The organism is Ureibacillus sp. FSL K6-0165, from assembly GCF_038004285.1.
GTDB classification, from domain to species: domain Bacteria; phylum Bacillota; class Bacilli; order Bacillales_A; family Planococcaceae; genus Ureibacillus; species Ureibacillus thermosphaericus.
In genome coordinates this window covers 1,441,791-1,499,461 of the sequence record NZ_JBBOQS010000001.1, presented here as the reverse complement: position 1 = coordinate 1,499,461, position 57,671 = coordinate 1,441,791, and the positions used below count along the sequence as shown (strand labels likewise).

At 33.0% G+C, this 57,671-nt stretch carries 53 protein-coding genes, 1 other RNA gene and 2 pseudogenes (1 of these 56 only partly in view); 22 read left to right on the top strand and 34 right to left on the bottom strand.

Going from position 1 to position 57,671, the window contains the following annotated elements; all coding sequences use genetic code 11:
- Positions 1–43: 43 nt before the first annotated feature.
- On the top strand, positions 44–1,795 hold the full coding sequence (locus NST00_RS07410; RefSeq protein WP_016838644.1) for a B12-binding domain-containing radical SAM protein: 1,752 nt from the start codon (positions 44–46) through the stop codon (positions 1,793–1,795).
- Between the two features lie 362 nt (positions 1,796–2,157).
- On the opposite strand, the gene NST00_RS07405 is transcribed toward NST00_RS07410, so the two are convergent.
- From NST00_RS07405 to NST00_RS07390, 4 genes are all read right to left on the bottom strand, one after another.
- Positions 2,158–2,838: a DUF554 domain-containing protein gene (locus NST00_RS07405; RefSeq protein WP_016838643.1), complete on the bottom strand. Its 681-nt coding sequence runs from the start codon at positions 2,836–2,838 to the stop codon at positions 2,158–2,160.
- A gap of 237 nt (positions 2,839–3,075) precedes the next feature.
- A complete protein-coding gene (locus tag NST00_RS07400) occupies positions 3,076–4,065 on the bottom strand; it encodes a ketoacyl-ACP synthase III (protein WP_016838642.1) in 990 nt (329 codons plus the stop codon).
- A 44-nt stretch (positions 4,066–4,109) separates the two neighbouring features.
- Positions 4,110–4,457 (bottom strand): hypothetical protein, encoded by a 348-nt coding sequence (locus tag NST00_RS07395; RefSeq protein WP_016838641.1) that lies wholly within the window; start codon positions 4,455–4,457, stop codon positions 4,110–4,112.
- Between the two features lie 275 nt (positions 4,458–4,732).
- The gene (locus NST00_RS07390) at positions 4,733–6,433 is read right to left on the bottom strand and encodes an S-layer homology domain-containing protein (protein WP_016838640.1); all 1,701 of its coding nucleotides are present in this window, start codon (positions 6,431–6,433) and stop codon (positions 4,733–4,735) included.
- A 350-nt stretch (positions 6,434–6,783) separates the two neighbouring features.
- On the opposite strand from NST00_RS07390, the gene bioD reads away from it, so the two are divergent.
- The 6 genes from bioD to NST00_RS07360 all read left to right on the top strand — a co-directional run bounded on the left by bioD (position 6,784) and on the right by NST00_RS07360 (position 13,583).
- Positions 6,784–7,485, top strand: coding sequence for a dethiobiotin synthase (gene bioD, locus NST00_RS07385; protein ID WP_016838639.1), 702 nt, complete (start codon positions 6,784–6,786; stop codon positions 7,483–7,485).
- Positions 7,457–8,827, top strand: a complete 1,371-nt coding sequence (gene bioA / locus NST00_RS07380; protein ID WP_016838638.1) for an adenosylmethionine--8-amino-7-oxononanoate transaminase — start codon at positions 7,457–7,459, stop codon at positions 8,825–8,827. The genes bioD and bioA overlap by 29 nt, the downstream gene beginning before the upstream one ends.
- Positions 8,824–9,402 carry a biotin transporter BioY gene (locus NST00_RS07375; protein WP_016838637.1) on the top strand — a complete coding sequence of 193 codons (579 nt, stop codon included), beginning with the start codon at positions 8,824–8,826 and terminating at the stop codon, positions 9,400–9,402. Before bioA ends, NST00_RS07375 begins: the two co-directional genes overlap by 4 nt.
- Positions 9,399–10,397: a biotin synthase BioB gene (bioB, locus tag NST00_RS07370; RefSeq protein ID WP_016838636.1), complete on the top strand. Its 999-nt coding sequence runs from the start codon at positions 9,399–9,401 to the stop codon at positions 10,395–10,397. Before NST00_RS07375 ends, bioB begins: the two co-directional genes overlap by 4 nt.
- Before the next feature lie 677 nt (positions 10,398–11,074).
- Positions 11,075–13,168: a carbohydrate-binding domain-containing protein gene (locus tag NST00_RS07365; protein ID WP_340709824.1), complete on the top strand. Its 2,094-nt coding sequence runs from the start codon at positions 11,075–11,077 to the stop codon at positions 13,166–13,168.
- Between the two features lie 142 nt (positions 13,169–13,310).
- Complete coding sequence (locus NST00_RS07360; protein WP_340709823.1) at positions 13,311–13,583, top strand: hypothetical protein; 273 nt, start codon at positions 13,311–13,313, stop codon at positions 13,581–13,583.
- Between the two features lie 156 nt (positions 13,584–13,739).
- On the opposite strand, the gene NST00_RS07355 is transcribed toward NST00_RS07360, so the two are convergent.
- Positions 13,740–14,318, bottom strand: a complete 579-nt coding sequence (locus tag NST00_RS07355; protein WP_016838633.1) for a nitroreductase family protein — start codon at positions 14,316–14,318, stop codon at positions 13,740–13,742.
- A 273-nt stretch (positions 14,319–14,591) separates the two neighbouring features.
- Between NST00_RS07355 and NST00_RS07350 the strand changes: the two genes are divergently transcribed.
- Together NST00_RS07350 and NST00_RS07345 are read left to right on the top strand one after the other, a co-directional pair.
- Positions 14,592–14,792, top strand: coding sequence for a cold-shock protein (locus NST00_RS07350; protein WP_016838632.1), 201 nt, complete (start codon positions 14,592–14,594; stop codon positions 14,790–14,792).
- Between the two features lie 127 nt (positions 14,793–14,919).
- A complete protein-coding gene (locus NST00_RS07345; protein ID WP_339288120.1) occupies positions 14,920–15,477 on the top strand; it encodes a glutathione peroxidase in 558 nt (185 codons plus the stop codon).
- 150 nt (positions 15,478–15,627) lie between these two features.
- Here the strand turns inward: NST00_RS07345 and NST00_RS07340 are convergent, their stop codons facing one another.
- The 5 genes from NST00_RS07340 to NST00_RS07320 all read right to left on the bottom strand — a co-directional run bounded on the left by NST00_RS07340 (position 15,628) and on the right by NST00_RS07320 (position 20,467).
- Entirely contained in the window at positions 15,628–16,440 is an 813-nt protein-coding gene (locus tag NST00_RS07340; protein WP_016838630.1) for an ABC transporter ATP-binding protein, read from the bottom strand.
- Complete coding sequence (locus NST00_RS07335; protein WP_016838629.1) at positions 16,440–17,471, bottom strand: FecCD family ABC transporter permease; 1,032 nt, start codon at positions 17,469–17,471, stop codon at positions 16,440–16,442. Before NST00_RS07335 ends, NST00_RS07340 begins: the two co-directional genes overlap by 1 nt.
- Positions 17,468–18,505 carry a FecCD family ABC transporter permease gene (locus NST00_RS07330; RefSeq protein ID WP_016838628.1) on the bottom strand — a complete coding sequence of 346 codons (1,038 nt, stop codon included), beginning with the start codon at positions 18,503–18,505 and terminating at the stop codon, positions 17,468–17,470. The genes NST00_RS07335 and NST00_RS07330 overlap by 4 nt, the downstream gene beginning before the upstream one ends.
- A 1-nt stretch (position 18,506) precedes the next feature.
- Positions 18,507–19,550 carry an iron-siderophore ABC transporter substrate-binding protein gene (locus NST00_RS07325; RefSeq protein WP_016838627.1) on the bottom strand — a complete coding sequence of 348 codons (1,044 nt, stop codon included), beginning with the start codon at positions 19,548–19,550 and terminating at the stop codon, positions 18,507–18,509.
- 248 nt (positions 19,551–19,798) lie between these two features.
- On the bottom strand, positions 19,799–20,467 hold the full coding sequence (locus NST00_RS07320; RefSeq protein ID WP_016838626.1) for a hypothetical protein: 669 nt from the start codon (positions 20,465–20,467) through the stop codon (positions 19,799–19,801).
- A gap of 275 nt (positions 20,468–20,742) precedes the next feature.
- On the opposite strand from NST00_RS07320, the gene brnQ reads away from it, so the two are divergent.
- Positions 20,743–22,095, top strand: coding sequence for a branched-chain amino acid transport system II carrier protein (gene brnQ / locus NST00_RS07315; RefSeq protein ID WP_340709822.1), 1,353 nt, complete (start codon positions 20,743–20,745; stop codon positions 22,093–22,095).
- Positions 22,096–22,857: 762 nt separating this feature from the next.
- Entirely contained in the window at positions 22,858–25,779 is a 2,922-nt protein-coding gene (locus tag NST00_RS07310) for an EAL domain-containing protein (protein WP_168411980.1), read from the top strand.
- A gap of 67 nt (positions 25,780–25,846) precedes the next feature.
- Here the strand turns inward: NST00_RS07310 and NST00_RS07305 are convergent, their stop codons facing one another.
- The 5 genes from NST00_RS07305 to NST00_RS07290 form a co-directional block, all read right to left on the bottom strand.
- Entirely contained in the window at positions 25,847–27,169 is a 1,323-nt protein-coding gene (locus tag NST00_RS07305) for a sensor histidine kinase (RefSeq protein WP_016839203.1), read from the bottom strand.
- A 200-nt stretch (positions 27,170–27,369) separates the two neighbouring features.
- On the bottom strand, positions 27,370–27,534 hold the full coding sequence (locus tag NST00_RS07300) for a hypothetical protein (RefSeq protein WP_016839202.1): 165 nt from the start codon (positions 27,532–27,534) through the stop codon (positions 27,370–27,372).
- Positions 27,509–28,075 (bottom strand): accessory gene regulator ArgB-like protein, encoded by a 567-nt coding sequence (locus NST00_RS14985; RefSeq protein ID WP_339289667.1) that lies wholly within the window; start codon positions 28,073–28,075, stop codon positions 27,509–27,511. The genes NST00_RS07300 and NST00_RS14985 overlap by 26 nt, the downstream gene beginning before the upstream one ends.
- A gap of 350 nt (positions 28,076–28,425) precedes the next feature.
- Positions 28,426–28,944, bottom strand: coding sequence for a hypothetical protein (locus NST00_RS07295; RefSeq protein WP_016839200.1), 519 nt, complete (start codon positions 28,942–28,944; stop codon positions 28,426–28,428).
- 313 nt (positions 28,945–29,257) lie between these two features.
- The gene (locus NST00_RS07290) at positions 29,258–29,707 is read right to left on the bottom strand and encodes a methyl-accepting chemotaxis protein (RefSeq protein WP_016839199.1); all 450 of its coding nucleotides are present in this window, start codon (positions 29,705–29,707) and stop codon (positions 29,258–29,260) included.
- Positions 29,708–30,069: 362 nt separating this feature from the next.
- On the opposite strand from NST00_RS07290, the gene NST00_RS07285 reads away from it, so the two are divergent.
- Positions 30,070–30,585 (top strand): DUF4871 domain-containing protein, encoded by a 516-nt coding sequence (locus NST00_RS07285; RefSeq protein WP_016839197.1) that lies wholly within the window; start codon positions 30,070–30,072, stop codon positions 30,583–30,585.
- 173 nt (positions 30,586–30,758) lie between these two features.
- Here the strand turns inward: NST00_RS07285 and NST00_RS07280 are convergent, their stop codons facing one another.
- The 7 genes from NST00_RS07280 to NST00_RS07250 form a co-directional block, all read right to left on the bottom strand.
- Entirely contained in the window at positions 30,759–32,135 is a 1,377-nt protein-coding gene (locus NST00_RS07280; protein WP_026019130.1) for an MATE family efflux transporter, read from the bottom strand.
- Positions 32,136–32,528: 393 nt separating this feature from the next.
- A complete protein-coding gene (locus tag NST00_RS07275) occupies positions 32,529–33,830 on the bottom strand; it encodes an NCS2 family permease (RefSeq protein ID WP_016839195.1) in 1,302 nt (433 codons plus the stop codon).
- Positions 33,831–34,354: 524 nt separating this feature from the next.
- A complete protein-coding gene (locus tag NST00_RS07270; RefSeq protein ID WP_340709821.1) occupies positions 34,355–35,131 on the bottom strand; it encodes a sulfite exporter TauE/SafE family protein in 777 nt (258 codons plus the stop codon).
- 68 nt (positions 35,132–35,199) lie between these two features.
- Positions 35,200–35,427, bottom strand: a complete 228-nt coding sequence (locus NST00_RS07265) for a sulfurtransferase TusA family protein (RefSeq protein ID WP_016839193.1) — start codon at positions 35,425–35,427, stop codon at positions 35,200–35,202.
- 67 nt (positions 35,428–35,494) lie between these two features.
- On the bottom strand, positions 35,495–36,622 hold the full coding sequence (locus NST00_RS07260; protein WP_016839192.1) for an MBL fold metallo-hydrolase: 1,128 nt from the start codon (positions 36,620–36,622) through the stop codon (positions 35,495–35,497).
- A gap of 84 nt (positions 36,623–36,706) precedes the next feature.
- Positions 36,707–37,102 (bottom strand): DsrE/DsrF/DrsH-like family protein, encoded by a 396-nt coding sequence (locus NST00_RS07255; protein ID WP_016839191.1) that lies wholly within the window; start codon positions 37,100–37,102, stop codon positions 36,707–36,709.
- 19 nt (positions 37,103–37,121) lie between these two features.
- On the bottom strand, positions 37,122–37,682 hold the full coding sequence (locus NST00_RS07250; RefSeq protein WP_340709820.1) for a sulfurtransferase TusA family protein: 561 nt from the start codon (positions 37,680–37,682) through the stop codon (positions 37,122–37,124).
- A gap of 478 nt (positions 37,683–38,160) precedes the next feature.
- On the opposite strand from NST00_RS07250, the pseudogene NST00_RS14980 reads away from it, so the two are divergent.
- Positions 38,161–38,325, top strand: a pseudogene (locus NST00_RS14980) (hypothetical protein); the annotation flags it as partial.
- Positions 38,326–38,383: 58 nt separating this feature from the next.
- On the opposite strand, the pseudogene NST00_RS07245 reads toward NST00_RS14980, so the two are convergent.
- The 5 genes and pseudogenes from NST00_RS07245 to NST00_RS07225 form a co-directional block, all read right to left on the bottom strand.
- Positions 38,384–38,482, bottom strand: a pseudogene (locus NST00_RS07245) (IS200/IS605 family transposase); the annotation flags it as partial.
- A 202-nt stretch (positions 38,483–38,684) separates the two neighbouring features.
- Positions 38,685–38,834, bottom strand: coding sequence for a hypothetical protein (locus NST00_RS07240; protein ID WP_340709819.1), 150 nt, complete (start codon positions 38,832–38,834; stop codon positions 38,685–38,687).
- 998 nt (positions 38,835–39,832) lie between these two features.
- Complete coding sequence (locus NST00_RS07235; RefSeq protein WP_340709818.1) at positions 39,833–40,255, bottom strand: hypothetical protein; 423 nt, start codon at positions 40,253–40,255, stop codon at positions 39,833–39,835.
- Between the two features lie 237 nt (positions 40,256–40,492).
- Positions 40,493–40,744 (bottom strand): phospholipase D-like domain-containing protein, encoded by a 252-nt coding sequence (locus NST00_RS07230; RefSeq protein ID WP_340709817.1) that lies wholly within the window; start codon positions 40,742–40,744, stop codon positions 40,493–40,495.
- A gap of 335 nt (positions 40,745–41,079) precedes the next feature.
- The gene (locus tag NST00_RS07225; RefSeq protein WP_340709816.1) at positions 41,080–42,873 is read right to left on the bottom strand and encodes an AIPR family protein; all 1,794 of its coding nucleotides are present in this window, start codon (positions 42,871–42,873) and stop codon (positions 41,080–41,082) included.
- 965 nt (positions 42,874–43,838) lie between these two features.
- Between NST00_RS07225 and NST00_RS07220 the strand changes: the two genes are divergently transcribed.
- Complete coding sequence (locus NST00_RS07220) at positions 43,839–45,272, top strand: DNA-methyltransferase (protein ID WP_340709815.1); 1,434 nt, start codon at positions 43,839–43,841, stop codon at positions 45,270–45,272.
- Here the strand turns inward: NST00_RS07220 and NST00_RS07215 are convergent.
- The 4 genes from NST00_RS07215 to NST00_RS07200 are packed head-to-tail and all read right to left on the bottom strand — an operon-like array spanning position 45,269 to position 49,650.
- Positions 45,269–46,132, bottom strand: coding sequence for a DUF3883 domain-containing protein (locus NST00_RS07215; protein WP_340709814.1), 864 nt, complete (start codon positions 46,130–46,132; stop codon positions 45,269–45,271). The two genes, NST00_RS07220 and NST00_RS07215, sit on opposite strands and share 4 nt — an antisense overlap.
- A 2-nt stretch (positions 46,133–46,134) precedes the next feature.
- The gene (locus tag NST00_RS07210; RefSeq protein WP_340709812.1) at positions 46,135–47,910 is read right to left on the bottom strand and encodes a DEAD/DEAH box helicase; all 1,776 of its coding nucleotides are present in this window, start codon (positions 47,908–47,910) and stop codon (positions 46,135–46,137) included.
- Positions 47,911–49,173: a hypothetical protein gene (locus tag NST00_RS07205; protein ID WP_340709811.1), complete on the bottom strand. Its 1,263-nt coding sequence runs from the start codon at positions 49,171–49,173 to the stop codon at positions 47,911–47,913. It abuts the gene before it with no gap.
- A gap of 18 nt (positions 49,174–49,191) precedes the next feature.
- Positions 49,192–49,650, bottom strand: coding sequence for a BglII/BstYI family type II restriction endonuclease (locus tag NST00_RS07200; protein ID WP_340709810.1), 459 nt, complete (start codon positions 49,648–49,650; stop codon positions 49,192–49,194).
- 472 nt (positions 49,651–50,122) lie between these two features.
- Between NST00_RS07200 and NST00_RS07195 the strand changes: the two genes are divergently transcribed.
- The 8 genes from NST00_RS07195 (at position 50,123) to NST00_RS07160 (ending at position 54,534) form a co-directional block, all read left to right on the top strand.
- Positions 50,123–50,440 (top strand): hypothetical protein, encoded by a 318-nt coding sequence (locus tag NST00_RS07195; RefSeq protein WP_340709809.1) that lies wholly within the window; start codon positions 50,123–50,125, stop codon positions 50,438–50,440.
- A 90-nt stretch (positions 50,441–50,530) separates the two neighbouring features.
- Positions 50,531–50,917, top strand: coding sequence for a hypothetical protein (locus tag NST00_RS07190; protein WP_340709808.1), 387 nt, complete (start codon positions 50,531–50,533; stop codon positions 50,915–50,917).
- A gap of 333 nt (positions 50,918–51,250) precedes the next feature.
- A complete protein-coding gene (locus NST00_RS07185; protein ID WP_340709807.1) occupies positions 51,251–51,709 on the top strand; it encodes a hypothetical protein in 459 nt (152 codons plus the stop codon).
- A gap of 281 nt (positions 51,710–51,990) precedes the next feature.
- Entirely contained in the window at positions 51,991–52,281 is a 291-nt protein-coding gene (locus tag NST00_RS07180; protein WP_340709805.1) for a hypothetical protein, read from the top strand.
- Positions 52,282–53,068: 787 nt separating this feature from the next.
- Complete coding sequence (locus NST00_RS07175; RefSeq protein WP_340709804.1) at positions 53,069–53,221, top strand: hypothetical protein; 153 nt, start codon at positions 53,069–53,071, stop codon at positions 53,219–53,221.
- Positions 53,222–53,434: 213 nt separating this feature from the next.
- Complete coding sequence (locus NST00_RS07170) at positions 53,435–53,698, top strand: Arm DNA-binding domain-containing protein (RefSeq protein WP_340710163.1); 264 nt, start codon at positions 53,435–53,437, stop codon at positions 53,696–53,698.
- Positions 53,685–54,380: a tyrosine-type recombinase/integrase gene (locus NST00_RS07165; protein ID WP_340709803.1), complete on the top strand. Its 696-nt coding sequence runs from the start codon at positions 53,685–53,687 to the stop codon at positions 54,378–54,380. The genes NST00_RS07170 and NST00_RS07165 overlap by 14 nt, the downstream gene beginning before the upstream one ends.
- 28 nt (positions 54,381–54,408) lie before the next feature.
- On the top strand, positions 54,409–54,534 hold the full coding sequence (locus NST00_RS07160; RefSeq protein ID WP_340710162.1) for a hypothetical protein: 126 nt from the start codon (positions 54,409–54,411) through the stop codon (positions 54,532–54,534).
- A gap of 140 nt (positions 54,535–54,674) precedes the next feature.
- Here the strand turns inward: NST00_RS07160 and ssrA are convergent.
- The 3 genes from ssrA to rnr form a co-directional block, all read right to left on the bottom strand.
- Positions 54,675–55,029, bottom strand: a transfer-messenger RNA (tmRNA) gene (gene ssrA, locus NST00_RS07155).
- 183 nt (positions 55,030–55,212) lie between these two features.
- The gene (smpB, locus tag NST00_RS07150) at positions 55,213–55,680 is read right to left on the bottom strand and encodes an SsrA-binding protein SmpB (protein ID WP_168411974.1); all 468 of its coding nucleotides are present in this window, start codon (positions 55,678–55,680) and stop codon (positions 55,213–55,215) included.
- Between the two features lie 123 nt (positions 55,681–55,803).
- Positions 55,804–57,671, bottom strand: partial view of a ribonuclease R gene (gene rnr / locus NST00_RS07145; protein WP_445329569.1) — the 3' portion only. 403 nt of this gene lie beyond the right edge of the window; 1,868 of the gene's 2,271 nt are visible here — the last part of the coding sequence; its start codon lies off the right edge, out of view — the gene reads right to left on this strand; its stop codon occupies positions 55,804–55,806.

Genomic DNA, 57,671 nt, shown 5'->3' with positions numbered 1-57,671 from the left:
AAAGTATTTCATTCTACCAATAGGATTTAAAGGAGTTCGACTGATGAATATATTATTAACAACTTTGAACGCCAAATACATTCATACGAACTTGGCCATTCGTTATTTAAAAGCATTCGCACGTCCGGAGTTTGACCCAACGATTGTAGAATTTACGATAAAAGAACCGACATTAAATATTGTGACTGATCTTCATCAAAGAAAACCCGATTTAGTCGGTTTTAGTTGCTATATTTGGAATATCGAAGAAACGATTAAGGTTATTCAAATGCTGCGAGTTGTTAGCCCACATACAAAAATTGTATTAGGCGGGCCGGAAGTCTCTTATGATGTACATTATTGGTTGCGACGATTGGAAGGGCTTGTTGATTTCATCATTATGGGGGAAGGTGAATATTCTTTTAAACAATTGCTACGATATGTTCATGGAGAAATCCCACTAGAAGAAGTTCCAGGCATTGCTTACTTACAAGATGGAAAAATGAATATTCATCCACAGCCAAAGAAAATTGACTTACGGGAACTTCCAAGCCCATTCCGTTTTGAAGAAGATCGAGCTTCTATTTCAAAACGCATTCAATATATTGAAACAAGCCGCGGTTGCCCATTTAGCTGTCAATTTTGCTTATCTTCTATTGAAGTAGGCGTTCGCTATTTTAATAGGGAAAAAATAAAAGACGATATTCGTTATTTAATGGCCAATGGTGCAAAAACAATTAAATTCGTTGACCGAACTTTTAACATTAGTCGCAGTTATGCAATGGACATGTTCCAATTTTTAATTGATGAGCATGTACCTGGCGTGGTGTTCCAATTTGAAATTACTGCTGATATTATGCGACCTGAAGTCATTCAATTTTTAAATGACAATGCACCAGCAGGTTTATTCCGTTTTGAAATTGGCGTCCAATCTACGAATGATTTAACAAATGAATTGGTGAAACGTAGACAAAACTTTGAAAAATTAAAAAGAACGGTCACAATGGTGAAAGAAGGCGGGAAGATCGATCAGCATTTAGATTTAATTGCTGGACTTCCTGAAGAAGATTATGAGAGTTTCCGCAAAACATTTAATGATGTATTTGCGATGCGTCCAGAGGAATTGCAGCTCGGCTTCTTAAAACTATTGCGCGGTACAGGTTTACGAATTGAAGCCGAAAAGTTTGGATATACATATGTTGATATCGCACCTTATGAAATTTTATCAAACAACGTATTAAGCTTTGATGAAATTATTCGCATCAAACAAGCGGAAGATGTGCTCGAAAAATATTGGAATGCTCATCGAATGGACGATACAATTGAATACCTAGTGTCAGAAGTATTTGAAACCCCATTCGATTTCTTCCAAAACTTTGGTACTTTCTGGGAAGAAAAAGGATGGTCGAGAATAGGTCATCAATTGGAGGACTTATTTACGAGATTGGATGAATTTTTACGCACGTTACCAAACGTGAATTTAGGTATCGTTCATAGTTTAATGAAGCTCGATTTCTTATCGAAGCAACAATTCCACCCTCGAAAGCTTTGGTGGGAAGAACGAATTCCAAAAGAAGAATTGAAAGCAATAAATAAGAAATTAATTGAATCTCCTAATATTGTTGGAGAAGAATTTGCCCAATTGCAGATTAATGAAAAGGAACTTGTGAAGCATTCACTTATCGTTCCATTTAGTATAGATTATGATGAATATAAAAAAGGAAAAATTGTTGAAAGTGATACGTATTTGTTTGTCTTCTTCAGACAAGGAACTACTCCATACTTTGCAACGTTTCCAAAAAACCTCATAAAATAAAAAATAGTAGTACAAACCGAATGTTTGTTATGCTCCCTATTAGGTAGACAGTAAAAAAAATAAAACTGTTTATCTAATAGGGAGTTTATCAATGATGGTTTATGCTACTTTTTTTATTAAAACATGGATTTTCTCATTGCTCGTGTGGATTGCACTCTTACTCGTGAAGATACGGTGCTTCTTGTGCAAATAACTACCTTGCTTGTGCATAAAACTCTCCTACTCGTGCAGATAATACATCAGCTCGTGCAAATACCACCCTTGCTTGTGCATATACCACCTTAGCTCGTTCAGATAGCAACCCTACTTATTTGGGTAATCTCCCAGTAGTATTGAAAATCCTTCCTTCTATTCATTAACTTTTACTGAAACAATGCTAATCCAATAAACCAAAGTACAGGAACAAAAAGTGCTGGCAACATATTTAACGATTTGCTGTCTTTAATCCCTAAAATCGATAATCCAGAGCTTAATATTAAAATGCCTCCTACGATGGAAACCTCCGTCATTAGTTCAGCTGTTAAAAATGGTTCAATATATTTTGCACATAAATAAATCAAACCTTGCCAAATAAACAATACAACTGCAGCAAAAGCGATACCGATTCCATAAGTGGCAGCTAAAGCCATAGATGTCACTAAATCCAGCGTAGCATTTGTAAATAAGTATGTATGATTATTATTTAAAGCACTTTCCACCGGACCTAATATCGACAAAGTACCGATACAAAATAGCAAAATGGCTGTAGACAAGCCCTTACTTAAATCTGTTTTAGAAAACCGATCAACAACATTCTTAAATTTCCCATCAAAATCAATAATGGTCCCAATTAAACCACCAACAGATAAACTAACAATAAATAAGACCGGATATTTGCTATTCGGCATATTTTGAACAATCGCATTGATTCCTAAAGCAGTAGCGGCAAACCCCATGGCTGTAAATAATGCAGATTGATATTCTTCTTTAATTCCCTTTTTTAATGCGCTTCCTACAAAACTCCCTACCAGAATACAAATTGTATTTACGATTGTGCCAATCATCACTTAACACTCCCATCAAAAGTAACAAAACTATCCTTTAATAATATTAATTTTGTAATATTAAAGAATTTTAACACAACTTATATTAGGAAGCATATTTTACTTTTATACTAATAGAATTTTAAAAAGTTTTAACACATATTTCTATTATCAATGTACAAAAAATAACCCCCGTAAAAGTTTCGTAATGTGTTTAACTTTTACGGGGCTATCATTTTATATTTTTTCTAATATGTATTAATACTTATAAAGCATTGCAATAAATTCGTGCCCACCACCAATTGTCCAGAACAATACGATATCTCCTCGCTTAATTCGATTGGATTGAATTCCTTCATAAAGAGAGACGAATGGTGAGCTTGTTCCAGTATAACCATACTGGTCTCCTATATAGATAATTTTCTCATCAGGTATATTAAATCTTTCTTGAAGATTTTTGATATTTGATAGGGCAAATTGTGAAAAGCAAAATGCATCCACATCTTCAATTTGTAAATTATTTCGATGCAAAAGTTTTTCTATTTTTTCATACGCATACGGCAATGAAACAGCACCATCGAATGGAAGCCAACGAATATAACCAGGAAACTCTTTATTCAATACATATTTAGAAAAACCTTGATCTGGATATAAAATATTTTCTTTAAAAGAAGAATCCGTTTCGTAAATTGCATCGATAAACCCTGTATCTTCTTCCGTTTTTTCAAGAAATACAGCCGCTGCAGCATCTCCAAAGCTAGCATATGTAATTTCTTCATCCGGATTTGCAACAAGAGACAAATAGTCAGAACCTACTACTAATGCATTGGTGATGTGGGGATTGCTTAACAAGTATCGGGAAGCTTGTTCAACCGCAATCGTCATTCCTGCACAGTTAGCATTACTGTCGTAAACAATACAATCTTTTTTCCCTTGAATTGCCTCATGAACAAAAATTGCATTTGTAGGGAATGTCAACTCAGGTACTTGGGAAGAAAAGATAATCATATCGACATCTTTTCCTTCTACTCCTGCTTTCTCTAAAACTCGCTTAGAAACGTCGATTGCCATCGTTATACTATTTTCTTCCGAATTATTTATTTGATAATAATTCTTTCTTCCTAAAGTTTCTAATAAATTAGAAATATCTTTCCCTTTATTTTCTTTAAAGTAATCAATATACTTCTGACTATTTACAACATGATTTGGATGATAGACTTCCACTTCTTTTATTTGAACATGCGTCATGCTTACTAAAAGCCTCCTATACAACTTTGAAACGAGAAGAACAATTATACTTCAACTACTTCAAATGGCTCTAAACCTACAGTTTTTGCAATTCTATTCAATTGCATTTTAATAATTGCACTTTGTTTAATTTCCACAACTACTTTTTTAAACCCTGTAGTTTTATAAAGTTCGAAACATCCTTGTAAATGTGGAATCATATCTTGCGTTATAACATTTAAATCACGACAATCAAAGCGTAATTCATATTGACTAGCTGGAATCGGATCAAGGTTCTTATGGTAATCATTTAAAAATTGTTGCACTTTTTCTGGAGAAAATGAGCCTCCTACAACCATATTCACTACTTTTTGCACTGAATTTACTTGAATAGAGTAAAATCCTTCTCTCATACTATTCCATCCTTCCAATAATAAATTTGTAATAATAAATCAGAAAAATAAAACTATATACCTAATAATTCAATAACACTATAAGTATAATAGTTTTATTTTTCAAAGTATAACAATTTATACCAATAGTAATATATCAAGTTCATCAAAAAATATCAATTACCTATTGCGGAATTTTTTAAAAAGTTAGAAATAACTATCAATTTTTTTGAAACATAATAAAAAAGGGATATTAAACTAAACCCTAATCTAGTTTAATATCCCTAATTACAAATTTATCTCATATAAACTTTTACAATAACCGTTGCATCATCAATGCTTAATTTTAAATTGAAAGAGTCTCCTCGGGATAGCCCTTTTTCTCCTAAACCAATCATTAAGTTTATTGTTCCATTGTAGGAGATTTCATATTGATCATTTGTAGTATTAATGTTTGTAATAATTGGACGAATTTCCCTTGAGGATCCGTCTGCAAAGGTAACTAGCCCTGTATTCGGATTAAAGTTTGCTTCTTTACCGTATTGATCCTCTATTTCAAAATAACCCTCTTCATAGATTTCTTTGAATAAATCCGTTGCTGTTAATACTAAACCATATTCAGAAACTTCTACATCAATCTCTTTTAATTCTTTCTGACTTAAAGAATTTTTATTGATTAAAACGAATTTACCATTTACCTTTACCTTTTCACTTGAAAGTGTAAGAGTATGCTTGATTTGTTCGCCTGTTTGGTTAATGGTGATGAAAATATCAGCTTCATAAGTTTGATTTTCCTCATCTAAAATACCATCTGCTTCAATGGCATCAACATTCGCAGTCACTTTATTACCATCTACATTTAAATATTTGCTATTCGTTGTAATGGTGTAAGCACTGCTTGGTAATTCGACTTTATCATGATTCACGAAACCATAAACCTTAATATTTGCATCATATTTATCTACTATTTGACCATCTGGAGTAACTCCAAGAACGAATTTTTCACTTTCTACTACAAACCTTGTTTCTTCTTTTGGTTCTTCAGTTTTCTGAATACTAATTCGTTTGTCAAATGCTGGTAAAATTTTTCCTGATTTTGAAGGTACCCCTTTTATTTCGAAGCGATAGTTTCCTTCATTTTTTGAATTAAGGGTAATTGTGTATGAATCCCCCTCTTTATTTAATTCACCTTTTGCAAATACTTCATTTTCTAATCCTACTAATTTGAAATATGTTGCTATTTCCTTCGAACTAGTTGATGTTGGCAAGTTGACTGCTTCATTAAATTGAACTACGATTTCGTTCCCTACTACTTCAACCTTTTTCACTTGGAAGAGTTTTTCCGTTAGCGTAGTGTTTATCAGTCTTTGTAAAAATGAAGCAAATTGCCCTCTCTTTAAAGTAGCTTTGGGTTTGAATTCTTTTACATTCGTTATGTTAAAGTAGTCTAATACTTGAATTGATGAACGGGCACTTTCTTTCGCTTCTTGTATATCAGTCACTTCAATTTCAAAAGATTGAGCATCAACATAATGATGAACGTCAACTTGATAAATTTTTGATAATGTATTTGCTAAAATCACCGCCATATCTTCACGGGTCATTGCTTGTGTTGGATTTAATCGATTCCCTTCAAAAATCCCTGCATCTTTTACTAGTGCTGAATACTGAAGCAACTCATCATCCGTATTTTTAGAAAGGTCTAAAAAGCGCATATTCGTTTTATAATCGCTAGGAATTTCATAGCCTTGTAACTTTATAAATCTACCAATCAATTTCACTACATCGGAACACGTTAAATCTTGATAAGCTCTAAATGTCCCATCAGGATATCCTTTAATAATTCCTGCATCCACTAATTGAACAATTGCCTGTTCATGAGTGTCACCTTTTATATCTGAAAATTGTGCCGCACTTGAAGCAACGGGAACTGCTGTTGCAGCAATCGTGACAGCAGTCGCTGCGGTAAATAAATTCAACCATTTTTTCTTTTTCATAAAAAATCCTCCAATATGCATTAATCAAATGAACGTCATCCGCTTCAATATGATAATTATACCTTTTCTACAAAATAGATGATAGTTTCAGCAATTAATTCCAGTCTATCTTTCGTTTGGAAAATAATACAAATTCCAACCCCCTATTTATTAGTCCGTATAAACAAAAGAAATGTTCCATATTGTTTCAAAATAGTATTCTCTCTTCCACCCATTACTTTCTGTTTATGAAAGCCTCCCAATTACCTATTCGAATATAAAATTCAAAAATTGGTATTTACGTGGAAAATAAATTGTGTTAACTTATGAATTAATCCAGTTAACAAAAAAACAACTAAGAAGGTGATGTTTTGAACCATTTTTGGGTCGTTGGAACAGACACAGATGTAGGAAAAACCTTTATTGCCACATTATTAATGCGCTATTTGCAAAAAAAAGGATTCAAAGTGGTTCCTTATAAGCCGGTACAAACAGGCGTCATGAAAAAGAACAATAAAACCTACTATCATGATACGTCTAGTTACCTAAATTATAGTTTGCAACCATTATCGCCTAATTCCATTAATTCATATTCTTTCCCCGCTCCTGCTTCTCCTCATTATGCAGCAGAACTTGAGGGAGAGTGGATTAGCGGAGCAAAAATACTCAATAAAATTGAACAATTACAGGATGAATATGATGTTGTGATTTGTGAAGGGGCTGGAGGACTTTATGTACCTCTGCAATCTCATACTTCTTTAACTTTACTAGATATCATTCAACGCTCGAAACTACCTGTTGTATTAGTTACCCATCCGAAACTTGGCACAATCAATCACACATTGTTGTCAATTGGCGCATTAAATGCAAGAGGAATTGAATTGCTCGGAATCGTCATCAACCAATACGAACATAGTGAAATCGAAAAAAATAATATTCAAACTTTACAACGTTTTATTCCCCATCAACAATTTGTCGTTGTGGAAGGAAATCGAACGATTGAAAGCTTTGATGAAGAAACGATTTTCGAAAGGCTGATGAATCGTGAATTACTCCGAACTACAAGATCTTGACTTTAAATATATTTGGCACCCATGTTCCCAAATGAAAGACTATGAAACATTTCCACCAATCGTTATAGAGAGAGGTGAAGGCATTTGGCTATATGACAAGCAAGGAAATCGCTATTTAGATGCCGTTTCATCTTGGTGGGTCAACTTATTTGGCCATGCCAATCCGCGCATTAACAAGGCAATTGCCGACCAAGCAAAAAAATTAGAGCATGTAATTTTTGCGAACTTTACCCATGAACCAGCTATACATGTGGCAACAAAACTGGTTGAAAAAACTCCGGATGGATTAGAAAAAGTATTTTTTGCAGATAACGGTTCAGCTGCCATTGAAATAGCGTTAAAGATGAGCTTTCAATATCGTGCTCAAACTGGACAACCAAAAAAACAACGCTTCTTAACTTTTACAAATGCTTATCACGGAGAAACGCTCGGAGCTTTGTCAGTCGGGGCGGTAGATTTATATAACAAAGTTTTTCAACCTCTTTTATTAAATGTTGTTCAAGCAGAAGGACCAAATTGTTATCGCTGTCCATTTGCTGAACATCCAGGTACTTGCGATGCTCCTTGTGCAATGTTTGTGGAAGAGCAATTTAAGATGCATGCTGATACTCTTTCTGCTGCCATTATTGAACCGTTAATTCAAATTGCAGGCGGCATGAATATGTATCCTCCCGTTTTCTTAAAAAAATTACGGACATTGTGCGATCAATACGACGTGCATCTTATTGCGGATGAAATTGCGGTTGGTTTTGGAAGAACTGGAACGTTATTTGCATGTGAACAAGCAGATATAACACCGGATTTTCTCTGCTTATCGAAAGGCATTACCGGAGGATATTTGCCGCTTTCAGCAGTGCTAACAACAAACAAAATTTACTATGCGTTTTATGACGATTACGGCACAATGAAAGCTTTCTTGCATTCCCACAGCTACTCAGGCAATCCACTTGCATTGCGAGCGGCCCAAGAAGTGCTTGCCATATTTGAAGAAGAGCAAGTATTAGAAAAAATTGCAAAGAAAGCAAAACTTTTAAATAAATTAGCACACGAAGCCTTCGATTCACTTCCATATGTCGGTGAATATCGACAAACAGGATTTGTTGGCGCAATTGAATTAGTTGCAGACAAAAAAACAAAAGCCCCTCTCCCAAGTGAAGAGCGAATCGGCTATCGAATTTATAAAAGAGCATTAAATAGAGGAATTTTACTAAGACCCCTTGGCAATATTTTATATTTCATGCCACCATATATCATTTCTGAAGAGGAAATAGAATGGATGGTTAATACAGCTAAAGAAGAAATTGTCGAATTTTTCAAAAAGAAAAAGGTGGGAATTATATGAGAAATTCACAGATTTTTTCACTTACATTAGTAGCGATATTCGCTGCATTGACCGCGATAGGAGCATTTATCAAAATACCATTGCCAATCGTTCCATTTACAATGCAAATTATCATTGTTTTTTTAGCTGGCTCCATTTTAGGCAGTAAAAGAGGTTTACAAAGTCAATTAGTATATATCTTTGTTGGTTTAGCAGGGCTACCTGTCTTTACTCAAGGTGGAGGACTGACATATGTATTGCAACCTACTTTCGGTTATTTAGTCGGCTTTGCTGTTGGTGCTTTTATTATAGGATACATCATTGAACGTGGAGGAGAAGAACCTTCCCGCTTACGATTTGTTGTTGCAAATTTAGTCGGCACTTTCGTTATTTATGCAATTGGTGCGCCATACGTATACTTTGCACTAAATTTCTTGCTGGACATGCCAACAAGTGCATCAACCGTATTTATGACTGCTTTTTTAAGCACTGTTGGTGTTGACATTGTATTAGCAATAGTTACTGGACTGTTTGCAAGAAGAATTTACTTCTTATTAAATAAAAAAATGTTCAATGTATTGGAGGTACCTAAATGAAATGGCAAACTTTAGCACAAGAAGTTATTAACGGAAAAGAACTTTCTAATGAAGAAGCAATGGAGATTTTGAACGCTGACGATGATGAACTACTGCCATTATTACATGGAGCTTTTACGATTCGTAAACACTACTTCGGCAAAAAAGTGAAATTGAACATGATTATGAATGCTAAAAGCGGGTACTGCCCTGAAGATTGCGGCTATTGTGCTCAATCTTCAAAATCCACAGCCCCTATCGAAAAATATCCTTTTATTACAAAAGAACAAATTTTAGAAGGCGCGAGAATTGCTTTTGAAAATAAAATTGGCACTTATTGCATTGTTGCAAGCGGCCGCGGTCCAACTCGAAAAGATGTGAACGTGGTTAGTGAAGCAGTAAAAGAAATTAAAGAAAAGTACGGATTAAAAGTATGTGCTTGTTTAGGGATATTGAAAGAGGAACAAGCAGAACAGTTAAAAGAAGCAGGGGTTGATCGATACAACCATAACATTAATACTTCAGAAAGACATCACGAATTCATTACGACAACTCATACGTACCAAGACCGGATCAATACGATCGATATCGTGAAAAAACACGGCCTTTCACCTTGCTCTGGCGCCATTATCGGAATGAAAGAAACAAAGCAAGATGTAGTTGATATTGCTCGGGCTTTACGAGCACTTGATGCAGATTCAATTCCAGTTAACTTCTTACATGCCATTGAGGGAACAAAACTGGAAGGGACGAATGAGCTGAATCCTCGCTATTGCTTAAAAGTGCTTGCATTATTCCGCTACATGAATCCAACAAAAGAAATTCGTATCTCTGGTGGGCGTGAAGTAAATCTGCGCTCCTTGCAACCGCTTGGACTATACGCAGCAAACAGCATCTTTGTCGGTGATTACTTAACAACGGAAGGACAAGAAAAAAATCAAGATTATAAAATGCTTGAGGACTTAGGATTTGAAATTGAACTCACTGAAAAACAACAGGAATTATTAAATGTTTAATGGAATATACCCTCTATGATTGAATAAGAGCGAATAGTTGTTTCGCTCTTTTTTCTTTGGAGGCATGGCTATTATGTTCGTTCCTTTGACTATTATCCTCTCGTGAATGACTATTATCTTCTGAAATTTGACTATTATCGTCCATCGCTTGCGGCTATTTTTATCGATTGGCTATTATGTTCGTTCCTTTGACTATTATCCTCTCGTGAATGACTATTATCCTCTCGTGAATGACTATTATCTTTGGAAGTTTGACTATTATCGTCCATCGCTTGCGGCTATTTTTATCGATTGACTATTATGTTCGTTCCTTTGACTATTATCCTCTCGTGAATGACTATTATCTTTGGAAGTTTGACTATTATCTCCCATCGCTCGAGGCTTTTTTTATCGATTGGCTATTATGTTTGCCCCTTTGACTATTATCCTCTCGTGAATGACTATTATCTTCGGAAGTTTGACTATTATCTCCCGTCACTCTAGGCTGTTTTTATCGATTAACTATTATGTTTACTCCTTTGACTATTATCCTCCTTAGACGGAAATTGCATTCGAAATACAAGTAACTGAAAATCATTCAAAACTCAAACTTAGCAGGTTATGAGAAGAATTTTACAGCATAAATAAAACAGTAGAACCATTTATTAGTAAGCCTAGTAAAAATAAAGGAGAATTTGATGGCGAAAAATCAAATGATAATCATGTTCCTATCCCTTTGTTCTTTTTTATTAATTTGTGGATGTACAGACAAAGCGGTAGAGGAGCAAAAGGACATCTCGAAACTTGTTTCTTATGAGAAAAGCGACTACTACTCTCCTTGGCAAGAAGATACGTTTACTTTGATTCAGTTAAAAGGAATAACTGCAACAATCGATGGAAATGATGGAGCCGTTGTAGAAGGAAATCAAATTTTCATTTATACAACTGGCACATATGTCTTTGAAGGTGCACTGGATGACGGGCAAATAATCGTTGATACTAAGGATTCCGGAAATGTTCGCCTCGTATTCAATGGTGCCACCATTCATTCATCTACCACTTCCCCAATATATATTAAACAAGCAGATAAAACCATCATCACTCTTGAAGAAAATACAATTAATACCCTTACGGATGCATCCGAGTATGTCTATGAAAACGTTACAGATCAACCAACCGCTACAATCTATAGTAAAGATGACTTAACCATCAACGGACCCGGTACCTTAACAATTAAAAGCCACTTTAACGATGCCATTAACTGCAACGACGATTTAAAAATAACAGGAGGAACCATCGACATTACCGCACCTGACGACGGAATCATCGGAGGCGACTTACTAGCCATAAAAGATGCAATAATCAATTTAACGGTTGGCGGTGATGGGCTAAAATCCACCAACCATGAAGTTCAGTCAAAAGGTCTTATCGTATTAGAAAGTGGTACCTTCACAATCAATGCAGGTGGCGATGGGATTCAAAGCGAAAAAATCGTTGCTATCAGAGGAGGAAAATATACTATTACTACAGGTGGCGGTGGTCAAGAAAGAATTGAAACATCTGAAGAAATATCAACGTGGACGAATTTTAATGATCGAGAATTAATGGAATATCTTCTTCATCATATTGAAGTTTCTGATGAAGTAAAACAATTGGAAGGCGTGGAAACATACGATAAAGCGCTAGCCATTTTACAAGCGAATCCCGAAATGTTACAACAAATTTCCATACCAATGCCCTCTGATTCTTCTAGTTTCTCTGATAAGCAAATGAACGGGTCAATGCTACCGCAATTTTCTACGGCATCACCCAATCCTGTAAAACAACCACTACCACAAGAAGAAATGAATTCACCTATTCTTCAAAATAATCGAGTTCCGAGTAATAAAAGCACAAAAGGAATTAAGGCAGGCACAAGCATTTCGATTATGGGGGGAACATTCAACATCAACTCACTCGATGATGCCATTCATGGTAAAGATATTTTTATATCAGATGGTATCATTCACATTTCTACCGAAGACGATGCCATTCACGCTGATGATACCGTTACACTAGAAGGCGGAAATGTAAACATTGCAAAAAGTTATGAAGGCATTGAAGGGAAAAAAATTATTATTCGTGATGGAACGTACCATGTATTTGCGGAAGATGATGGAGTGAATATACAAGGCGAAAATTCACAAACAAATCAATCGAACAATGACGAAAGATTATTATTAATTGAAGGTGGCTATTTATACGTCAATGCAGATGGTGACGGACTCGACTCGAACGGTTCCATTAGAATGACAGGTGGTACGGTGATTGTCTATGGTCCAACCAATAACAACAATGGTCCATTAGACTATGACCACACATTTCTGATGGAAGGCGGTATCCTCATAGCTGCGGGCAGCGACGGTAAAGCACAAGGGGTTTCCAATAATTCTAGTCAAAACACAATTATGATGACTTTTCTTAAAGAGCAACAAGCAAATACAAGCCTTTATATCACCGATTCAAAGGAGAATGAAATTATTGCTGTTAAACCTGAAAAAGAATTCCAATCGATTGTCATTAGCACTCCTGATTTGAAATTGAACCAAACATATACCCTTCATTATGGCGGTATTTTATCTGGTGAAAGTATCGATGGACTCTATCAAAATGCAAATTATCAAAACGGGGAATTTTCAGCGGAATTTACTATTACATCCCCAATGACCTTTTTACATGAGAATAATGTTATTAAAGAAAATCACAAAGTCAATCTGTTCTTTCACAACGAACCAATGAGGGCTCCACTATAAAAAAGGGCGTCAAATTTTACGACGCCCTTCATTCATTGTAATGCATCGCAATGATAGCTAAACTTCATTAATATTCGATTTTGCGGTTCCCAATTCAATAGTTATTCATATAATACAAAAGATTATAGAATTGGGGGGAAGAATGATGAAAAATTATGATCATTCAAATCCGATGAATTCAACATCCTCCAACTCATCTGAAGATATCTCAATAAAATTAGCGATTATCGGAATTTTTCTTTCAACAATAGGGGATATCATTTCTTCCTATGCAGAACTACTTTCCATAGATGAATTTCAACAATCTCAACAAAAAGTTCAAGAATATGATGAAAGAATAGCAAAGCTTGAAAAACAAGTTCAATATTTAACACAAGAAATTCAAAAACAGAAAGGGAGGAAAAAATATTATTGAAAGAGTGTACTGAACATAAAAGCTTGCAACAAGTCCTAATTGACTTTTCGCAAGCTACTCATTTTATGATGATGAAATAATTTTCCATCATTCCTAACTAAACAGAAATCAGCTCACAGCCAGCCACTTTCCCCTATCTTTAACGTTCGCAATCTTTTACTTAACGACAATAAGTTTCTTTTCGACTGGAATTATTTCTTTTTCCATTAATGGTTGTACTTGTTTTCCGAAAGGCATTTGAGCAATAATCTTCCAGCTATCAGGAACATTCCATTCCGGTTGAATATTTATTTCCATATGTTGAAGGGATGCTGCATAGCCTACAGCTTCCAACCCTGTCCAAACTACATATTGAAGCATACCTTGATTTTGTTGAGACCATACTTCTAACTCATCATGAAATTGAGGCATTTTTTCTTGTAAACCTCTGATTACATCTCTGTCTTGGAAGAATAAAATCGTTCCATGACCATTGCGAAACCCATTAATTCGCTCCTCTATTCGTGCAAAATCCTCCTTAGTTTTCTTTCGGGCAATTTCTTCTGTATCGTTCCAAAGTTTTTTATGATTTTCCCCAAACAAAATCACCACGCGAGTTTCCTGTCCATTGAATGCAGTTGGTGTATGATTTAATGCGGATTCTACAATTTCAATAACTTGTTCATCTGGAACAACAGCTACATCTTCCAATACACGAATAGAACGGCGATTTTTCACTGCTTCAAAAAAATCCATTTATATTCCCTCCTATTTAGTTGCGCTTGTTATATTAACATAAATTAATGAAAAATTAATAAATAATGCTTATCAACACGGATTCTTGTAACGAAAAACATTTGACAAAATCTATTTTTTGTTTTATTATGAATTAATAATTATATAACTTTTATCTAATGAATTCACATATTACAAAAAGTAATCGTGTTCGTTTGGTACTTTTTGTAATGTGTGAATTTTTTTAGTTTAAAAATGTAATTATGGAAAATTAAATTTGGAGGTTTTTTTAAAATGAATCAAGGTACAGTAAAATGGTTTAACTCAGAAAAAGGTTATGGATTCATTGAAGTTGAAGGTGGAATCGATGTATTTGTCCATTACACCGCAATTCAAGGAGACGGCTTCAAAACACTTGAAGAAGGTCAAAAAGTTGAGTTTTCAGTGGAAGAAGGCAACCGTGGACCTCAAGCAACAAACGTTGTGAAACGATAAATACGTTGATCCTCTGCAAAAGGCAGAGGATTTTTTTATTCCATATGATAAGCATTTTTTTCGACTTTTATAATAATTATTATATAATAATTATTAGAATAAAATAATAGATGAAGGGGATTAGAGCATGTCTATTTATGAATTTCTTATAAAAAAACCAAACGGTGAAATTCTTTCAATGGAAACTTATCGCAATAAAACGATGTTAATAGTAAACACTGCAAACCACTGCCGTTTTACATATCAATTTGAAGATTTACAAAGATTGTATGAAAAATTTGCAAATCAAGGTCTCATCATATTAGGTTTCCCAAGCAATCAATTTGCTGAACAAAATCCTGAAGATGGAAAAGAAACAGAAAGAATGTGTAAAATAAATTTCGGTGTAACGTTCCCGATTTTTGATGTAATTGATGTCAATGGAGATGAAGCTCATCCGCTATTTGAATATTTAAAAGAACAAGCAGAATGCCGCGAGTTCGGAATCGATTTTGAAGAAAAGATACTAAAATCTAAAATTCAAGAAAGTACCCCTCTTGCCCTTGATGGAAAAAACATTCGATGGAATTTTACTAAATTTATTGTGGATGCAAATGGAAATGTAGTGAAACGCTTTGAACCAACCGATTCTATACTAGATGTGGAAAATGCGATTCAAGACGCAGTAAAAACTTCTATTGCATAAATGATGGGATTGTCAATTTATGAGCGGATTAGAAAAGGATTGGGGATATATTCTAATTTGCTCTTTATTTGCAAAAGCTGTTAACGGAAAAATAGGAAATTTAAGAGCCTTCTAGACATTTTCTAGAAGGCTCGAGTCCCTATTCCCTTTCTAACTCTTCACCAGATGATTATGATATCGTCCAATTGGGACGATTGATGGTGATAATGAAACAGGATCTTGAACGACAGTGCAATCGAGTCCAAAAATATCTTTAATTAATTGGCTACTGATAACTTCTGATGGAGTCCCTTCCGCCACTAATTTACCTTGCTTAAAGGCAAAAATATGATCTGCATATCGGGCAGATAAATTGATATCATGAAGCACCAAAACAATCGTTGTGCCGCGTTTTCGATTTAAATCTGTAAGCATATCCAGTATTTCTACTTGATATGTAATATCCAAATAGGTTGTTGGTTCATCCAAAAATAAAATATCCGTTTGTTGAGCAAGGGCCATTGCAATCCATACACGCTGTCTTTGGCCACCCGAAAGTTCATCAATATAACGATCGGCTAAATCGGTAATGTTCATGATTTCCATTGCTTCGCTTACAGCATCATCATCTTGACTCGTCCAACCTTTTAAAAACGAATGATGTGGAAATCTTCCTCGACCTACTAAATCAACCACCGTAATTCCTTCTGGAACGATAGGAGATTGTGGTAAATACCCTAACACACGAGCTAATTGTTTAGTGGGAATTTGATGAATCGGTTTTCCATCCAACAATACTTGGCCAGAGTCAGGTTTTATTAATCTTGCCATCGTTTTTAATAATGTTGATTTCCCACAACCATTCCCACCAATAATTATACTGATTTTATTGCTTGGAATAGTGATGGTTACGTCTTGCAGAACGGTCTTCTTATCGTATCCTGCAAACAGATTTTCAACTGAAAGCACGTGTGTAGGTTTCATTACAATCCACCCTTTCGATTCAAACGAACTAATAAATATAACAAGTAAGGTGCACCAAGGATACCGGTAATCACACCCACTGGATATCTAGCTTCGAAAGCATGTTGACCAATTAAATCCCCAGCCAATACTAGGATTACGCCAACAAGCCCGGCAGGAATGATATTTGAAAAGCCTGTACCCATGATTCTATTGGCAATTGGCCCCGAAAGAAATGCAACGAAAGCAATCGGCCCTGTTGTTGCCGTAGCTAAAGCAATCATCAATACGGAACTTATCATCAACATGATTCTCGTTCTATTTACATTTACTCCAATCGATGTCGCTGTTTGATCTCCTAATTCCAACATCTCCAATTGCTTACCGTACATAATTAAAATCGGAGTCAAAAGAATGACAGTGAAAATGAGTGGATAAAGAGTTTCCAATTTCAACCCATTTAAACTGCCGCTCAGCCAGCGCATTGCCGTTGGTATATCGTGTTGATTCCCAATCAACAGTAAATAAGAAATAACAGAATTTAACATCGCCTGAATGCCAATACCGATTAAAATCAATCTTCCAATGGAGAAGGAACTCCCTTTTGCTAAAAAATAAATAATCAATACTGTACATAGACCACCCATTACGGCAGCGATTGAAATGGTTGCAAGACTGGCATGAAGAATAACGATGCAAAAAACAGCCGCAGCGCTTGAACCTGTCGTAATCCCAATCACATTGGGATTGGCTAATGGGTTCCGTAACATCGTTTGAAATACATAACCACCAGCACCAAAGGCGAAACCTGCAAACACTCCTGCCACCATTCGAGGTAACCGAATTGTTCCGACAGCAAAGGATGCCCCCTTTACTTCTTCACCAAAAAGTACCCGTATTACGTCTTTTACAGGATAAATCGTGTTACCAATCATCAGCATCATGAAGCATAAGACTACTGAGATTAAGCCCAGTAATGCTGTCAAAATTACAAAGCGACGTTGTCTTTTTGAACGAGCTGATCGAATTAAACTCAATGTATCATTCATCATATTTCACGAACTTTCGATTTCATTGTAATGAAAATTAATATAGGAGCACCAATAAAGGCTGTTACAACCCCGACTTCTAATTCCCCAGGACTACCTAACAACCTTCCACATACATCTGACAATGTTAATATAATTGCTCCTGTAAGAGCAGACAGCGGTATAATGTAGCGCATATCCGGTCCGATTACTAATCGAACAACATGAGTTGCAAGTAAACCGATAAATCCTATGGGGCCAGCAAGAGCTGTTGCAGCACCACATAATAGTACGCCACCAAACGCAGCAATTAGCCGAATGAACCCAATCCGTACACCTAAACTAGTAGCAACCTCATCCCCTAAAAGTATGGCATTTAATGCGGGAGCTGTAATAACGGCAATGATACATCCTGTTAACAAGAAAGGGAGAAAAATTGAAATGGAATCCCAAGAGCCTGATCCCACGCTACCTACTTGCCAAAATCGAAATTGATCCATAACATTTGTACGCGGAATCATGACCGCTGAAACAAGCGAAGACAAAATGGCACTTGTCGCGGCACCTGCCAACACAAGTTTCAATGGTGTTGCACCGCCACTTCCCATCGATCCAATGGAATAGACAAATATTGCAGTAATCATTGCTCCAACAATCGCAAACCAAATATATTGACTGGCAGAACTAATATGAAAGAACGCAATTCCACATACGACAAAAAGGGCTGCCCCCGTATTGACTCCTAATATGCTTGGATCCGCAATCGGATTTCGGGTCACCGATTGCATTAAGGCACCCGAAACTCCGAGAGCGACTCCGGTCATAATACTAAAAATGGTGCGGACAACCCTTTGCCGTACAACATTTGCTTCATGGGAATCTACTTGCGAATGGAATAGTCCATCCATTATATCCGTCCAACTAATGATTCGAGAACCAAATAATAATGAAGCAATGATGCAAACACCCAGTAAAACAATTAGGACAAAAAGCAGTACAAACAATTTTTTCGGGATAAGGTTTTGCTTTTTTTCTTTATAGGTTGTTGTTTTCATCATATTAATTTAGCTTTTTTGCCGCTTCTGCAAGCAAACTTAAATATTCATCGATGGTGTACGCAATGGAAAGCGGATTCGGATTACCAGCTGCTGCTAATGGTGTATTATCACCAATGACTACAACGGCACCTTTTTGAATTGCCGGTACTTTTCCTAAAATTGAGTCCTGTTGAAGAGCTTTTAATGTTTGCTCATCACCATATGTCACGATAATGTCTACATCATTTAATGCATCTGCGTTTTCTGCACTCATTTCGATATAGAAACTATTTGGATCTCCAATAAATTCTTGTAAGCTTTCAGGATATTTCATTCCTAACTCTTCAAGAAACTCTCCGCGCGGGTCTTGCGTTGTATAGACATAGAATTTTGATAAATCTGCTGCACTGATAGACGCAAAAGCAGCTTTCTTTCCTGCTAATTCAGGATATTTGCTTACCTTTTCTTTAATTAAGTTTTCTGTATCTGCAATCAGTTGTTTACCTTCTTCTTCCATTCCCATACCTTTTGCATTGTATAAGATTTGATCTCTCCAAGATATTACCCAAGGCGTTTCTGGATAAGCAACAACTGGCGCAATTTCAGTTAAAATATCGTATTCTTCTTTTGTAATGCCTGAATATGCCGCAAGAATAACATCTGGTTCACTATCTGCAATTGCTTCAAAATCTAATCCATCTGTATCTTGGTAAATATTTGGTTTTTCTACACCAAGTTCTTTTAATTTTTCTTTTGTCCATGGTAGCATGCCACTATCATCTTGAACGCCATAGTTAGCAGCAGAAAAACCTACTGGTACAACTCCTAAAGCAAGCGCAACATCATGGTTTGCCCAAGCGATAGTTGCAACTCGTTCTGGTTTCTTTTCAATTACCGTTTCACCAAATGCATGTTGAATGACAATCGGATATTCTACTGATGATTCATTGCTTGTGTTCGTTTCTTTTTCTTCACCATTTGATTGATTAGAGGATTGTTCAGAACAACCTGCTAACAAGAGTATGAATAATAATGTAAAAACTATTGAGAATATTTTATTTTTCATCTTAGTACACCTCTTTTATTTCGCAATTGATAATAATTATCATTTTCGATGATAATATAATATTTTTACAAACCGATTGTCAATCACTAATTAACTATTTATAAATGGGAATTTCATAATTCATTTCAATATAATTCCTTAATAGGATTCTTTATCCGACATACATTAAAATAAAATATCCCTTCATAATAAAAACACCATTTCTCCCCATCGTCAATGAGTAAAATGGTGTTTCATAAAAATAGTTTTCATATACGGCTAATATCCAATACAATGATTGGTTCTTGTTCCTCTAAATAATATACATCAAAAACTAGTTTATTATTGAGAAAAGCCATTTTTGCCATTTGTTTTTTGGATTTTCCGTAATTAAAATTCTCTTTTATGATTGGTAGAGGTTTTGAAATGATGTAATCAATCTCTAAAATACGACATAAGCTTATTAATTCTACCATCGCTTTTAATTCGTATCCCTTTTGCTGGTATTCATTATTTAAGAATATTTCATTTACTATTAGGAACTTAATGTAACCTTCATCAAAGGTAGATTGAAAATGTTTTTTAAAAGTAGAAATGATTGTATATTCCTCATCTGAAAATGATTTGGCTACCTTTAACAAATCAGATTTATCCATTATAAAAGAGTTGTAAATTTTGAAGTTTAGATAACCTATCGTTTTTGCGCCTTCATTCATGAGAATGATATTTGTCCATCCATTAATCAATTGATATTCCGGATTTGTTTCAATAGAAGTATCAATTCGTATATAACTATTTTGAAATTCTTCTAATATAAAATCGGTTTGTTTACCTAATAAAAACGGGTTAGTATTTGGAGCATTTCTTTTTTTCTTTGATGATTCAATAAAAAACTTGTTCATCTTTTGAAAATGGAGATCCTCGTCTCTATTTTCCATGAAAACAACTCCTCTTCATCTTTTATTATCAATTACAATAACACGAACAAAAGTTCTTGTAAAGTTTAATTTTACATTATTCTGAATTTTTTCCATTTTATTATATCAATATCATTCTACCTTTTTGCAAATGATAACTCCATATATTTTGATAATATTCCCAATTTAAAAACTAAATTGAAAATTCCTCATTTTCCTACTTTTTCAATCTACATAGATTCCTTTCTGAAAAGTTGCTAAAATTAGAATTATTCAACTTAGAAGGAGCAGAGATTATGAAAAAGATGAGTTCATTTTCTACTTATGCAGTCATTGGTACAATGCTATTTGGGATGTTTTTTGGTGCAGGGAACTTAATTTTCCCAATCCAAATGGGACAACTAGCTGGTACAAATTTTTGGCCTGCATTAATTGGATTCCTCATTACAGCCATCGGGTTACCCTTCTTAGGAATCATTGCCTTTGGGTTATCTGGTAGCAATAGTTTACGGGAATTAGCTGGAAGAGTTCATCCACTGTTCGGCGTGATTTTTGCAATCGCTCTTTATTTAACGATTGGTCCATTTTTCGCAATTCCACGAACAGCAACGGTACCTTTCGTTGTAGGTTTTGAACCATATATCAATCCCGAATATAGCACATTGTTGTTAGGAATTTTTAGTTTTGTATTTTTTGCCATTGTCTATTACTTCTCTTTAAATCCAGCGAAAATCGTCGATTATATTGGGAAATATTTAACTCCTGCCTTTTTATTGTTCTTATTCATTTTAATTATTATCGCAATCATAAAACCAATGGGGTCATTCGATCAACCAATTGGCGATTATCGCGACCCTGCATTTATAACAGGATTTAAAGAAGGATACAATACAATGGACCTTCTTGCATCATTAGCTTTCGGCATTGTCGTGATTAACGCAATAAAAGGACAAGGAATTACAAATAAAACAGAAATTGCAAAGTCAACTTTGAAAGCCGGCGTATTTGCCATGGCACTGATGGCACTCATTTATGGACTTATTACGTATATGGGAGCATCTAGCGTATTGGCAATCGGCACTTTCGAAAATGGCGGACAAATCTTTGCCGCAGTCGCGCAATATTATTTCGGTGATTATGGGGCAATACTACTTGCGATTATCATTGTTCTTGCTTGTTTAAAAACAAGTATTGGATTGATAACGTCTTGTAGTGAGTTTTTCAACAAAGTATACCCTAAAATTAGTTATAAATGGTTCGTACTCATCTTATGTCTTGTATCATTTACAATAGCGAACTTTGGTTTAAACAATATCATTCAATTCGCTATTCCTGTATTAATGTTATTGTATCCATTAGCGATTGTTCTAATTATTTTAACCCTTTGCTCACCTTTATACGGAAATAAGCAAAGTGTCTATACTTCAACGATGTTTTTCACTTTCTGTGTAAGCTTATTTGATGGTTACAGTACATTAGTTGCAAGTTTACCAAGTACAACTATTTCATTGTTCGAATCAATTAAGTCATTTTATTCCGATTATTTGCCACTTTATGATATTGGACTAGGCTGGATGTTGCCGGCTGCCTTTGGATTCATCATCGGAATTTTGTGGCCAAAAGGCTCAAAACAAATCGTGACACAATAAAAAAAGGGCCGTCACTATATGGCGCCCTTTTCAACATTGACATAAGTTTGGAAATGTAATATTGCAATAATACAATTGAAACAGGAACAAGAATTTTTTACATTGTTTACTCCAATTAAATAAGATGGAAAATTACTATCATTTAAGGTAACATAATTTGTGACTGAAAGGAGGCTAATAAGGATGTTTGACCAAGTTGCAATTACTATTTTAGAAGCACTGACTATTTTAACAGTTTTATTTATTGTATTTCTTCTACCACTTGGTGACTATCTATTAAGAAAAAAGTAATATTTCCTTAAAAGAAGGGAGTCAATTCATAACTCCCTTCTTTTTTATTTCCTCCATTATTCACTTTCTTCATCGCATCCATCCCAATCAAAAAAGTGTATCGATAAATGATTTTCCACTTTTTTATTTAAGCTACTTACTTTTTCATTAACAAAATTCCCCTATTAACCCACTTATAATGATGAATCCAGTTCGATAGAATCTTAAACGAATAGTAAAAAAAACCTGTATTTTCGATTCAATTCTACATATATGGGTATATTAATATAAATATAGTATTAATTATCTCAATTAATCAAAATACTTTTCGTATAAATTTCTTTACTATAGTAAAAAAGTATATATAATACTACTTACAATTACCCATAAAAGTAAAAAAATGAGAGACCTTTGTCGGTGATGTAATTCTATCAACTTTTTGGTATTAGGTATTTTTTCACAATACATAGATTTAGGTTGGGAGGTTTGCTAATGAAGAGTCTATTTAAAAAATCGAAGGTAAGATGGGCAAATGAACTATTAACAGATGAAGATATGATACTGAACATTTACGATCATATCGATGCTATTGCAAAGTTTGATTGTAATGGACAACTAATCTCTTATAACCTCGCTTTTGAAAAACAATTTGGATATGCTATACATGAGTTTAACGAATCCATTGATAAGATTTTTTATGAAGGGAATTCAAATGCAATCATTAATTATTTTGAAAAAGCTTTATTTGGAAAAACTCAAAAATTTAGTACAGTTGTCAAGACAAAAGATGGGAAAAGAATAGATGTTCATATCACACTGATTCCAGCTGAAAAATGTGTGTTTGCAATCATTCGAAATATAACGGTTTTCCAAAAAGAGAGAAAAGAATTAAATCAATTAAAAAGAATGTTGGAAACCCTCAACAAACTAAAACATATTTGTAATTTTTATTATGATGCCATTAATGATATTCATTACTTCTCTAATCAAATTTTTGATTTGTTAAAAATGAATGCTCGCCATGAACAACCCACTCTATCCCTTAACCATTATTTACGTTATGTACACCCTGAAGATCGAGAAATGGTAAGAGAAGCAACAGAAATCGCCATTAAAGAAAAAAGGAGCTTTCAAATTGAATACCGAATGGTACAAAAAGATCAATCCATTATCCTTGTTCAAGAACAGACTGGTATTATTCTAGATAAAAAAGGAAATGTTGAGGGTCTCGTTGGATTCATTCAAAATATTACTGACCATAACCTTATGAAAGATGTGTTGGAAAAAGAAAAGCAACTAAAAGAAATCTATAATAATCCTGATGTCGGTATTTGGGCTTTAGATAAGCGATACAATAAAACGTTAAAAGTTTCTAAAGGAATAGAGTGCATTACCGGATATACAAAAGAAGATTTTGATAATGGTTTGCAATGGAATTCTATTGTGCACGAAGAAGACCTCGATGAATATTTGAAAAATCTTAAGGCACTAAAAGAAGGAAATATCGTTCATCATGAATATCGAATTATCAATAAAATGGGCGATAGAAGATGGATACAAGATTACATCATTCCTAATTTAGATGAGCATGGAGATGTGATTCGTTTAGATAGAGTAATTACCGACGTTACGGAAAAAAAGGTGTTAGAAGAAAAATTAAAATACATGGCAAATTATGATTTATTAACAAACCTTCCTAATCGAAAAAACTTTGTAGCAGAATTAGAAAATCTCATTAAAGAATACGAGCAGAGTAAAAAACAATTTGCCATGTTAAGATTGGACATTAATAGTTTTAAATTTATCAACAATACCCTCGGAAATGAAATAGGCGACGAAATTTTGAAACAACTTCCTAAACGATTAAAATACTATTTATCTCCTCAGGATTTCGTAGCACGTACAGGCGGCGATGAATTTATTTTATTAATTAAAGAAATAGAGTCTATCGATGCTCTAAAAGAAAAAATTAAGCAAATTACAAATTTCTTAAACGATCCATTTTTTGTAAAAGAATACCAACTTTATATTACCGTAAGTATTGGTGCTTGCATCTTCCCTGAAAATGGGACAACCAGCTTGGAGTTATTAAGAAATTCTAGCGTAGCTTTACAAAAGGCTGTGAAAGAAGGAAAAGGAACGTATCATATCCTCTCCCATACAAATAGTATCCAATCCTATAAAAATTATTCCATAGGACGAGATTTAAAGAAGGCAATCGAAAACAATGAATTAGAATTTTACATTCAACCTCGAGTGGATTCAACTACTAAACAAATCACTGGTGCTGAAGCGTTAATTCGGTGGAGACATCCAAAATGGGGGCTTCTCTTACCTGGTGAATTCATTAGTATTGCAGAAGAAAATGGCCTAATTACTGATTTGGATAACTGGGTTATAAAAGGGATTATTGCAAAAATTAGAGAATGGAAAAAATACAGAATCAAGACTGTCCCGATTTCAATCAATATCTCACCTATCCATTTTATGAAACCGGATTGGCCAGATTTTCTTGCTGCAGAAATTAATAAATCAGGCATTGATCCGAATGATATTGAATTAGAAATTACTGAAAACATATTATTAGACAACACGGTAGTTGTGAAAAAGAATCTAAACAAATTAAAAGAATTAGGTCTAAAATTGGTGTTAGACGACTTTGGAAAAGGATATTCCAGCCTTTCCTATATAACTGAATATCCATTTGATGCAATTAAAATCGACCGCTCTTTTATACGAAAAATACACAAATCTCCCAAAAACATACATCTTCTTAAAACAATACTCTATTTAGCTGAGGGACTGAAATTAAAAGTTGTGGCAGAAGGTGTAGAAACAGCCGAGCAATTAAAAATCCTACAACAAGAACAATGCCACGAAATGCAAGGGTATTTATTCGGCAAGCCTGTTCCAATTGCTGAATTTGAAACAGTCGTCAAGAAAAATATCCCATTACCATTTGATGGAAAAGGATTACAAGACAGAAGAAAACATCATCGTTTTACTTTCACTGACCCGCTTGAAGCAAAATTAAAAATCTCATCGATAGCAAAGCGGAACTTGGATATCGGGGTATCAAAAGTATTAGTTACAGAAATCGGTGCTGGAGGACTTAGATTTATATCAAATCTTAATTTGCCAATCCGTATGGACGTTCTTTACCAATTTATTACAGAGTTGCTTGGAGAGTCCATTTTATTGAATGCGAAAATTGTTTGGAAAGAAGAAGTGAATGAAGATCTAGCGGAATATGGTGTTAAGTTTATTTTTGAAAATGATGAAGAAAGAACTAAGTTCACCACAATTCTTGACACATTTGTAACTTTAGCAAAAAATAATAAAAAGGTACCACCATATAAGAGAGTGATTGTTGGAGATATTAATGAATATTTCAATATAGTTGTACTAAAATAAAGATGTACTAAAAATTGGGTTAGATAGGTACTCCCCTATCCAACCCAATATTTTTTTGCTTATTAGATTATCTTTCAACTTTTATCAGTTTTTTAGAATGAATATTTTTTATTTCAAGAATTTGAGTAAAGTTATAGTCATTAACAGTAGTATTTAATTTAACATTCGGATAGTTTTTCAAAATACTTTTCACATTACTTAATCCTTTTCCACGATTTTTTCCTTTCGTAGAGAATCCATCTTCGAAAATGTTTTCTAAATCTACCTCTTCATCATAGAATGTATTTTCGATGATGATCATCAACGAATCATCATTGGTTTTAATAAATGCAATATCAATTTCACTATCAAAATTAATTTTTTGATTTGATTGATAATTCGCTTCAATTGCGTTATCTAAAAAGATTCCTAGAATTCTAGCTAAATCAATGACATTCATATGAATGTCTTCAATATCTTCTGGAATTTCAATATTAATTGATATATTTTCTTTTTCAGCTTGTAAAATCTTTGTTAAGAGCAGACCCTTAATTCCTGTGACCTTCATTTTCGATAAATTTGCTAACAATTGATTTCTTTTTAATGTGTTCATTTCTGTAGAAAATATATGTTGTTTAAAATATTCTTTTAAACCCTCAAAATCATTAATTTCAATGTAACCTTGCATAGTAAACAATATATTGTTGTAATCATGTCGAAATTTTTGCATATCATTATTAATTAATTCCAATGATTCCATATAACTATTAAACTGATTATTTTCAAACTCTATTTTTTGAATATCATGTTGTTTTTTGATGTTTAATATCGTCAATGAAAGTATAAACAGCATGATTACAAAATACGTAATCTGAATCACGATATTGAATATTAACACTGTATCTTTAGATAAATAATCTGTTAAGTAGATATTAATGTAAAAAGTGACCATCGTTACAATCACAACAAAAAAAATAAATTTGATAGCACTCTTTATTTCAGGTAACAATGTAATAAATTTTTTGTGAAAATATCGATAAATGAAGACACTAATAATAAATAAAACAATAAAAAAACAATATTGATCTAAGACACCAGGTAAAAAGTTAATTGAGAGTGATTGCATAATATATTGGGCAAGATTATCTACTAAGATACCTATAATAATAAAGAAACAAAGTTGTATTAGTATAATAAATTTTTTTGTGAGTAAAAAGAAATAAATTAATGAACTAACAATAAAGTAAATAATTCCTTGCCATTGACCTACCCATAAGAAAATAAAACTTGTAGGACAAAATACGGTTAAGGCGAAAAATAAAATTTGCTTCATTCGCAATTTGATTTGTGATGTATACGTGACTGCCCACACTATCAAGATTAACTCAATCATTATCAATACTAGCTTCATTTTTTTCTCCTACTATGTATAATTCTATTCTGGAATGAATCAATAGTATAATAACTATATTACGATAGTACACATGAATGCAACGGATTTTCGTAAATTTGTACTAATTTATGTATAAATTAGTAGGACTTATAAATTAGAGGAAGAAAATTCCGACTAATAGAGTTAGTCGGAAAATAATAGAAAAACATTTTATGGAGTTATTTTTTTGTAGCAAAAGGATTATTTTCTAGTAACTCATTTGAAATCTTTTTCTCATGGAATAATGTTGTACATCCAGTAATCGTAGCTGTACCTCCAACAGCAACTACAACCATCGCAATTTTAGAAATTAAATTTTTAACATTCATCCAATTCATTTTCATAAAAATACTCCCCCTTAATTGATTGAGATATTAACATTAGAGATTCTAATAAAGCCCCATAAGCGATAAAAACTTTTATTTCGAATGTCGAAATACAAAATATTCCAACTATTATGAATACTCGGAAGGCCATTTTTCTTCGCAAATATTTTTTATGATGTTGATTGATAATCGGGTGCTTTTCTGTTCCTTTAGGTGCAAGTTTATAGATAAATACTAGTATGATGATAAAAATAATATATAAGAGGAATGTAGGGATAATTGAGTAATAATCAGCTAAATATTTAATAGTGATTGGAAATGCTATGATGCTAGTAGCGAGGCATATAATTAGGTTGTTAAAATGATAGCCGAAACAAACTTGCCTTAATATGAAAAATGTAAGATGCGCAATCAATGTTGGAACAATACAATTTAATAAATAAGCCAATAAATAAATTAATATAAGCTTGTAAGACTCTGAGATAATGATTTGAATACCTAATTTTAATTTTTCTTTTTCCAAATGAGAAAAATGTTCTTGATCTAATAGATGAAAGATTGCATTTTCAATTCTAGAAATCTTCTTGTTCCCTCCTTTATTTCGATGTATTCATTTTAAATTTATTAATTCATCACCTCCATCTCTTATTTTATCATCAGTCCATTTAATGGTGAATATTAGAATTAATTATGCTCTCATAAAAAATATAAAAGATTTAAGCTTTTTTTGTCTATTATTGACTTATCTCTCATCTAAAAACGAGTAAGCACCCGAAAGGCATTTAAGCGAACTCAATGTACATTTTTAACATTATTCTTTATATAAATTTATTATAAATAAAAATAACAGTTATTAATATTAATTACAAAAAAATAGCCACTCGTATATTGAGTGGCTATCATGTTTTATTAAAATGTCACAGACACCGGGTGTTCTTCTTCATAGTCCACGTTATCCCAAGAGAAGAAATATAACGTCATTTCTAAGTTTTTCTCAAATTGAGGGAATTCATATCCTTCAAACTCTTGAATGGTTAGTTTAGCTGTTGCAGATTTTCCAGGCGCTACTTCTTGACTCATCGATAAAATCGTTTCATCGATCATTCGATCATCGACAGACACACTTCTCGCTTGTACTTCAATACTGTGATCACGTTTATTCGTTATATCAAACACCACTTCAACCGAATTCCCCCAAGTTTCATCTTGAATTCTTACAATTTTCACTAGCGTCGCTTTTACATTTTCGTTATCGACAATAACCTCGTTAATTTCCTGTTCACGATTGTCTGTTTGATCTTCCGTGCCTTCAGCTGTTTCAGTATCAGTGGAATCAACGTCGCCACTTAAATTTTCTTCCGTTTTGTCACCACAAGCCGCTAATAATAATAAAGATAAAAACAACATGAACGAAAGTATTTTTTTCATAAAATTCCTCCTACTTTTCTGTTTCGCACATACATGACACAGATTTGGTAAATATAAATTAAGCCAACTTCATCTTGAACAGGCTTTATGTTTATTTTCCTTCAAAACTTCTCACTTATACCTAATGACAGATAAATTAGCTATTATTGAAGTGAAAATGCTTCAAACTATTCGATTGAAAATAATAAACGACTTATTGATATAGGTCGCATTCATTTTTTAATCCGAAAATACAATCAAGACTTAAAATATAAAAAATCCCTTGCTATTCAAGGGATTTTTTATCGATTATAATCTCTTCATTTTTTCTATCTCAACTATCCATTTTAAAATGACGTACGGATTGATTGAGTTCTTTTGCTAAATTGGCGACTCCTTCAGAATGTGATACGATTTCATCCATTGAACTCGATGATTCTTGGATTAAAGCGCTATTCTGCTCAATTCCTGCCGATGACTCTTGTGCCACCGCAGCGATATGATTCACTGCTTCATTAATTTGTTCACTTTCTTGGTAAACATCTTGTAAATGAATTGAGATGTTTTCAATTTTTGATTGCATTTGTAAAATGGATTGGTTGATAGCATGGAAGGTTTCACTTGTAGTGTTAATTTTAGAAGTTCCCTCGGAAACTTGCATGAAACTCTCCTGAAGGGATTGTACTGTTTCTTTCGATTCTTGTTGAATGCCTTCTACAATTTTCACAATATTTTCAATCGAATTCGATACTTCATCCGCCAGCTTTCGAACTTCTTCGTTCATTACAACTTTTTAAGAAGTTCAAAAACTTTTGATTGTACGTCTTCCTCGTCAATATAAAACTTATTTTTCCATTATTTATTTATAAACTATAGTGAACTCATTCGTAATGGCCATATAGAATAAATGTAAGTAATTCTAACTTTAATTTTACCTGTTTAATGCAATATTTTCATTTAGAGGAAATTTTAACAAGAGCAGTTTGAATGACGCAACCTGGTTAACGAACTGTTTCTGTGAGGCAGTAAACGAAGTAGTTTCCATTCTGTAAAAGTTTATTTATTTATTGAAACACCTCCTTTATTAAATACGTCTATCGTAACGAAGGTGCCAGTTTGATTTTAGCTGATATGGAGGGGAGAAATATGAAGAACAAAATCATTATGTTGATTTCTGTACTATTGTTAATGACTCTTGTCGGTTGTAAAAATGTTGATGATAACAAAAAGTTAGAGGTAAGCCCTACTTTTTCATTACCCGTTACTTTTCATGACGGGACAAAGGGTGAGTATGTATTGATTGGGAAAGAAGGTAAGGTGGGAATTTTGGTCGGTTCGGGTAACGAAGGTGAAGCAGTCGCAACAAAGTTTATTGCGAATAAACCGGATAAATATATGTGGCATTTCTGGGGAGAGGAAGATAAAATCAGCGGTGATTTTAAAGTAGTTGGCATTGATAAAGACGGAAAAGAACATCCTGTTTTGTTATTTGGCAATAATGCAGTATGGCAATATTCTGATGTTTCCATTAGCCCACATAACGGTGCAGATTCCCATATTCCATCTAATATGATGTTCCCTACAAGTGGATTATGGAAATTAAAAATATATTTTAATGATAAATTATTTGAGGAACTCGTTATAAACGTTGAAGAGAGTTAAAGGATGTTTCTAGCTTAATATTTTAATTCATCAATACAAAGAGGCAGGATTTAATCTACACTTTTGGAGACTAAATCTGCCTCTATTCCTTTTTTATCATCACTTGTACTATTTTAGTTAAGTAAAATTATGGCAACCATTTTTTATACTTCTTGAAGAACTCTTTGAAAATTCTAATGATCACTAGATACTAAAGCTGTGATTGTTTTCTTTTTCCAAACAAGTTTATAGTACAAATATTGCAGAATTAAATTCACAGCGAATGATATCGGATAAGCTAGCCATATTCCAAAAATACCAAGTGAAGTATGAGTTGATAATAAATATGCAGATGGAACTTCTATAAGCCAAATTGTTGAGATTAAAATAACAGTTGGCCATAGTACTGTCCCTGTTGCACGCATTGTCGCAGAGATTACTTGAACATGAGCTAATAATAAATAACTCCAAAAAGAAATAAACATTAAGCCTTTTGCCAGAGCAATTGTTTCTGGACTTGTTAAGAATACTCTTAAGATAGGTTCAGCAAATAAATAGACAACAATTACTAGAATTCCTCCAAATAGATAACTTAACTTTAACCCCAATTTGGTAATTTTCTCTATGCTTTCTTGCTTCCCCGCTCCTATGGCTTGCGCTACAAACACTGATATTGCGATTGAAACTGACATACCAGGAATTTGAACATAGCTTGCAATTTGATTCACAATTCCATACGCTGCAGTCGCATTTGAACCATATCGATTAACAAAGTATATTACTGCTATCCCTGCCATAGAAATTGCAATCATACTAATACTAGAAGGGATCGCTAGTTTAAGTAAACTCTTTACTAAGTCCCCTTTAATTCGGATATTTTTGATTGTTTCTTTATCTAATTTAATGATATGACCAGTTTTTGATAAGTATAGCAGTAGTAATATAAATGTTATTAAGTTTGAAAGTACAAAGGCATAAGCTGCACCATCTAATCCCAATGCAGGTAGCCCTAACCAACCAAACATTAGTATTGGTAACAATACAACATTGACAATAATACTTACAATTAAGAAGATTAAAGGTGTTTTTGAATCTCCTGTACCACGAATAAATGTTGTATAACACATATATAAAAACATAATTGGTAATGTAACAAATAATATTTTTGCGTAGCTTGCACTTTCTTCTAAAATATTTTCAGGTGTACCCATTAATTTCAAAATACCCTCTGTGAAAAAGCCACCAACGAATGCAACTACTACAGATATTAATAGTGTTAATCCAATAGTAACCCCAACAACTTCCTTTAGCTTCTCTATATTTTTAGCACCAAATGCCTGACCTACTAATATCGAACTCCCAGACCCAACGCCTATCGCAAAAGATATTAATAGGAACAGTAGAGGAAAGAATGCTGATATAGCTGCTAGTGATTCTTCACCTAAAGTTTGTCCAACTATTATTGTTGAAATGATTTGTCCTAACGATTGTATTACGCTTGAAAACGCAACAGGAATTAGAAAGAAAATCATTGATTTTGTTAATGATATTTGATTATTTTGCATCTTCATCAATCTCCATATTTTAGTTAAAGCATGATCAGAAATTTTTTATTGCATCCATGCTTATTTTGATTCGTTTACAACGAAAAACTTTATTCTATCTTTTAAATTTTTGTCTACAACTAAGAAACTATTTCATACTAAAACATTGTTTTCCTCTTGCAGTTTAGCCTATTGAATTTAATTGATCATCCGTTTGTTATATTCCTGAACATTGAACATCTAATTGGGAATTTCTCATTTCATTTTAAAAGCCCTCTCCTTCCAGAGTATTAAAAGCTTTTTATTTCAAGCAACTTGGCAATCATTTTACCAAGTGAAAGCCACTCAACAACAAAATTTGCCCTTCATTCTATCACACCAATAAAATAAGCCTCTCGCGGAATGAGAGGCTATTAATTATTAATGAGACATAATTACTAACAGGATAATGAATAAAATCGCAAAGAAGTAAAGTAATGGATGAACCTCTTTACCCTTACCTTTCAGTAACTTAAATAATGGGTAAGAAATAAACCCGAATGCAATACCATCTGAAATACTGGACGTTAATGGCATGATTAAAATTACTAAAAATGCTGGAAATGCTTCTTCTACTTTATCCCATTCGATATGGCGGACAACACCAATCATTAAACTACCCACGATAATTAAGGCAGGAGAAGTAATAGCAGGTACACTTGCTAATGTAGCTGCTAATGGCGAGAAGAATAACGTAATGATAAATAGCCCTGCAACTACTAACGACGTTAATCCAGTACGTCCACCTACTGCTACACCAGAAGAAGATTCGATATAGGCTGTTGATGGGCTTGTACCAAACATTGAACCGATGATTGTTGCCATTGAATCACCAAGGAAAGCTTGACGTGCTCGTGGCAATTTATCATCTTTTAAAATACCCGCTTGTTTCGCAACGCCAATCATCGTACCTGTCGTGTCAAACAATGTAACTAAAATGAATGAAAATACTGTCCCATATAAGCCATATTTAATGACATCGCCAAAGGCTTCAATTGGATTCCATACTAAAATCCCTTCTGGTAATGATGGCATTGAAACAACACCATCGAAATTTAAATTACCAGTAAATGCAGCGAGGATTGCTGTGACAATCATACCCCAGAAAATTGCACCGAATACACGGTACATCATGAAAATAGCCGTAACTAGAACCCCTACAATTGTTAACCAAACCATAGGGCTTGATAAATCTCCTAATCGGACTAATGTCGCTTCGTCATCTGTCACGATGCCTGCTGATCGCATACCAATGAAAGCGATGAATAAACCGATACCAGCAGTAATCGCTAATTTTAAATTATTCGGTATGGCTTTAACGAGCATTTGTCGTAAAGGCGTTAAGCTAATAATAAAGAAAATAATACCAGCTACAAATACAGCAGAAAATGCTGTCATATAGTCAATTTCGCCTTTAGAAGCTTGGACAACCGAGAACGTAAAGAATGCATTTAACCCCATACCTGGAGCCATTGCAATTGGATAATTGGCAAATAACGCCAACCATAATGTACCAAATACCGCTGCAATAATTGTCGCTGTGAATACTTGTTCACTAGGCACACCAGAAATCGCTAGAATCGAAGGGTTAACGATGACAATATATACCATTGTTAAGTAAGTTGTTAAACCTGCAAAAATTTCCGTTTTTACAGTTGTATTATTTTCTTTTAGTCGAAACAAAAAGTTCAACCCCCTAAATACGAACATTTAAAACAACAGAATTAATAATATTCGGTCTTTGGCTTAAATGCAAGTGTTTTTTACGTAAACTTTCTCATCATATTAAAAGTTTCATTAGAAAGAATATTCAGAATTATAGGTTGAGTACTATCTTCCAGAGATGAATGGAAAGAGGGGTTGTAATCATACAAAGAAGTTGGAATCGACTAATTTAGTATTTGCGACAACAACTGAATTCGACATTATATTTTCTCTTTATAATGATGAAATTAGTCGGTTTGAAGCATTATATCAGCTACTCATTTTTCGTTAATTGTTGTTGTAGTGAAATCTTAATTTAATACATTTACCGAAAAAATTGAATTAAAAGAAGGAATAAAAAATTGGTGCTGGTTTATCGCCAACACCCATTTTCTTCTTTCTATTTATTTATTATTAAAATCTAGCTCATAATACCTTTGGGAAGTCTAATATTTTTTTGATTGATTTAATAAGATTTTTCCCTTTGTCCATGTAACTTGCTTTTATAGTATATCCATCCATACTTTAATAGCTGTACCGATAATGAGAATTGCTAGAATCCACTTCAAAATAGAAGTGTTCATTTTTTTACCAACCTTCACTCCTAAAGGAGAAGCAATGATACTTGCGACAATCATAATAATGGCTGGCAAGTAATCTACTTGCCCTGTTGATAGTTTCCCTACTGCACTTCCTATAGATGAAATAAACGTAACAGCTAAACTTGTTGCAATGGTCATGCGAGTTGGTATTTTTAATACGACAAGCATTATCGGTACAAGGAGGAAACCACCGGCTGCTCCAACAATCCCTGAACCAATTCCCACTATGAGAGATAAAATCGTTGCAAGTAGTTTATTGAAAGTGACTTGTTCAAACGGGATATCATCAATTTGCTTCTTTGGAATAAACATCATAATTCCTGCGATTAACGCCAAGATTCCGTATACAATGTTAACACCTTGTTCCGAAAAATAGGATGAACCAAAACTTCCGATGATACTTCCTATTAAAACTCCACTTCCCATATAGAGAATAAAGGATTTATTTAAATAGTTACCTTTTCGATATGCCCAAACACCAGCAAGAGAAGCAAAGAATACTTGTACAGCACTTATCCCAGATACCTCATGAGCTGTAAATGCGGTAAAGCCTAATAAAGAAGGGATATACAAAAGCATTGGATATTTAATAATCGATCCACCAATTCCAACCATCCCTGAGATAAATGACCCAACAAATCCTATTGCAAATATGGTTAGAATCCAAGCAATGTCCATGTTGATACCTTCTTTCCAGAAGAGGTGACACCCTCTCCCGAATGTCACCTCTCCTTTTTATCGATTCGTTATCCCTTTTTAATAATGAATTTGATTACATCCGCTTCAATCGATTGATCTAATATTTCATGTCCACTTGATTTAGCCCAAGCAGGAAAGTCAGATAGTGCGCCTTTGTCTGTCACATGCACTTCTAACACTTGACCTGTCGCTAACGTATCCATTGCTTTTTTTGCCCGTACAATCGGGAGTGGACAAGATAATCCTTTTGCATCTAACACTTGATTGACTTCCATTTCAAACGCTCCTTTTTAATTCTCATTAAAAAGGGGGAGTTTATCATTCTCCCCACCTGTTTCATAATTAACGTACCGCACAACGGTTTGGACCGATTTCCATTTCCATTTGTTCTTCTTCGTCTGGTGTCAATTTCCCCATATTTACTTGACGAATTTCTTGGTATGCATTTGGTTGTGGTGGCAAGTTTTCTGTTACTGTCTTACGGAATTCTTCTTCACTTTCAATATTTAAACCATGGTTTTCCGCAAATAGATTCCCTAAACGTTTTGCAACTGTTCCATCTTCATTCAACTCATCAATAATCATGAAGTGTGCAGGCAATACAATTAAATCTTCCGCTAACTCACGATAACGGCGATAAAGCGTTTCGCGAAGATCTCCTACCCAATCCTCAGCACGTCCTGCTAAGTCAGGTCGACCGATGGAATCAATGAATAAAATATCTCCTGTTAATAAATACTTGTTATCTACGATGAAGGAAGTTGAACCAATTGTATGACCTGGTGAATACAGAGCGCCTACTTCAATTTTGGAATTCCCAACCTTCACTGTTAAACCATCTTCCAATGGATTATATTCATAAACCACCTCATCTGCATCTTTTGGTGGTAAATAATATTTCGCCCCTGTTTCCTTTGCAATATGACGTCCTCCGGAGATGTGGTCCGCATGTAAGTGTGTATCAAATACGTGGGTAATTTCCACATTTTTCTCTTTCGCAAAGTTGATGAACACATCTTTAAAACGAACTGCGTCAATAATGGCAGCTTCACCATCAGAAATGACCATATAAGATAAGCAGCCTTTCCCTAGACGAACAAATTGATACAGTTCACCTCCATTAGTCAAATCACCTACTTTAATTGGCTCGAGGTAAGAGCTCCAAGCTTTCATACCACCCTCAAGGTAGTACACATCGTATCCTGCATCTGAAAGCATTTCCGCAACCATGACAGAAGAGCCCTCTTTCGCACAAACAACTAAAATATCTTGATCGGACGGTAATTTTGGAAGAATTTCTTCCACACCATCTAATAATTCAAAGTAAGGCACATTTAAATATTCAAATCGGTGTCCTTCGATTTTCCAATCTTCAAAATCTTCTCTGTTTCGTACATCTAAAATAAATAATGGTTGATTTTCGATTACTTTACGAGCTACTTGTGCTGATGTCATTTTTTGAACTGCCATTCCACTTACCCCCTGCAGGTATATTTTTGTGATATGAAGTGGAAGAGTAATCCCTTCCACTAAAGAATGGAATAAAACAAATGATTAAAACGTTAATGTTGGTGCAGCATCTTTTGCAAACTCAAGGAATGTAACTGCGCCACCTACATCAATTCCATCAATAAAGTCTTCTTTCGTTAAATTCATAACATCCATTGTCATTTGACAAGCGATTAATTTTACTCCCATCTCTTTTGCCATTTCTACTAATTCCGGAATACTTGGAACATTTGCTTTCGCAAATCCTTCTGCATAATGTTCTTTTCCTTCTGGAAGTGGCAATTGTTTCATCGCTTCTTTATGAATCAAGTTCAGACCCTCAAATGTAAAGAAGATTGCTACTTCTTTCTCTGTAGCAGCTGCTGCCGTTGCGATATTAAATACCTTATATGCATCAAATAATCCACCATTACTTGCAATAATTGCAACTTTATTAGACATTTTTCAAACCCCTCCGAATTTATAATTTTTTTATTAAATCGCCTTTCCAAGCACTCATTCCTGGTAAGACGTTATAAACTTTTGTAAAACCTTTTTCTACTAATTTTTGAGCAGCTAAATCACTGCGTGTACCTGTTCGACAAATGACATAGATTTCCTTGTCTTTGTCTAATTCATCTAAACGGTCTTCTAATTCCCCCATTGGAATGGATATGGAGCCTTCAATATGACCAAAAGCGTATTCCACTTCTTCTCGAACATCTAGAAGAATTCCGCCATTTTTCACTCGACTCAGAACTTCATCATTCGAGATTGTATGTTCAAATTTCTTTTCAACAACTTTCTCATTACATTTACGAATGTAATGAAACAGCACGCCATTTTCTTCAAACATACCGATATATTGATGTCCAACACTGTCACACCATGCTTTTAAGTCGGCAATTGAACCTTTATCGGTCGCTTTCACTTCTAATACTTGGCCTTCCTCGATACCTTCCATTGCCTTTTTCGTCTTCACAATCGGCATTGGACATGAAAGCCTCGTACAATCTAACTGTACATGTGCCTTTATCGACATCTCAAAACCTCCATATACCTTATAGGGTATTTTATTTTAGAAAAATTTTTTGTTGAATATAAAATCAAAATTTGCCGTCATGGAATCTTTTTTCTTCATGTATGAATAAATATTTTATTACAGAAATTGTTTTTTTCTTCTAATATTGAATAGAATTCCAACATAAATTAGAGCAAAACTTGAATTGACGGCAATATATTTTCTTAAGATAGATGATTCGAAACCTCCTTTTCCCTTTCTTTGTTACTCTAACGATATCATATACCCGTTAGGGTATAATGTCAACACTTAAATATTATTTTTACTGTTTTTAAAATATTAACTTAAATTTCCAATACTTTTCTACAATTCCGTAAAGGAAATGTAGCCCTTAAAAGAAGGGAATTCTCTATTCAAGTCGTAAAATTGGAAAAATATCAAACTTTATTGAAAAATCATATATTTTTTAATTCCTTTTATTTATCATTCCACTTAAGGGGTGATACGATTGAAATGGCTAAAAATATTACTTGCTTTAATTGTAATTGGAATTTCATCATACGGCTTAGTCACGAATGATTATTCATATAACTTCTTGTCTATTTTCTTCTTCGGGGTATTTTTCTTAATATTGGGGTTTGAAAACTTGAAGAATAAAAAAAGTCAAGGGGTTAGCATTTTTTCTATCATTGTGTCGATATTTTTGTTTTTCGTAACATGTATTTTCCGTAGATTATCTGTCTTCTATATTTTGGTGCAAATTCAATGTGATACTTACAATTCCATTTAGTATGTGCTAAACTATTTATGTCAGAAGACATAATAGGTCTCTCCTTGATACTAAAATTTGGTTGGCGAACCAGAATTTATTTTAGGATCAAGTGGGATCTTTTTTAATATTCGCTATAAGCTATACGGTATCCTCTGCCTAGCAGGGGGTTTTCTTTTTTACAATCGAGTAGGAGGGAGCGATTAACTCCCGTCCTCTCACACCACCGTACGTACGGTTCCGTATACGGCGGTTCAATTAAGATAATTGACGCAAGTCTTTATATAACTTCCGTGAATAGCTGTTCTCTTTATGCCAGTGGTCACTCCACCCTCCAAGAGGTCTCCCACGGGATTCACCGCTTCCTTCCTCAAGTGAGGTACTACGTTTTCTGTGTTCATCATGACTCACTGAATGCCAAGGGCTATTCTCTCTTAATTGTTCGGTCCTTCTTAGTAGTTCTAAACCAACTAATACTATGACCTCTGCTGACTTCTGACGGTTCAGCTACTTATCACTAAGTAGGTTATGAAGCGTACTTCACATATCCGCCAGACCTCCCCGGGTAAGTACATGCACTTTCACACCATCTATCCGCCTCATTTACTCGATATGACCTTCGACAGAAAGAGCTTTGTTTTGTTGTGCAAATTCACTCAATCATACCTAGCCTTATATGAGGTTCGTGTTCCTCGGACCGGTGTTTTGCCTCCAGCTTCCTTCAGATTCCGCGTCACCACGGACACCCTTGCGTTGAGCTAACCTCTACTTCTGTCTTCGGGGTTCGGGACTTACACCCTATAGTTCATGTACATGCCGGGCGCACACAAAAAAAGGAACTTCATTATTCTTGATGTTCCTTTTCCTTTACTAGCATCTCAAAAACCTGGAATATTGTGATTTTGAATGATTTAAGTATTTTAAGTATGAATTCTAATTTTAAATCTTTAGGGCATCCTGACAATCTGCCACTTGAGTCGATAACACTTTAATAAAAATAAAATATCATGTGAAAAGTATTGCACTCTTTTAATAAATGTTTAATTTGATGTCGACATTCTAGTTTCCATCTATTAAAGAATCGTTTTCCTTATTGATGGGACTAATTTTAAATATAAGTCATGCACATCACGTATTGCATAAGACTTCTTTAAGAATGCCTCTAAATAATCATCTAATACTGTAATCATTTGGTTTTGTTAAAAAATTCAGACATATTGTGTAATTACTTGATTTTGAACCACCATAATAATTTAATCGATAAAAATTTTGACCTAAACAGTTTTTCCCACAAATTTACATGGAACAAAATAGCGATTCATTACCATAATGTTCCATGCATTTCGTTTACCGTATTAACATCCTAAGAGTTATGAAATTATAACTTTTTTCTCCATTAAAATTACTTAAGATTGTTTTTCTTCTTTTGATTAATAGTAAGAACAAAACCATTGCTCTCTTTTAAATCTTTTATTGTATATAACCATCCCCCCGTATTATTTTTTGGAGGTTTTGGTGCAGTTGGAAGATCATAAAGTAAACTTAAAATATAGAATTTATATTTTGGAGCCTTATTAAATTCAAAATCCTTATATCTATCAATAATATAATTAGCAATTCTCTTTTTCATACTGTCGGATATTTCTAGTTTATTTATTTCATTTTTCCATTCTTTCATCTCTATAGAAAAACTCTTTTCGATTTTATAAATCCTTTCCATTATCCCGCCATTTGACTTACGAAATGTTATATATTTTGTAATTGCATAATTATATCCTCTTGATATTGGGTGAGCGTGAACAAAATATTTTTCAATCAAATGCATAGTATCTCCTGCTGAAACTGATAACACAATATCGTTCCCATCAACAGATTTTTCTTTTTTTAATTCCGCTCCCCATGAAACATTAATTTTTTCCTTTTCTTCCTCGATTTCTTTATATTCTTCTATAAACTCTTGCTCACTTTGTATCCGCTCAATAGTTATGTCCCAACCATTTAAATGTTTAATTAACTCATTCGCGTATATGTTAAAATTATCTACATCAGTTTCTTCACTAAATTATAATAAGAGCTCATGATTAGTGGTCAAACCTTTAGTAGTAAAATTAGCAGATCCAACAAAACATTTCTCTCCATCTATGAGATAGACCTTAGAATGTAAATCTTTTAAAGCCAATATTTGAACATTATTTTCGATTAATAATTTTAACGCTTCTAGACTACTGGATTTTTCAATAAAGGCTTTACGCTCAAATCTAGTAATGATTTTGCAATATAAATTTTTATTCTTAACAATTTCCAATTTTGCCATCTTTCATTACACGATTACTTTTTTGTATTTAAATTAGTAATGTAACTGCAGCCTTTAAACCAATAGCCAATTTCAAAGTAGATTTGATTTATTACTTTAACAATAACTTCGTTCTTCTGAGCAATAATTTTTACCAATTCGCTATCCATCAACACTAATTCATTTCGTAAATTACCAAAGAAAATAGTTTCTATACAATCAATTACAATGTTTAAATGACAAGGTTCATAATTAACTGGTATTAGCAATAAACCTGAATAATGATACCTTGCATATTCTACTTCAATATCAACAAAGAAGAGAAAAACTAATCCCACTTAATTTCTAAAGTAATTTTATCTTTTTAAAAACACACTATATTCCATTATAGGCTTACTTATTCTTTCTCTAAGCATTTTTGAACTAATTGACTTTAATAAATCCTCATGATACTTTTTGTCAGTTTTAAAATAATTACTTACACTTGTTACTTCTCCATTTTCTAGTAACATCGTATATCTCTCTTCAATTAACAAAACTAATTCAATGATTAGTTTCTTAATTCTATCATCTAAATCATCTGCATTATAGTTTGAAATAAATTTTCCAAAAACAAAAGTATTTTCACTTAATAGAGCAGGATTATCTACTGCCTCTTTAAAGCTCTGGATATCATTATTATGTATTCTGTATAATACTCCAATAATAGCAAAAATAATGAAAGTACCATTTTTCAAAACATCTTTTGCATTTAATTCAAATAAATTTTCATCACGTTTCATTTCTTCAACAATTCTTTTATATCTCTCATAAAACTTTATCATATCTACAATAAAATCCATTTTTTGAGAAGATGCTACATAATTTTTTTTATATACAGCTGCGTATATACTATTATTTTCAAAAAGAGCTTTTTTATTTGAACGTGCTGTACCTGGCTTTTGCATAACAAATGATAGAATTAATTGTCCAAATTCTTCATTTTTGATCTTTATCATATTACTTCTAAATCTTTCACCACGTTTTATCTGAAAATCAATTTTATGATTCTCTAAAGCTCTTCTTAAAGTTAGCATTTCGGGGGTATTAGATTTTAAATCACTTGCTTTAATTGGTTTTTGGGTATTAGTTGTTTCTGCAATTTGAGTAAAAAATTCATTTACTTTTTCTTTATTATTATCTTTTTTAAACACTACTTTACAAGGAATATAGAATTCTTGACTATTTTTTCCTCTATAATTTCCTAATAAATTAGTTGTTTGTCCTCCGTTTACAATAGAAAAATTATATATTTTAATAGTATTCCCATCAATTTCAAAGTCTTCACAAGCAATGATTAAACCATTATTGTAAAACCAAAAATTTTCTCTATCACTATCTAATGTTTTTCTAATTCCATTATCCACCAATTTATTAGGAACAAATTTTCTAATATTCATATCGAATAATCCCTTATCTTTAAATTTATTATACATTCTAATAAGGGAATTAGAACTAATATTAACTAAAACTCCATAGTTCTCAGCAGACTCATATTCAAGATAATTTTTTGCTTTATCTAAATCTGCTTTAAACTCACTAACTTTAGTAGTTACATCTTGAATATTTGATATTTGAGTATTGATCATTGATAAATCAGAAACATTAATCATATCTTCTAAATCACTAATTGATGAATTTTTTAATTTTCTTTCAAAAATGTTGGAATCAAAATTTCCCAAATAAAAAACATGATATTCAATTTGACCGTTATCAGGTAGTCGATCCAAATTTTCTTGGAGAATTCTTTTTAATTTATCACTATAAGCTCCTGTATTTTGATTTACAAAAGCTTGTACTGTTGTATGCATTTTTCTAAATTCATCAATTATTTCATCTGAAGATAAATTTGTTGTTTTACATTGAACTAATGATAGAATTTCATCGTCTTCATCATAATAAACTAAATCAATACCTCCATCATTGGGTCCATTAGTTAAATGATCATCAACTTTTCCGTTTAATAAATAAATCTCTTTTTCCTTATAAAAGAAGTATTGTAAAATTAAAATTTCAAAAGCACTTTCATCCGTAATTGATTTGTTGATGCTAGAATAGTAAGCTTTGATTCTTTCAATTTCCTGGATATATGCTCCCTCCAAAATTAACACCTCTATTCACTCCTAAACTTATAATGTGAGTTGTCCAAATTTTAACATATTTATTATATTAGAACATCAAAAATTAGTTTTCATAAAAAATATTTCTCTGTTTTATGTTCCGTGTATGACAACTAAAATAATATTTATTCTTTTTTCGATATACAATTATATTATTTTTTGTATCCTTCCATACCAATAAATAGTATACGCCTTCGAGTTCTATTACTAAAATATCATCTCAATATGTATAATAATTTATAAATAAAACGCCAAGAGAAATTTAAACAAACAAGAAATATCAAATGTTGAAAATTTTTAGATGACACACATTCTTATAAAAGACAAGAAAATCGGAAGCAAAAAGTAAAACACAGTATAATGAACTTAAATTCTAAAAATCTTATTACCTTTGATGTACTTATCATAAACTCCTAACTTATGCTCCATAAGGTCGAGTTTTTTAATTTCTTTTGAGGCACAAGAAATATTATTAGAAATTTTACATTAAATCTTTCTGTGCCCACCCCCATGTAAACAATAAGCTCTTTATATATATCCGTATATCAATCATTAAAGCAAGACAATATATAAACGCCTTCGGCTACAGAACATCCATTTTCATCATTAAACACATTTTAATGAAATTTTTGGGTTACGTGATACCTTTTTATCATAAATATTGTTGCACACTTTAAAAGTCTAATTGCATTACTTGTAATGTTTTCTGATACAATTTTTAAAAGGTATGTTATTCAGTTATTATGTAACTTTAGTACAGAAACGAAATTTCTATTACTTAATTCAATGACTTATTTATTTGTTTTTTACAGTTTTTAACAGAGATATAAATGCTAACCATCCACTTCTCTAATATACAACATCCTTTCATTTATAAAGTTAAATAATTGGATCTTTCTTCATAACGTTGATATAATAATATTAATCGTAGTTAAATGCGTTAGGAAGGTAAACTTATGACTAAGGCTTATAATACAACTTTAGATTTGAATCAATTTAATCAATATTTAACATGTAATTCCAAAAAATTTAAAGAACTTATTCCAGATAATTATCCACCTTTCATAGACCTTATTGTTACTTCACCACCATACTGGGATATGAAAGAATACGGTAAGGTTGAACAAACAGGTTATAAACAGTCTTATGAGGATTATTTAAACGATATTGAAATCACTTTCGCTACTCTTTATAAGTTATCGAAAGAAACTGCTACTCTTTATGTAAATATCGATACTTTAAAAAGAAACGGTAAACTTATACGTCTACCTGATGATATAGCAAAGAGATTAGAAAATGTAGGGTGGATTCACAAAGACATTATTATTTGGGATAAAGGTAAAACCCTCCCGTGGTCTCATAAAGGTCAAATGCGAAATACATTTGAATATATTTATATGTTTGTTAAATCTGAAAATTATAAATACTATATTGAAAGAATAAAAACAGTAGATAAATTAAAAGAATGGTGGGTTGATTATCCTGAAAGATATAGTCCCGAAGGAAAAGTGCCAGATAACATTTGGAGATTCACGATCCCCACACAAGGTAGTTGGGGGACAAAAAAGAATTTCGGAGATTTGGAATTTAAGCACGCATGCCCATTCCCCCCTGACATGATGGCTAGACTAATTAAATTATCATCAGATGAAGGTGATGTCGTATTTGATCCTTATGCTGGGACAGGTATTCTGTTAGCGGTTGCTGAGAAACTCAATAGAAGATATTTAGGATTAGACACAAATCCAGAGTATAAAGAAATTTTTGAACGTGTTACTAAACCTTTAATCAATAAACAAATCATTGCTATCAATCAAACTTATGAACAAGAGGAAAATAAAAAAAGACTTTTAAATGAGGCTATAAATAAATTAAGAATATTAAAATTTCCAAAGGCAATTATTAAAGCCTTTATCAAAGAACAGAATCAAGAATTCCCATTCATAGGTGTTTTTGCATTGTCAGAACATTACCAATTAGATGAAAGTGAAATTGCATTAAAAAAGATAGGTCTTGCAAGCTATTATTTTATTTTAAATCCTATTGCCGATTTATACCATGAAGATGTTTACAATATCTTGAGAGAGATGAGTAATAATGCACCATTTTCTAAGTATGGTCTAATTCTTAATATATATGTAATTACTGTTGACGAAGCAATACAATTATATCAAGACCTAAATCAAAACATTTATTTATATGGTAATGCTGTAGTTAATGATGCTATGTTTTGCATTTCATTTGTTGAATTTCTTGAAATTATTCAAAATGAATTGATTAATAAGAAATATTGTTACAAAGGAATTCCTCCTATTTTCAGTAATGTAGAAATAACTTTATCTAATTACGAAGATATTTTGCCTGATAAATATAAAAAAAGGAATGATTAAAATTCATTCCTTTTTTTATTTAAATTAGTTAGCTCTTCTAAAGTGAAGCTTATTTTTAAGTTTTCCCAAGAACCGTTCCCATTATTTATTGGTATATGATTATACATCTCTTCTGTATCTAATATAAATAGTTTTGGCGATTCGCTTAGTACCCATAAATAAAACAAATAATTCTCAGAAACTTCTGCTACATTCCATTCATTTCTAGTTAAATAAAATGTATGTATGTTAGAAACATTAGCAGAAGCTTTTACTTCAATTCGTAATGGTGTTGAATCTTCCGAACTAACCACTGATAATATATCAAAACCAGATAAATTTGACTCTATTGATTGCCATTTGGGCTCAAAATTAACTCTTTTTCGTTCATACTCCAAAGTTAGCTCTTCACCAGTTCTTCCAATCTCTAATTGTGTATCTAATTGTTTTCCTCTAACTGCTAATGCAAGTACATCCCACCATTTAATTACTTCCTTGTCATATGAATTCATTAGCTCAGCTTCTTTAAAACATTGCTTCACATTGGAGGGAAAATATTGAAACGCTTCTTTCCTTCCCTTATGAATAAGATAAGACCATGAAGGCTTATTCATTTCAATCATATGTTTTAACTGAACTCTTAAAGCATATGTCATATCTTTTTGTTCAATAATTTCTTTACCTCTTACTGTTGTAGTTAGATTTCCGTTTTTATCAAGTTGTATCCAGTTACAGTTTTCGGTTACCTCTAAAATAATTTGTGGAGAAGTTGCTTCATATCTTTGGAAGGCATTATTAAACTCTGTTGCTTTTATAGTAGAGTTAGAAATAAAATATAAAAATTTTTGAATAGAATAAAGAATACCAACTGAAAATATCATAACTATTGTCCTCTTAAGTGCCTAATATAGTCTAAGATATCTTCTTCACTTAAACCATTATCAATTTCTTCATCTGAATATTCAGGTTCTATCATAATGGATTCATCATTAAGTACATCAGACATTACTTGAATTTTATGAGTTAAACGCCTATTTACTGAATCATCTATACTATCAGGTGAAACAACTATCTCTACTATTGTTTCCTGATCTGGTGGTAATCCTAATCGATGAATTCGATCCACAGATTGTAAAAAATGCGCAGCATTATAACTACGATCTAAATAGATTGCATGGTGGCAAACTTTATGAAGACTAATCCCTTCTCCAGCTGCAGCTGGATTTGCCACTAGTACAAAACAATTTGGATCATCATGAAATCTTTTAATTTTTGCTTCTCTAGTATCATTTTCATCTTCGCTTCCTGAATCAACTCCTCCATGTATAAAATCTGCTCCCAGATCACTTAACCTATGTGATATTTGTTCTATACTTTCAACAAAGGTTGACCAAATAATTACCTTCTTTCCCTCACTAGCAAGTTGTCTTGCACGATTACAAATATAATTTATTTTAGGACTGTCTCCTTCCATTAACACATCTTTTAATAATTCATGATGCCGAAAATCACTATTAGCTAATAAAGAGGGATTGGAGGCTACTTGCAGTAATCTTAAAGCATTTTTGCCCATTGTTCTTAGTCTATTTCTATCTCTAGCTAAAAGAATTTCAGCCTGACGTAATTCCTCATCTCTCATTAAATCATATAATCTACGTTGTGCAGGACTCATTTGTACAGGGGTAAAATAATATTTTGGAGCAGGTAAACCTAACTCTCTTTTTGTTGTTCTTACATAGATTGGACGAATATATTGTACAACTGTATCCTTATCTACTTTGATTTCTGGATACAAAAAATTAAATTGAGAAACAAGATCTTCTGTTGAGTTAGGAAGTGGTGTTCCTGACATTATAAGCTTTTGTTCTGGAAGATGAGCTAAAGTTAATACTGCTCTTCCATATACACCATTATTTCCTCGCTTAATTCTGTGACTCTCATCTAAGAACATAAAAAAAGGCACTGTACTTAAATATGATGCTAGTTCTGTTAAAACATTAGGAAGTTGCTGATAGGTAATAATCATAATATGTGGTTTGTTTTTCAACAATTGAGCTACATTCCTTGTACCACCACGTAATCTAATCACATTTGGGCTATCAGGTAAACATTCATTTAGCGTTTCTTCCCAAGCAGCAAATGCATTTTTAGGAGAAACAATTAGTAGACGAGTATTTTCTTCTTTCTTTAAACAATATAAAGCAAGAGCTTCAGTCGTTTTCCCAGCTCCTGGTACAGAAAATGTTGCTCCTGAAGACAAAGCAGACAATCTAGTCACATTTCTCAACTGTTCAGGTGTAAGGTTACGTTTAAAACCCTTTTCAGTTAAAATATTTTTCACTTCATCTTCCGAATATTTTTGAAGTCCTTCATTAACTTGATGATAATGTCTTTCCCTTAAAGCAGATAACTTTAATAACTTTTCTGCCTCTTCATCAAAAGTAATACTAATTTTATACTTTTTTCTTATTCGGTTTATTGAAGGTCTAATTGATAAAAAAGACCACCAAGGCATAGTAATTGTTTTTGCAGTATCAAAAGATACATCTTCACCATTTTCTTTACACGATCTACATAATTCATGCCAACTAATATGATTCTCATCGTCAGTAACTATTCTAGCCGAATGTTTATTTTCTAAATACTCAATACGTATCATTTATAGTTTCTCCCTCAATGAAGTAATATGAGCTTCAATAGATTCTAATTGTGCTTCAATTCCATCACATTCTGTATCATCATCAAACATATTTACAGCATCTTGTAATAAAGAATTGGCACGCTGAATTTTTTGAATTACGGTCATACGTTGTTTTCTATCCTCATCAGCATCAATTACATCTTTTACTAAATGCACCACATTTTCTCTGTTATTTTCATTATCAAGTATTTTTGCAAGATTAATTAAGTCTTGTTCAATATTATTACTACCACCTAGTAAATCATCTAGATCATCATCCTCTATAGTGGTATCTTCTTCTATTGGAAATTCTTCAATGACTTTTTCAATTATATTATCTATATTATCTGCAATTTTGGGTATAAATCCATAAATACGGCCCATTCCTGGTAACGGATTATCAATAACCGAAAATGAAATCACTTGAAAAATATCTTTCTTATCATCATCTTTTATTTTTTTTCTACATTTTACAATTGCTTCAAAAGCAAATTGATCTTCTTGAACTTCTTGATATTGTTTAGGCTTATTACGTGACTCAAGATACTGATCTACATACGTTAATAAAAGAATCAAGTCTTCAATTTCTTCTTTTTTCTTATCATAAATTCTAGCAATTTTATCAGTAGAATAATTCTTTTTGTCTCGTAAAGATCGATACATACACGCTTCTGCAGTCCATGAATAGTCTGCTTTAATATCTTCTGATATCTGCAATCTACCTTCAAGCTCAAGGATATCTTCTTCAGAACATGGAGGGAGTATAATTACTTCAATATGAGAAAATCTAGGATTCTGTGTTCCATTTTCAATCTCTTTTTGATGCAATTCCCTCATAGCACATAATCTGCGATTACCGTTAACCACAAAACCATTATTATCTAAAATTAACGGTTCTTCTTGATCATGATTGTTAAAAAAGTTAAGTAAATCAATACCACCTGTTTGTTTTAAATGTGTTTTTAAAATATCATGTTGCGCTTTATGAGCATCTTCAAGTTCAATATCTCTTTCAAAAAAATCTTCTGGTAATTTGTTCATAGTGTAGTATTCTTCTTGAGCTGCTTGTGTTCGTCCATTAGCCAAACGATATCTAGGCATTCCAATTGGCACTTTAAAAATAGGAAAAAAAGTCCTCTCATTTTGAAAATGAATAGGATGTTTATTTTGATCTAATGTTACACTTCTCTTTAATCTATCTATTAACTCTCTTCTTTTTGGATACGACCAACCCAATTCCATAATTTTCTCCTCCATTATTTATTCCTCAATACCAATTACATGTATTGGTATTGTAATAATTTTTTTATACAAATTTAATTCACGAATAAAACGTTCGAAATTTGCCAAATTATCGCCCATTAATTTTGCTGCGTGATTAGTAGGCAATATAACAATTCCCGATTCAATTTTACCGTTTAGATAAAGTGTCTGTAGTTTAAGCATATCTGCATAAAATCTTCCTACATTACCAGTTTGTAAACATAAACCAACACTATCTTTCATCGAAGTTATAGTAATATTATTAGATATATCAATCCTAACTTCTCCTGACCAACCTTGTAACTGTATTTGACGTTTTATAAGCTCACGTATTTTTGAAGCACAACCTTTTTTTAATTTAAATTCGATTGTCTCTAAAGATTCAATTAAAGGACTAATTATATACTCAGGTATTACTTGAACTCCCAAGTGATGATCATATCTGTATAACTTCAATAATCTTACACTTCCTTAAATATAGGTATTTTTCCTTAATTATACATTACAACAAATTGTTGTTATAAACAAATAATTATAAACAGTTAAGATTCAAAAGTTTTTCTTTTTGTTACTGTGTCAAAATATATATTTCCTTCTCAAAAATTTCACTACCTAAAATACAAAATAATTAAACAATTTTTATTAAGATTTATTAAATTAGAGGGAATCATTTCCTCTTGATTTTTAAAGTTTAAATGGTTGTTTTTGTTTCGGCAATAAAACGCCAATAAACGATAAAAATGGAGTGATTTCAAATGATAACTATCAAATGTTGCATTGATAGAATTAATAAATTCTCTATTAAACCATCAAAAGAGTGGATTCCCAAAATACAAAAATCTGTACTAGAAGGTCAAAATGTATATAGTATAAAGCAATTAGCAAATTATGTTGTAAATGGTCATTCTTTTTGTCCCAGTGTATTTAAATGCCTAACTTTATCTACTATACATTTAATCACGGTTTAGGCGGAAAAGAAAAATTTCGAGCTGTGTACGTATTAAATGCTTTTGTCGATGATATTCGTATTTACAATTTTATTCAGAAATCGCTTTCGGTTATTTTTGATAACAAACAGGATTCTCAAGCTAATGATGTTGCGCGACTTTTTTACGGAGGAAAAATTCTTGCAACTAAGGTAGATGAATATCAAATGTTGCATATAGAAAGTTTACCAGCTTCTGTATATAAAAAACTTAAGTATAAATCAACCTCCCATTTTAGTAGAAATATGAAAAATTTTTGACAGGAGGTTGGTATAAATCAAATTAATGAGGTTGCTGCAGTTTTTGGTGAGATGACAGCTACTCCTATAATAAATATTATAGAGTAAGAGATGAACTCACCATTTCAATCATCTATCTCCACTATCACGAATAGAAGAATCATTTTTGATTTTGCTGTGGGTAAGGACGCTATTGAAGAACATCTCAACACTCGAAAAACAAAACGTTTCAAAGCAGCTATTCAAAATAAAAGATGCGATAAACTCGTACCAAAGCGATATGTAAATCTAAGCAAACTCTCAGAAAAGTGTTTATTAGTAAAAGCACTGGAAGAAGGAAATGAGTGTTTATATCATGATGAAATTACTCATCTAGCTATGAATTTAATACATGTCGAAGGTAGTGAGAAGAAGTTTATTCATGATCTACAAAAAAATTCTAACCATGTTGAGTATGGCAAAGTAGAGAGTTTCAAGTACTACTGTCAGAACTTTTGACAAAGTAACTACAAAACATCACAATGTAATCCAAGAGAAAAGTGTAATGTTGGCTGCAGATTTTATGATATTTGTGAACGAAGCGGCGATAATATCCTTAAACAGTTAGACCCCAAAAAAGGACAAATTAAAAAAATTGCGGAACTGCAAACTATACCACTTTCAGAAGGAGAAACTTCACTTCGAACTGAATATAACAAATTTTTGCAATCACCTGTTGACGGGAAAAACTAAGCTATACACTTCTTGCAATCTAATGAAATGTGCAATTGCTGTACCGAATCATCGATTGGCAAAAGAAATATACCAACCCATTAAAGAAACAACCCCGAATTGAATGTAATTTATATTTCTGAAAAACCATCAACATCTCCTGAAATTGACGAACAGATTCAACTGTTATATCAACTAGGTTTATATAAAGAAGCAAATAAAATGTTTAATTCTTTCGCACGAGACATAATTTCTGATACTAGACAGCCAGATTCTGAAGAACATAAAAAGTCAATTATTGAATACAATAATTCAATAAAAAAGTTACATTCTGCTTCTACTATCATTCTGACTCATGAACGGCTGTTACAACTAGGAACTTTAAAAAACATTGAAACAGTTATAATAGATGAAGATATTACTCCATCAATTCTTAAGACTGGTTCTATTGAAATAGAAGATCTTAATGGATTACTAACTTCAAAAAATGAATTGATTAGAAAATTTATCGACTATGTAAAATCTACCTCGTCTGAAACATATTTTGAAACGCTAAACTTAACATTGATAATATGTTAATTGCTAAGCTAATCAAAAATAAAACCATGCAATTATCATCAAATATTATTGATTTCGTTATCTCTACTCATTATATAAAACACACAAACGGTAAAATTTGTTTTGTACAAAATCGTAATCACTTCTCGAAAGATAGAAAATATATCATGTTTTCTGCTACAGCATCAAAACAAATTTGCCAAGCCTTATGAGGAGAAAGATTAAACTATTATGATATCGGCAATATTCAATCAAATGGAAAAATAATTCTCCATTATGATAGAAGTTATTCACGAGCGTCTATGAGTAACCTAGACATTAAGTTATTTGTAGAAAAACTAAAAAAGCAATATACAGATACTTCTAAGGTAATTACCTTCAAAAAATATAAGCATACTTTTGAAATAGAAGGTATTACAATAGCAGCTACTTTTGGATCTACAATGGGTTTAAATGAATTTGAAGGTGAAAATCTAATTATTGTAGGTACTCCCCACTTTCCTCCAAGTAAATACCTCTTAACTGCACTCACATTAAATCTAATTACTCTCGAAAATAGTAATGATGTACAGATGCAATTAATCCTTTTATAAAGACAAGGTTATGAGTTTCACTTCTTTACTTTCTCTGAAAATGAAACACTAAGAGATATTCAGTTCTATTTTATTGAAAGTGAACCGATTCAATCTATTGGTAGAGCTCGATTACTTCGAAATGATGCGACAGTCCATTTATACAGTAATTTTCCAGTTCCAAATTGTATTCTTAAAAATAAAGAACACTAATTAAAAAAAGTGAGTCCAATTTTATTTGGATTCACCTTTTTATTAAATCAATTAATAAAAAATATATTTTTGCCTTTTAAACATGAAATAATTTACCTTTTTCAAATTGACTAAAAAAGAGAACCTTGTGGGTGGGGGTTATTGCTTTTTTGTTGAAATAAAAGGCTTTTTAGAGAATTTAGGGGTTTTATTAAAATTTAGATTTATTCCCCCTCCACTATTTAATATAGGTTTTTTTGTATTTTTCGGTCGATTTACAAAAAATTTATTTATTTATATGATTGGTATAATTATTCCATCACAAACTTATATTAACCCTTTGCGTTTATCTCAATAAAAAAATGGTTACATAAACTACTCGTCAATAACCCAATCAAATTGCATATAATTATCTAGCTCATTTACAGGCACTTCAAAATAAGTAGGTTTACTTAATTCTCCAATATGTACTATTTATAATTTTGCAATTGTATCCTGTAATTTTAAATCTCCAACCATTACTATTTTGAATTGGAGAAAGAATTAAAAAATGTTGTTTATTCAACAGTAAAAGATTCACTCTGAATTCACAAATAAACAGCAATCAAAGGAGTGGATGAATCTTAAAGAAGAAGCAGAATATGCTAGAGTATCATTCAACACAATTAAAAAGTTTATACTAATGGGCTTAAAAGTCAGTGAAATTGATGGAATAAAGCGTGTATCTAAATCAGATATTGATGATTTTCTCAAAAGTTACAGCAATTGAAATATCGTTACAAGCTTTGTTAGGGAATTTCAAACTACGTTGAAATTAATAAATAAATATGATATGAATTAAAAGTCAAAGTTATACTTTGACTAATGTGAATCCCTTCAAAGTTTGCGAAATAGTAATGGAGGGAATTATCATGACAAAAAAGAAATCTACACCTATTGATGTTATACATTAAAAAGCGGTAAAAAACGCTATCGTTTTAAAATCTATATTGGAGTAGTTCCTTTAACTAATAAAGAAATTAAAACTACAAGAAGTAAATTTAAAACTAAAAAAGAAGCAGAATTAGCACTCGCTCGAATGAAACTTGAAATAGCAAATGGTATTTATAGAAAAGCAAAAGCAGAGACATATCAAGATATTTATAATCTCTGGATTAAAAACTATGAAAATACAGTGGAAGAAAGTACTTTTGTGAACAGAAGGAATCTTTCGAAATCATATATTACCTGCCATGTGGGAATATAAAATTGAAAAAATAAATATCGAGGTTTGTCAAAAACATGTAAATTCGTGGGCGGAAAAACTTAAAAAATTTCGGACTGTAAAATCATATACAGCCAAAGTGCTTGATTTTGCTATTAAACGGGGCTACATTCAATCAAATCCTTTTGATTATGTAGACATGCCAAAAAAAATTAAAAGAGAATATAATTTTGTAAATCAAAATAAAGTAGAAAATTACTATACTCGTGAACAACTAGTAGCTTTTTTAACTTGTTTAGAAAAAGAAAATGACTACAAATTATTTGCCTTTTTCCGTCTTTTAGCGTTTACTGGCATGCGAAAAGGTGAAGCATTTGCCCTTACTTGGGATGATATCAACTTTAAAGCACATGAAATCACTATTAACAAAGCGATTTCACGAGGTAAAGATAATAAACTATATCTAAAATCTACAAAAAAAGGTGATACTAGAACTATTAAAATAGATGACAAAACAATGGCTGTATTAACAGAATGGAAGAAAATACAGAAACAAGAGTATTTGAAGTTAGGCTTTAACACAACTAAAACGAATCAACTTGTATTTAGCAATACTGAAAATCAATTTGTTCAGCCATCAAAAACGCATGATTGGTTTAAAAAAATATTAAAGAAATATAATTTACCTAATATAAACAGCTCATGGTTTTCGTCATACTCATAGTTCACTTTTATTTGAAGCTGGAGCAAGTATAAAAGAAGTTCAAGATCGATTAGGTCATAGCGATGTAAAAACAACAATGAACATTTATGCACACGTTTCAAAAAAAGCCAAAGAAGGAGCAATTAAAAAATTTGCTGGCTTTATAAATATTTAAGTCCGATTTTAACATCGGATTTAGCATCGATTTTAGCATCGACTTGAGGAAATTTAATGAAACCCTATGAAAAAGTAAAAACGCCAAATCCCTTGATATTAAAGGGATTTGACGTTAATTAAAATCATATGAAATTTCATCTATGGAGACGGCGGGAGTCGAACCCGCGTCCAGAAACTTCAATACTTAAGCATCTACGCGTGTAGTTTGTCTACTGAAGTTTCGCGTTACATTCTGCCGACAAACAGGCGTCCTGCACGCTAGCTTGTGAGATCTCTTGCCAGTGCCCCAAGCAAGGCACTCGCCGTAGCCCACTCAGGATGAACCCTAATGCAACCACATGGGCGATGGTTGATTAGAGTGCTTCAGCAATTAAGCAGCTAAAGCGTAAGATTGTTTGTTGCCAGTTATATTTAACTGCCGTTAGTGACGAAGACGAGCCCTCCGACGCGCAGCTCAAGCTTGAACCATTCCTGTCGAATCCGTAACGTCCCCTTCATGTTATAAAGGGTTTGCATAATGCAACGACGGTAAACGTTTAGAACGTTCAAACTGGCTGATGTACATACATTATACTTGAATCCTAACCTTTTTTCAAGTATCCCGAATAAATTTATATTATAAATCTATTATTTTTATCATTTATCTGACCACAAACACGGTTTCATATTTAACCAACTAATATTGATTTTTCAATTTCAACGCGCGTTCCATTTCTCGTTTTGCTTCTTTCTTCCGTTCATCGTCACGCTTATCGTATTTCTTCTTACCTTTACCAAGACCAATCATCAGTTTTGCATAACCGTCTTTAATATAAATTTTTAATGGCACAATTGTGTAGCCATCGCGCTTTACGGCACCAGCAAGTTCTGCAATTTCCTTCTTATGTAGTAATAGTTTTCGCTGTCTTAATGGATCATGGTTAAAGCGGTTTCCTTGTTCATAAGGACTGATATGCATGTTGTGAATCCATGCTTCACCGTTTCGAACTAAAACAAATGAATCTTTCAATTGCACACGGCCAGAACGAATGGACTTTATCTCCGTTCCTTGCAATACCATGCCTGCTTCAAAGGTTTTTTCTATAAAATAATCATGATTTGCTTTTTTATTTTGCGCAATGACTTTTCCGATTCCTTTTGGCATATTTTACACCTCTCTTCACACACAAATAAAAGGCTGTTAGAAATACTTTCCTTTATTTTAAAGTATTTTTCCAACAGCCTCTAGTATAATTCTTCGACAGTTATTTGTCGAATTTTCTACCATCTATCTTCGTTTCTTTTTCTTCTTCCCTTTTTTCGCGACGCCTTCATAAAATTTTTCTTTCCGTTTGCCTTTTCTGCTACGACCGCGTTCCTCCTCGTCATCGTCTCTTCTTCTTTTTTGTTTACGAGTTGCATGAATGACTTTTGGAGCTTCTTTTCGCGTTTTATGGAAAGATTTCACCATATCTACAATTTCAAAGTCAATAGAGGACTCATCCAAATTCACGTTGGCAACGCGGACTTTCACTTCATCTCCAATGCGGAAGATGCGTCCTGTATATTCGCCCACCATAATCATTTGGCGTTCATCAAAATGATAATAGTCATCCGTTAAGTTTGTAATATGCACGAGCCCTTCAATCGTATTTGGCAGCTCTACGAAAATACCGAAGCTTGTGACAGAAGAAACAATTCCAACAAATTCTTCGCCAATTTTATCTGACATGTATTGGGCTTTCTTTAATGCTTCTACATCCCGCTCTGCATCTACCGCTCTTCGTTCACGTTCAGAAGTATGGTCCGCAATGTCTTCCATTTCTTGAGCCCACTTAAAGATTGTCTCTTTTGAAACGTCCCGTTCAAATAAATACGTCCGAATTAGTCGGTGAACAATTAAGTCTGGATAACGTCGAATCGGTGATGTGAAATGCGTATAAAAATCAGTGGATAGACCAAAGTGTCCTAAAGATTCTGGATAATATCTTGCTTGTTGCAATGAACGTAGCAACATTGTCGAAATCACCGGTTCTTCTGGCAATCCATCAATGGACTCAATAATTTCTTGCAACGCTTTCGGATGAACGGAATTACCTGTTCCTTTTACAATTAAGCCGAAGTTTGTGATGAATTCAAAGAAACGTTGCAATTTTTCCGGTTTCGGATCTTCGTGGATACGATATAAGAAAGGTACTTCCATCCAGTGGAAATGCTCTGCTACCGTTTCATTTGCACAAAGCATAAATTCTTCAATAATGCGTTCAGCAACTGTGCGTTCACGTAAAACGATATCAATTGGCCACCCCTCTTCGTTCACAACGACTTTTGCTTCATTAAAGTCAAAGTCGATTGCTCCTCGATTCATGCGCTTTTTACGTAAAATCGAAGCTAATTCTGCCATCTCTTTAAACATTGGAACGAGAGGTTTGTACCGCTCGATAAGCTCCTCATCTTCCTCTTCTAATATTTTATAAACATCTCGATAAGTCATTCGCTCTGTTGTACGAATCACGCTTGGGAATATTTCATGTTCAATGACTTGTCCGTTTTGGTCAACAATCATCTCACAGGAAATAGTCAAGCGGTCGACTTGAGGGTTTAATGAGCATATGCCGTTTGATAACCTGTGGGGAATCATTGGAATCACTCGGTCCGCCAAATAAACACTCGTTCCTCTTTCAAATGCTTCTTGGTCAATGAGAGACCCTTCTTTCACATAGTAACTTACGTCCGCTATGTGAACGCCTAATTTGTAAGTACCATCTTCATTTTTCGTGACCGTTACCGCATCGTCTAAGTCCTTTGCATCGGCGCCGTCAATCGTTACGATCGTTTCATTTCGCAAATCTCTGCGGCCTACTAAATCTTCTTCCGTAATCACATCAGGCACTTGTGCTGCTTCTTTTAGCACTTCATCAGGAAATTCAGGCGGTATTTCATATTGATAAATAATGGATAAAATATCAACACCCGGATCATTTTTGTGCCCTAATATTTTTATAATGACCCCTGTTGCCGATTTAATTTCGCTCGGCCAGTTTGTCACTTCCACGACCACTTTATGGCCTTCCACCGCACCTAAAGAATCTTCCTTTGCTACGAAAATATCCATGTTTAATCGTTTATCATCCGGCACAACAAAGCCGAAGCCAC

Bases quoted from the DNA above. Each gene is read 5' to 3' on its own strand.
- NST00_RS07175 (WP_340709804.1), top strand. From the start codon at position 53,069: ATGAATCTTAAAGAAGAAGCAGAATATGCTAGAGTATCATTCAACACA.
- NST00_RS07270 (WP_340709821.1), bottom strand. From the start codon at position 35,131: ATGGACATTGCTTGGATTCTAACCATATTTGCAATAGGATTTGTTGGG.
- NST00_RS07395 (WP_016838641.1), bottom strand. From the start codon at position 4,457: ATGAGAGAAGGATTTTACTCTATTCAAGTAAATTCAGTGCAAAAAGTA.
- NST00_RS07230 (WP_340709817.1), bottom strand. From the start codon at position 40,744: ATGGCAAAATTGGAAATTGTTAAGAATAAAAATTTATATTGCAAAATC.
- NST00_RS07320 (WP_016838626.1), bottom strand. From the start codon at position 20,467: ATGGAAAATAGAGACGAGGATCTCCATTTTCAAAAGATGAACAAGTTT.
- NST00_RS07310 (WP_168411980.1), top strand. From the start codon at position 22,858: ATGAAGAGTCTATTTAAAAAATCGAAGGTAAGATGGGCAAATGAACTA.
- NST00_RS07235 (WP_340709818.1), bottom strand. From the start codon at position 40,255: ATGCATTTGATTGAAAAATATTTTGTTCACGCTCACCCAATATCAAGA.
- NST00_RS07335 (WP_016838629.1), bottom strand. From the start codon at position 17,471: ATGATGAATGATACATTGAGTTTAATTCGATCAGCTCGTTCAAAAAGA.
- NST00_RS07300 (WP_016839202.1), bottom strand. From the start codon at position 27,534: ATGAAAATGAATTGGATGAATGTTAAAAATTTAATTTCTAAAATTGCG.
- NST00_RS07285 (WP_016839197.1), top strand. From the start codon at position 30,070: ATGAAGAACAAAATCATTATGTTGATTTCTGTACTATTGTTAATGACT.
- NST00_RS07345 (WP_339288120.1), top strand. From the start codon at position 14,920: ATGTCTATTTATGAATTTCTTATAAAAAAACCAAACGGTGAAATTCTT.
- NST00_RS07260 (WP_016839192.1), bottom strand. From the start codon at position 36,622: ATGGCAGTTCAAAAAATGACATCAGCACAAGTAGCTCGTAAAGTAATC.
- NST00_RS07405 (WP_016838643.1), bottom strand. From the start codon at position 2,838: ATGATTGGCACAATCGTAAATACAATTTGTATTCTGGTAGGGAGTTTT.
- NST00_RS07195 (WP_340709809.1), top strand. From the start codon at position 50,123: ATGCCTAACTTTATCTACTATACATTTAATCACGGTTTAGGCGGAAAA.
- bioB (WP_016838636.1), top strand. From the start codon at position 9,399: ATGAAATGGCAAACTTTAGCACAAGAAGTTATTAACGGAAAAGAACTT.
- smpB (WP_168411974.1), bottom strand. From the start codon at position 55,680: ATGCCAAAAGGAATCGGAAAAGTCATTGCGCAAAATAAAAAAGCAAAT.
- NST00_RS07250 (WP_340709820.1), bottom strand. From the start codon at position 37,682: ATGTCGATAAAGGCACATGTACAGTTAGATTGTACGAGGCTTTCATGT.
- NST00_RS07210 (WP_340709812.1), bottom strand. From the start codon at position 47,910: ATGATACGTATTGAGTATTTAGAAAATAAACATTCGGCTAGAATAGTT.
- NST00_RS07215 (WP_340709814.1), bottom strand. From the start codon at position 46,132: ATGATATTTTCAGTTGGTATTCTTTATTCTATTCAAAAATTTTTATAT.
- NST00_RS07305 (WP_016839203.1), bottom strand. From the start codon at position 27,169: ATGAAGCTAGTATTGATAATGATTGAGTTAATCTTGATAGTGTGGGCA.
- NST00_RS07180 (WP_340709805.1), top strand. From the start codon at position 51,991: ATGAGTAACCTAGACATTAAGTTATTTGTAGAAAAACTAAAAAAGCAA.
- NST00_RS07340 (WP_016838630.1), bottom strand. From the start codon at position 16,440: ATGAAACCTACACACGTGCTTTCAGTTGAAAATCTGTTTGCAGGATAC.
- NST00_RS07240 (WP_340709819.1), bottom strand. From the start codon at position 38,834: ATGATGAACACAGAAAACGTAGTACCTCACTTGAGGAAGGAAGCGGTG.
- NST00_RS07365 (WP_340709824.1), top strand. From the start codon at position 11,075: ATGGCGAAAAATCAAATGATAATCATGTTCCTATCCCTTTGTTCTTTT.
- NST00_RS07325 (WP_016838627.1), bottom strand. From the start codon at position 19,550: ATGAAAAATAAAATATTCTCAATAGTTTTTACATTATTATTCATACTC.
- NST00_RS07410 (WP_016838644.1), top strand. From the start codon at position 44: ATGAATATATTATTAACAACTTTGAACGCCAAATACATTCATACGAAC.
- NST00_RS07330 (WP_016838628.1), bottom strand. From the start codon at position 18,505: ATGATGAAAACAACAACCTATAAAGAAAAAAAGCAAAACCTTATCCCG.
- NST00_RS07360 (WP_340709823.1), top strand. From the start codon at position 13,311: ATGATGAAAAATTATGATCATTCAAATCCGATGAATTCAACATCCTCC.
- NST00_RS07355 (WP_016838633.1), bottom strand. From the start codon at position 14,318: ATGGATTTTTTTGAAGCAGTGAAAAATCGCCGTTCTATTCGTGTATTG.
- NST00_RS07295 (WP_016839200.1), bottom strand. From the start codon at position 28,944: ATGAAAAAAATACTTTCGTTCATGTTGTTTTTATCTTTATTATTATTA.
- NST00_RS07400 (WP_016838642.1), bottom strand. From the start codon at position 4,065: ATGACGCATGTTCAAATAAAAGAAGTGGAAGTCTATCATCCAAATCAT.
- NST00_RS07255 (WP_016839191.1), bottom strand. From the start codon at position 37,102: ATGTCTAATAAAGTTGCAATTATTGCAAGTAATGGTGGATTATTTGAT.
- NST00_RS07350 (WP_016838632.1), top strand. From the start codon at position 14,592: ATGAATCAAGGTACAGTAAAATGGTTTAACTCAGAAAAAGGTTATGGA.
- NST00_RS07265 (WP_016839193.1), bottom strand. From the start codon at position 35,427: ATGGAAGTCAATCAAGTGTTAGATGCAAAAGGATTATCTTGTCCACTC.
- NST00_RS07280 (WP_026019130.1), bottom strand. From the start codon at position 32,135: ATGAAGATGCAAAATAATCAAATATCATTAACAAAATCAATGATTTTC.
- NST00_RS07205 (WP_340709811.1), bottom strand. From the start codon at position 49,173: ATGGAATTGGGTTGGTCGTATCCAAAAAGAAGAGAGTTAATAGATAGA.
- NST00_RS07375 (WP_016838637.1), top strand. From the start codon at position 8,824: ATGAGAAATTCACAGATTTTTTCACTTACATTAGTAGCGATATTCGCT.
- NST00_RS07390 (WP_016838640.1), bottom strand. From the start codon at position 6,433: ATGAAAAAGAAAAAATGGTTGAATTTATTTACCGCAGCGACTGCTGTC.
- brnQ (WP_340709822.1), top strand. From the start codon at position 20,743: ATGAAAAAGATGAGTTCATTTTCTACTTATGCAGTCATTGGTACAATG.
- NST00_RS07190 (WP_340709808.1), top strand. From the start codon at position 50,531: ATGAACTCACCATTTCAATCATCTATCTCCACTATCACGAATAGAAGA.
- NST00_RS07165 (WP_340709803.1), top strand. From the start codon at position 53,685: ATGTGGGAATATAAAATTGAAAAAATAAATATCGAGGTTTGTCAAAAA.
- NST00_RS07220 (WP_340709815.1), top strand. From the start codon at position 43,839: ATGACTAAGGCTTATAATACAACTTTAGATTTGAATCAATTTAATCAA.
- NST00_RS07290 (WP_016839199.1), bottom strand. From the start codon at position 29,707: ATGAACGAAGAAGTTCGAAAGCTGGCGGATGAAGTATCGAATTCGATT.